This is a genomic window from Pantoea sp. T14 (assembly GCF_036663535.1).
GTDB classification, from domain to species: Bacteria; Pseudomonadota; Gammaproteobacteria; order Enterobacterales; family Enterobacteriaceae; genus Pantoea; species Pantoea phytostimulans.
The window spans coordinates 1-57,671 of sequence record NZ_JAWUEB010000022.1 but is presented as its reverse complement, the minus strand read 5'-3'; the positions used below and the strand labels follow the sequence as shown (position 1 = coordinate 57,671).

49 protein-coding genes (1 of these 49 running past the window's edge) are annotated in these 57,671 nt (G+C 50.7%); 14 read left to right on the top strand and 35 right to left on the bottom strand.

The features are described 5' to 3' along the window. The 3 genes in view from SC127_RS09775 to SC127_RS09765 are tightly spaced (at most 11 nt apart) and all read right to left on the bottom strand, a layout consistent with a single transcriptional unit that may run on beyond the window. Window positions 1-616 carry the 5' portion of an ABC transporter ATP-binding protein gene (locus SC127_RS09775; protein ID WP_332626074.1) on the bottom strand. It extends 179 nt beyond the left edge of the window, so only the first 616 of its 795 coding nucleotides appear in the window; the start codon lies at window positions 614-616; the stop codon falls past the left edge of the window. Next, window positions 613-1,377 (bottom strand): ABC transporter permease, encoded by a 765-nt coding sequence (locus SC127_RS09770; RefSeq protein WP_243079497.1) that lies wholly within the window; start codon window positions 1,375-1,377, stop codon window positions 613-615. The genes SC127_RS09775 and SC127_RS09770 overlap by 4 nt, the downstream gene beginning before the upstream one ends. A gap of 11 nt (window positions 1,378-1,388) precedes the next feature. Then, complete coding sequence (locus SC127_RS09765) at window positions 1,389-2,360, bottom strand: ABC transporter substrate-binding protein (RefSeq protein ID WP_442955746.1); 972 nt, start codon at window positions 2,358-2,360, stop codon at window positions 1,389-1,391. A gap of 313 nt (window positions 2,361-2,673) precedes the next feature. Between SC127_RS09765 and SC127_RS09760 the strand changes: the two genes are divergently transcribed. The 3 genes from SC127_RS09760 to SC127_RS09750 all read left to right on the top strand — a co-directional run bounded on the left by SC127_RS09760 (window position 2,674) and on the right by SC127_RS09750 (window position 4,679). Next, the gene (locus tag SC127_RS09760; protein WP_332626073.1) at window positions 2,674-2,892 is read left to right on the top strand and encodes a TetR/AcrR family transcriptional regulator; all 219 of its coding nucleotides are present in this window, start codon (window positions 2,674-2,676) and stop codon (window positions 2,890-2,892) included. Window positions 2,893-3,051: 159 nt separating this feature from the next. Next, window positions 3,052-3,732, top strand: coding sequence for a type 1 glutamine amidotransferase domain-containing protein (locus SC127_RS09755; RefSeq protein ID WP_332626072.1), 681 nt, complete (start codon window positions 3,052-3,054; stop codon window positions 3,730-3,732). 191 nt (window positions 3,733-3,923) lie between these two features. Further along, window positions 3,924-4,679, top strand: a complete 756-nt coding sequence (locus SC127_RS09750; RefSeq protein WP_332626071.1) for an alpha/beta hydrolase — start codon at window positions 3,924-3,926, stop codon at window positions 4,677-4,679. 75 nt (window positions 4,680-4,754) lie between these two features. On the opposite strand, the gene SC127_RS09745 is transcribed toward SC127_RS09750, so the two are convergent. Beyond that, on the bottom strand, window positions 4,755-5,672 hold the full coding sequence (locus SC127_RS09745; protein WP_215844770.1) for a LysR family transcriptional regulator: 918 nt from the start codon (window positions 5,670-5,672) through the stop codon (window positions 4,755-4,757). A 114-nt stretch (window positions 5,673-5,786) separates the two neighbouring features. On the opposite strand from SC127_RS09745, the gene SC127_RS09740 reads away from it, so the two are divergent. The 3 genes from SC127_RS09740 to SC127_RS09730 all read left to right on the top strand — a co-directional run bounded on the left by SC127_RS09740 (window position 5,787) and on the right by SC127_RS09730 (window position 9,784). After that, window positions 5,787-6,944, top strand: coding sequence for a M20 family metallopeptidase (locus SC127_RS09740; protein WP_243079494.1), 1,158 nt, complete (start codon window positions 5,787-5,789; stop codon window positions 6,942-6,944). After that, window positions 6,932-8,329, top strand: coding sequence for a YfcC family protein (locus SC127_RS09735; RefSeq protein WP_215844772.1), 1,398 nt, complete (start codon window positions 6,932-6,934; stop codon window positions 8,327-8,329). The genes SC127_RS09740 and SC127_RS09735 overlap by 13 nt, the downstream gene beginning before the upstream one ends. A 426-nt stretch (window positions 8,330-8,755) precedes the next feature. Further along, window positions 8,756-9,784, top strand: coding sequence for a DUF481 domain-containing protein (locus tag SC127_RS09730; RefSeq protein WP_332626070.1), 1,029 nt, complete (start codon window positions 8,756-8,758; stop codon window positions 9,782-9,784). Between the two features lie 121 nt (window positions 9,785-9,905). On the opposite strand, the gene SC127_RS09725 is transcribed toward SC127_RS09730, so the two are convergent. From SC127_RS09725 to SC127_RS09715, 3 genes are all read right to left on the bottom strand, one after another. Further along, window positions 9,906-11,972, bottom strand: coding sequence for an FUSC family protein (locus SC127_RS09725; protein ID WP_332626069.1), 2,067 nt, complete (start codon window positions 11,970-11,972; stop codon window positions 9,906-9,908). Between the two features lie 865 nt (window positions 11,973-12,837). Further along, window positions 12,838-13,053 (bottom strand): YdgH/BhsA/McbA-like domain containing protein, encoded by a 216-nt coding sequence (locus SC127_RS09720; protein WP_215844773.1) that lies wholly within the window; start codon window positions 13,051-13,053, stop codon window positions 12,838-12,840. Window positions 13,054-13,669: 616 nt separating this feature from the next. Next, window positions 13,670-14,455 carry an SDR family oxidoreductase gene (locus SC127_RS09715; RefSeq protein WP_332626068.1) on the bottom strand — a complete coding sequence of 262 codons (786 nt, stop codon included), beginning with the start codon at window positions 14,453-14,455 and terminating at the stop codon, window positions 13,670-13,672. 148 nt (window positions 14,456-14,603) lie between these two features. Here SC127_RS09715 and SC127_RS09710 point away from each other — a divergent pair, with 148 nt between their 5' ends. Then, window positions 14,604-15,497, top strand: a complete 894-nt coding sequence (locus SC127_RS09710; RefSeq protein ID WP_332626067.1) for a LysR family transcriptional regulator — start codon at window positions 14,604-14,606, stop codon at window positions 15,495-15,497. 34 nt (window positions 15,498-15,531) lie between these two features. On the opposite strand, the gene SC127_RS09705 is transcribed toward SC127_RS09710, so the two are convergent. The 4 genes from SC127_RS09705 to SC127_RS09690 all read right to left on the bottom strand — a co-directional run bounded on the left by SC127_RS09705 (window position 15,532) and on the right by SC127_RS09690 (window position 18,643). Then, on the bottom strand, window positions 15,532-16,521 hold the full coding sequence (locus SC127_RS09705) for an aldo/keto reductase (RefSeq protein ID WP_332626066.1): 990 nt from the start codon (window positions 16,519-16,521) through the stop codon (window positions 15,532-15,534). A 25-nt stretch (window positions 16,522-16,546) separates the two neighbouring features. Beyond that, the gene (locus tag SC127_RS09700) at window positions 16,547-17,398 is read right to left on the bottom strand and encodes an aldo/keto reductase (RefSeq protein WP_332626065.1); all 852 of its coding nucleotides are present in this window, start codon (window positions 17,396-17,398) and stop codon (window positions 16,547-16,549) included. A gap of 166 nt (window positions 17,399-17,564) precedes the next feature. Continuing rightward, complete coding sequence (locus SC127_RS09695) at window positions 17,565-17,972, bottom strand: cupin domain-containing protein (protein ID WP_332626064.1); 408 nt, start codon at window positions 17,970-17,972, stop codon at window positions 17,565-17,567. After that, window positions 17,969-18,643 (bottom strand): carboxymuconolactone decarboxylase family protein, encoded by a 675-nt coding sequence (locus SC127_RS09690; RefSeq protein WP_332626063.1) that lies wholly within the window; start codon window positions 18,641-18,643, stop codon window positions 17,969-17,971. Before SC127_RS09690 ends, SC127_RS09695 begins: the two co-directional genes overlap by 4 nt. A 126-nt stretch (window positions 18,644-18,769) precedes the next feature. On the opposite strand from SC127_RS09690, the gene SC127_RS09685 reads away from it, so the two are divergent. After that, the gene (locus SC127_RS09685) at window positions 18,770-19,672 is read left to right on the top strand and encodes a LysR family transcriptional regulator (RefSeq protein ID WP_332626393.1); all 903 of its coding nucleotides are present in this window, start codon (window positions 18,770-18,772) and stop codon (window positions 19,670-19,672) included. A 74-nt stretch (window positions 19,673-19,746) separates the two neighbouring features. On the opposite strand, the gene SC127_RS09680 is transcribed toward SC127_RS09685, so the two are convergent. The 7 genes from SC127_RS09680 to SC127_RS09650 all read right to left on the bottom strand — a co-directional run bounded on the left by SC127_RS09680 (window position 19,747) and on the right by SC127_RS09650 (window position 26,130). Further along, entirely contained in the window at window positions 19,747-20,811 is a 1,065-nt protein-coding gene (locus SC127_RS09680; RefSeq protein ID WP_332626062.1) for an alpha/beta hydrolase, read from the bottom strand. A gap of 107 nt (window positions 20,812-20,918) precedes the next feature. Further along, on the bottom strand, window positions 20,919-21,503 hold the full coding sequence (locus SC127_RS09675; RefSeq protein WP_215844778.1) for a flavodoxin: 585 nt from the start codon (window positions 21,501-21,503) through the stop codon (window positions 20,919-20,921). 9 nt (window positions 21,504-21,512) lie between these two features. Continuing rightward, the gene (locus SC127_RS09670) at window positions 21,513-22,274 is read right to left on the bottom strand and encodes a carboxymuconolactone decarboxylase family protein (RefSeq protein WP_332626061.1); all 762 of its coding nucleotides are present in this window, start codon (window positions 22,272-22,274) and stop codon (window positions 21,513-21,515) included. Then, window positions 22,252-22,731, bottom strand: a complete 480-nt coding sequence (locus tag SC127_RS09665) for a (R)-mandelonitrile lyase (protein ID WP_332626060.1) — start codon at window positions 22,729-22,731, stop codon at window positions 22,252-22,254. Before SC127_RS09665 ends, SC127_RS09670 begins: the two co-directional genes overlap by 23 nt. A gap of 64 nt (window positions 22,732-22,795) precedes the next feature. Then, on the bottom strand, window positions 22,796-24,253 hold the full coding sequence (locus SC127_RS09660; RefSeq protein WP_332626059.1) for a heavy metal sensor histidine kinase: 1,458 nt from the start codon (window positions 24,251-24,253) through the stop codon (window positions 22,796-22,798). Between the two features lie 15 nt (window positions 24,254-24,268). After that, window positions 24,269-24,949, bottom strand: coding sequence for a heavy metal response regulator transcription factor (locus SC127_RS09655; protein ID WP_215844781.1), 681 nt, complete (start codon window positions 24,947-24,949; stop codon window positions 24,269-24,271). Between the two features lie 14 nt (window positions 24,950-24,963). After that, the gene (locus SC127_RS09650) at window positions 24,964-26,130 is read right to left on the bottom strand and encodes an aldo/keto reductase (protein WP_332626058.1); all 1,167 of its coding nucleotides are present in this window, start codon (window positions 26,128-26,130) and stop codon (window positions 24,964-24,966) included. Between the two features lie 252 nt (window positions 26,131-26,382). On the opposite strand from SC127_RS09650, the gene SC127_RS09645 reads away from it, so the two are divergent. Both SC127_RS09645 and SC127_RS09640 read left to right on the top strand, forming a co-directional pair. Next, entirely contained in the window at window positions 26,383-27,432 is a 1,050-nt protein-coding gene (locus SC127_RS09645; protein ID WP_332626057.1) for an alpha/beta hydrolase, read from the top strand. Window positions 27,433-27,702: 270 nt separating this feature from the next. Continuing rightward, entirely contained in the window at window positions 27,703-28,383 is a 681-nt protein-coding gene (locus SC127_RS09640) for a nitroreductase (RefSeq protein ID WP_332626056.1), read from the top strand. 7 nt (window positions 28,384-28,390) lie between these two features. Here the strand turns inward: SC127_RS09640 and SC127_RS09635 are convergent, their stop codons facing one another. From SC127_RS09635 to SC127_RS09595, 9 genes are all read right to left on the bottom strand, one after another. Beyond that, window positions 28,391-29,593 carry a multidrug effflux MFS transporter gene (locus tag SC127_RS09635; RefSeq protein ID WP_332626055.1) on the bottom strand — a complete coding sequence of 401 codons (1,203 nt, stop codon included), beginning with the start codon at window positions 29,591-29,593 and terminating at the stop codon, window positions 28,391-28,393. Window positions 29,594-29,987: 394 nt separating this feature from the next. Continuing rightward, complete coding sequence (locus SC127_RS09630) at window positions 29,988-30,389, bottom strand: DUF4174 domain-containing protein (protein WP_243079491.1); 402 nt, start codon at window positions 30,387-30,389, stop codon at window positions 29,988-29,990. A gap of 506 nt (window positions 30,390-30,895) precedes the next feature. Next, the gene (locus SC127_RS09625; protein WP_332626054.1) at window positions 30,896-32,281 is read right to left on the bottom strand and encodes an amidohydrolase family protein; all 1,386 of its coding nucleotides are present in this window, start codon (window positions 32,279-32,281) and stop codon (window positions 30,896-30,898) included. Further along, a complete protein-coding gene (locus tag SC127_RS09620; RefSeq protein ID WP_332626053.1) occupies window positions 32,281-33,051 on the bottom strand; it encodes a cysteine hydrolase family protein in 771 nt (256 codons plus the stop codon). The genes SC127_RS09625 and SC127_RS09620 overlap by 1 nt, the downstream gene beginning before the upstream one ends. Window position 33,052: 1 nt before the next feature. Beyond that, window positions 33,053-33,475: a cupin domain-containing protein gene (locus tag SC127_RS09615; protein WP_326484361.1), complete on the bottom strand. Its 423-nt coding sequence runs from the start codon at window positions 33,473-33,475 to the stop codon at window positions 33,053-33,055. 3 nt (window positions 33,476-33,478) lie between these two features. Next, window positions 33,479-34,417: an ABC transporter permease gene (locus tag SC127_RS09610; RefSeq protein ID WP_332626052.1), complete on the bottom strand. Its 939-nt coding sequence runs from the start codon at window positions 34,415-34,417 to the stop codon at window positions 33,479-33,481. Then, window positions 34,414-35,529, bottom strand: a complete 1,116-nt coding sequence (locus tag SC127_RS09605) for an ABC transporter permease (protein WP_332626051.1) — start codon at window positions 35,527-35,529, stop codon at window positions 34,414-34,416. Before SC127_RS09605 ends, SC127_RS09610 begins: the two co-directional genes overlap by 4 nt. Next, on the bottom strand, window positions 35,513-37,066 hold the full coding sequence (locus SC127_RS09600; protein WP_332626050.1) for an ABC transporter ATP-binding protein: 1,554 nt from the start codon (window positions 37,064-37,066) through the stop codon (window positions 35,513-35,515). Before SC127_RS09600 ends, SC127_RS09605 begins: the two co-directional genes overlap by 17 nt. 15 nt (window positions 37,067-37,081) lie before the next feature. Then, window positions 37,082-38,092: a BMP family protein gene (locus tag SC127_RS09595; protein ID WP_215844787.1), complete on the bottom strand. Its 1,011-nt coding sequence runs from the start codon at window positions 38,090-38,092 to the stop codon at window positions 37,082-37,084. Between the two features lie 105 nt (window positions 38,093-38,197). Here SC127_RS09595 and SC127_RS09590 point away from each other — a divergent pair, with 105 nt between their 5' ends. Then, window positions 38,198-39,097: a LysR family transcriptional regulator gene (locus tag SC127_RS09590; RefSeq protein WP_332626049.1), complete on the top strand. Its 900-nt coding sequence runs from the start codon at window positions 38,198-38,200 to the stop codon at window positions 39,095-39,097. Window positions 39,098-39,124: 27 nt separating this feature from the next. On the opposite strand, the gene SC127_RS09585 is transcribed toward SC127_RS09590, so the two are convergent. Together SC127_RS09585 and SC127_RS09575 are read right to left on the bottom strand one after the other, a co-directional pair. Beyond that, window positions 39,125-39,952: a creatininase family protein gene (locus SC127_RS09585; RefSeq protein ID WP_243079484.1), complete on the bottom strand. Its 828-nt coding sequence runs from the start codon at window positions 39,950-39,952 to the stop codon at window positions 39,125-39,127. A gap of 788 nt (window positions 39,953-40,740) precedes the next feature. Then, window positions 40,741-41,631: an alpha/beta fold hydrolase gene (locus SC127_RS09575; protein ID WP_215844789.1), complete on the bottom strand. Its 891-nt coding sequence runs from the start codon at window positions 41,629-41,631 to the stop codon at window positions 40,741-40,743. Window positions 41,632-41,795: 164 nt separating this feature from the next. Here SC127_RS09575 and SC127_RS09570 point away from each other — a divergent pair, with 164 nt between their 5' ends. Further along, a complete protein-coding gene (locus SC127_RS09570) occupies window positions 41,796-42,194 on the top strand; it encodes a winged helix-turn-helix transcriptional regulator (RefSeq protein ID WP_243079482.1) in 399 nt (132 codons plus the stop codon). Window positions 42,195-43,320: 1,126 nt separating this feature from the next. Here SC127_RS09570 and paoC read toward each other — a convergent pair. From paoC to SC127_RS09545, 5 genes are all read right to left on the bottom strand, one after another. Further along, on the bottom strand, window positions 43,321-45,519 hold the full coding sequence (gene paoC / locus SC127_RS09565) for an aldehyde oxidoreductase molybdenum-binding subunit PaoC (RefSeq protein WP_332626391.1): 2,199 nt from the start codon (window positions 45,517-45,519) through the stop codon (window positions 43,321-43,323). Between the two features lie 3 nt (window positions 45,520-45,522). Then, window positions 45,523-46,473 (bottom strand): FAD binding domain-containing protein, encoded by a 951-nt coding sequence (locus SC127_RS09560; protein ID WP_215844792.1) that lies wholly within the window; start codon window positions 46,471-46,473, stop codon window positions 45,523-45,525. Then, window positions 46,470-47,114 (bottom strand): aldehyde dehydrogenase iron-sulfur subunit PaoA, encoded by a 645-nt coding sequence (gene paoA, locus SC127_RS09555; protein ID WP_332626048.1) that lies wholly within the window; start codon window positions 47,112-47,114, stop codon window positions 46,470-46,472. The genes SC127_RS09560 and paoA overlap by 4 nt, the downstream gene beginning before the upstream one ends. Before the next feature lie 448 nt (window positions 47,115-47,562). After that, entirely contained in the window at window positions 47,563-48,888 is a 1,326-nt protein-coding gene (locus SC127_RS09550) for a uracil-xanthine permease family protein (RefSeq protein WP_332626047.1), read from the bottom strand. A gap of 54 nt (window positions 48,889-48,942) precedes the next feature. Further along, a complete protein-coding gene (locus SC127_RS09545) occupies window positions 48,943-50,067 on the bottom strand; it encodes an aryl-sulfate sulfotransferase (protein ID WP_332626046.1) in 1,125 nt (374 codons plus the stop codon). 196 nt (window positions 50,068-50,263) lie between these two features. Between SC127_RS09545 and SC127_RS09540 the strand changes: the two genes are divergently transcribed. Further along, window positions 50,264-51,271 carry a LacI family DNA-binding transcriptional regulator gene (locus SC127_RS09540; protein WP_332626045.1) on the top strand — a complete coding sequence of 336 codons (1,008 nt, stop codon included), beginning with the start codon at window positions 50,264-50,266 and terminating at the stop codon, window positions 51,269-51,271. A 304-nt stretch (window positions 51,272-51,575) separates the two neighbouring features. Here the strand turns inward: SC127_RS09540 and SC127_RS09535 are convergent, their stop codons facing one another. Beyond that, window positions 51,576-55,301, bottom strand: a complete 3,726-nt coding sequence (locus SC127_RS09535) for an autotransporter domain-containing protein (RefSeq protein WP_442955745.1) — start codon at window positions 55,299-55,301, stop codon at window positions 51,576-51,578. 513 nt (window positions 55,302-55,814) lie between these two features. Between SC127_RS09535 and SC127_RS09530 the strand changes: the two genes are divergently transcribed. Continuing rightward, window positions 55,815-57,671, top strand: a 1,857-nt coding sequence (locus SC127_RS09530) for an Ig-like domain-containing protein (protein ID WP_332626043.1), incomplete at its 3' end; no start/stop codon positions are given.

Here is a 57,671-nt window from a genome sequence, read left to right as displayed (position 1 = left end):
GAAACACCGCATCTTCCAAATCATGCGAGACAATCAGCATGGTAACGCCAGTAGCCAGTTGTACCTGCTGCAGTTTGTCGCGGATAAACAGGGTCATTTCAAAATCCAGCGCTGAGAAAGGCTCATCTAAAAACATCACTTCAGGTTTCGTCGCCAGTGCACGCATGATGCAGACCGTTTGTTGTTGTCCGCCCGACAGCTCATAAGGATAGCGCTGTAGATCGAAGCGGATATCAAACATTTCTGACAGTTCTGCCACCCGCTTTTTCACCGCATCCGCTTTCATGCCACTGCGTTTCAACGGATAAGCGATGTTGTTCCAGGCTGTTAACCAGGGAAACAGCGCATCACGATAGTTTTGAAAAACGTAACCGATGGCTGTTTCCGCCAGTGTTTTCCCGTCGAACAGAATCTGTCCGCGATCTACCGGTATCAATCCGGCAATCATGTTCATCAGTGTCGATTTTCCGCAGCCGTTTGGGCCAAAAATTGACACAATCTTTCCTTTAGGAAAATCGAGGTTGAGATCGTGGTACAGAGGTTGTCCGGCGAAGTTTTTGTCCAGTCCACGAATCGTGACATGGGTATTTGGCTGAGGATAAAGAGGATTTTTCATGCTTTGCCACTCCAGTGTACGCAACGCTTCTCAATAAGCAGGAAAGCCAGATTCAGTAGATAACCAAACGCACCCGTGATCAGGATCGAAGCGTACATATCCAGGATGTTGAATAACTGCTGAGCATCAATGATGCGATGTCCGAGACCCGTTTCGGAGCCGATAAACATCTCAGCAACGATGACAATCACTAATGCCATTGAGACGCCAGTGCGCAAGCCGACAAAAGTCTGCGGCAGACTTTCCATCAGCATAATGTCTTTGAACACATGCCAGCGTGAAACACCCATAACCTGCGCCGCCATGATGCGCGTCTTCTTAGCATTCATCACGCCATACGCGCTGTTAAACAGGATGACCAGCACCGCAGCAAAGGCTGCGATAGCAATTTTATTGGTATCGGTAATACCAAAAATCAACATAAACAAGGGGATTAAAGCCGAAGAGGGCGTGGATCGAAAAAAATCCACCAGAAACTCAACGCTGCGATAGAGGCGTTCGCTGCTACCAAGCATCACGCCTAACGGCACGCCAATAACGGCAGCCACTACAAACGCCATCAGCGTGCGGTATAACGTATCGCCAATATCTTGATTCATACTGCCGTCGGCCAGTGCGCTAAAAAGATAGCGCAGCGTATCACCGGGTGAAGGCAGTAAAACCGGGTTGAGCCATTTAGCGCTGACCGCCGTCTGCCACAACAGGAATAACAGTAGCGGACCAACCAGCGGGAGTAACTTATGACGCCAGGTCTGAATCATCTTGCCTCTCCTTAAGCCCGATAAATCAATGATTCCACTTGCAGCGGCTTGCTGAAAATTTTTCGCTCGGTAAAGACGTCATAAAATTTCTGAAACCACTGTAAGTTTTCGCCGGTAAGTTGGTCATACATGACAAAGCCGGGCAGCGGAACTTCCTTCACAAGTGCGGCTTCAATGCCGGTATATCCGGCGACAAAGTGGCGAGCCTCGTCAGGATGTTGCTGAATAAACGTTACCGCCTCGCCATAAGCGTCAATAACCTGTTTTGCCCGCGCTTTATCGGCATTGATAAAGCTGCTGGTCAAAGCCGCTGCGCCGCCAAACCACGGTGCGCTGGCATCCCCCAACACATATTTAGAAATGACGCCGGTTTCAAGAACCTTGCCGATTCCCTTCATGCGGGCAACCGTGCCGGTGGGTTCGAGCGTATAGACGCCGTCGATCTGACCCGCCGCTAACGAAGGGGCATGTTGACCTACGGGAAGCTCGATAATTTTGGTATCGGTAAACCCATTTTTCTCCAGAATGATCTTCGCCATCGTGACATTTTGGATACCGGGACCACTGGCTATGCGCTTCCCTTTTAAATCGGCAATCGACTTAGCCGTGCTAGTGACAGGCACCAGAAACTCATCTAACACCATTTTTTCATTGGAGGGATTTGAGCAGATAATTTTGAACAGATCCGGGCTGGTGATGGCGCCTAAGCCGAGTGCTCCCGTTGCGGTTCCATTCGCGCAGCCATGGATGCGTCCTGTAATCATGGCTTCAACGACCTGCTGCGGACTGGCAAATTTTACAGCGCGGACATTTAATCCAGCCTGCTTGAAAAAGCCTTTTTCAATACCGGTGTATAAAGGCAAGCCGCCGACAATAGGCCAGTACCCGATTAATATTTCATCATCCGCCGCCATTGCAGGTTGGCTTCCCAACATGCCGCTGAGCGCAACACCTCCCAAAGCCAGCATTGAATATTTCATCATCTGGCGACGCTTAGCATCGATATTCTCTTTATCATTCCTGCGCAAGATTCATTCTCCTAAGTCATCGATCGTTATGCGATCTTGTATACAAGCCTGGAAAGCTGATGCAGGAGTTATGCCAGCTTGGACATTACGCGGAAGCCGTGACAGGAAATTTTTTCGGGGTTTAAAGCGCGTTATTGGTGCATAACACGCACCATTGACGGACATAGCCAAGAGAGGTTTTGCCGATTTGAGGCCACCAAGAGAGACCGTTAAAAAATAAATGAAAAGATTAGTAGACGACTGGTCTAATTGAGGCTAAGGTTAGTCCATGAACAAAACACTGTCACTGAATAATAGCGGTACGCGGCAGGGCATTCTTGATGCAGGACACCGCATCAAAGCCGCAAAAGGGTTTTCCGCGGTTGGACTGAATGAGATCCTGACAGCTGCATCTGTGCCCAAAGGTTCTTTTTATAACGACTTCAGTTCTAAAGACGCTTTTGGTGAAGCGCTGCTGGACGACTACTTTGCTGATTATCGGCTATGACGGTAACACAGCGCCTGCTTAATTAGACTGCCTGAGCAGACGCAACGTAAGAAAACGCCTTATCGGCGTTTTTTTGAAAGAACTTCCAAGACGACCGGTCTACTTTAAAAATGACCTTAAAAATTAAATTAATCCCAAAAATCCATCAGGAGATACACCATGAAAGTATTAATCGTACTGACCTCGCACGACGTACTCGGCAACACTGGCCGTAAAACCGGTTTCTGGCTGGAAGAACTGGCCGCTCCTTACTACGCATTCAAAAGTGCCGGTGCTGAAATCACTCTGGCTTCCCCAAAAGGGGGTAATCCGCCATTAGATCCAAAAAGCAATGAACCCGATTTCCAGACTGAGCAAACGCATCGCTTTGAAGCAGACGCAGAAGCGATGGCCCAACTCGCGTCAACCGTTCGTTTAGACAGCGTTTCGCAATCTGATTTCGACACCGTTTTTTATCCTGGTGGCCACGGCCCATTATGGGACCTTGCTGAAGATAAAGACTCTGTCGCGCTGATTGAGTCATTCGTGGCGGCAAACAAACCTGTTGCGTTCGTATGTCATGCGCCAGGCGTACTTCGCCATGTGAAAACGCCAGCCGGCAAGCCGCTGGTAGAAGGTAAAAAAGTCACTGGATTTACCAATACCGAGGAAGAAGCGGTAGGCCTGACAAATGTGGTGCCGTTCCTGGTTGAAGATGAGCTTATTGCTAAAGGCGGCATTTATTCCAAGGGTGAAGACTGGAGTTCTTATGTTGTCCGCGATGGTCTGCTGATTACTGGACAGAATCCAACCTCCTCACAAGCGACTGCAGAACTGCTTATCAAACAGTTTACGCAGTAATTCGCATCACTTTGGTGGTGGCAGGCCGGTGGGCCTGTCAGTACCTCGAAGCCCGGACGTAGAGACCAAAAAGTGGGTTAGCCGTTTAATCCAACAAGCATTCTGATTCATAAGCGATGATGCCGATGTCAGCATCGGAAACCGGCCTGTCATTCGCGGCCATATTTATACTCTGATGAGAAAATAAAACCATGATGAAGAAAACATTAAGCGCACTGGCGCTGAGCCTGGCTATGTCTGTATCAGCACAAAGTGCAATGGCTGAACCGGTAAAAAACATTGTTTTGGTGCACGGTGCCTTTGCTGACGGCTCAGGTTGGGGACCTGTCGCAAGTGCGCTTGATAAAGCAGGCTATAAGGTTTCGATTGTACAAGAGCCGCAAACGTCTTTGGCTGATGATGTGGCCGCGACACGACGCATTTTGGCTCAACAGAAAGGGAGATCGCTGCTGGTTGGGCACAGTTATGGCGGTATGATTATCAGCGATGCGGGCAATGATCCCTCGGTTGCCGGGTTGGTTTATATCGCCGCTTTCCAGCCAGACGCGGGAGAGAGCTTACTGAGCCTTGCCAGCAAGATCCCTTCAGCGAATAAATCCATTGTTGAAACGCCCGATCACTATCTCTACCTTAAGCCGGAAAGATTCCAGGCTGATTATGCCGCTGACTTACCCAAAAAAGAGACGGATATGATGGCACGATCTCAGGTGATGCCTGCGGCAGCGGCCTTCGGGACACCTGCTGGCAAGCCAGCCTGGCAAACTAAACCGAGCTGGGCGATTGTGGCTACCCAAGACCGTACTATTAATCCTGAACTGGAGCGATACATGGCTAAGCGTGCCCACAGCGATACTGTAGAAATTAAAGGCAGCCATGCTATTTTTGCCTCACAGCCGGATAAAGTTGCGGCAGTGATTGAGCGTGCAGCGCAAAGTTTGACGCAATAAATGCAACTTCACAGGCTGTAATCTGATACGCCAGCCGCGCTCTATTTTGCGTGCTGGCTTATTTCGACAGGGTAGTTATGAGCCTGCTGCCTCGTTAAAAAAATTACACAAAAGCTGCCAAAAATATTGCGCCGCGGGCGTCAGACGATGATCCGCGCTGCGCAGCAGATGACACTGGCTTTCACGTGCAATGCGATGATCAATGGGGATTGCAATCAGCTCACCTTGCAGTAACGGCGTTTGCACAGCTTGCGCAGTCATAAACGCAATGCCTAATCCCGCCTTGCTCAAAGCAATCGCGCTGGAAAAGAGATTACAACTGTAGGAGGGCGTGAAAATGACGCTTTCACTTTTGAAGATGGCGTTGATGTAGCGTTGCAGGCCAAAGCTCTCATTCATAGCGATTAAGCGATGTTGAGCGAGTTCGGTAACACTCACCTGAGACAAGCGGGCAATCGGATGTTCCCGCTGCACAATGGCGCAGATGGGGCCACGATTTATGCTCAGGCACTTCAAGCCTGGCGGGCCGGTTGGGCCAAAACCCACAGCCATATCCACTTCACCTTTGGCGATCAGCATCACTGTGCTCTGCATATCACCGGAAAGCATATTCACGAACACGCCAGGATAGGCGGCAGAGAACGCTTTCAATACATGGTTAACGACATCGTCTACCATGCCTTGCCCAATACGCACGGTAATCGAACCGCCGCGCATGTGCCGTAAGTCCTGTAACTGACGTTCAAGCTGCTTTCGACGCTGGTTCGTTTTTGCAAAATCCTCTGCCAGCAATTTGCCAGCTTCGGTCAACACTACGTTACGTCCGCGCCTTTCAAGCAGCGGAAGCTGCAAGTTGCGCTCAAGTAATGAAAGTTGGCGGCTGACCACCGACGGATTAATGCCCAACGCATCCGCTGCCCGACGTATCCCGCCATGCACACCCACTTCATATAAATAGCTTATGGATTTTTCTGGATATGTCGATAAGGTCATATTTTTAGCTTATCTGTTGCTCTCAGGACAACAATATTAGCATTCACTCCTCATTTTTTAACGTGTTCATTTCTGCGCATACTGCCAGTGACGTTTAAGACAGATGGGTAAAAAATGAAAAATATAAAAGAGTATTTGCAGCAACACGCCGACGAGATTCTGGGAGATATTAAAAAACTGGTTTTGGCCGAGTCGCCTTCGTTGGATAAAACCGCAGTGGACAGTTGTGGTGAAGTGCTGCAGAGCATTTTTCAGCAACGTCTGGGGATAACCGCAGACGTTGAGCATCAGGATCAGCTGGGTAATCACCTCAAATTCACGTTGGGCAGCGAAGGACCACAAACCACCGTTCTTGGCCATTTCGATACCGTGTGGGATATCGGTGAGCTGCCGCTGCGTGAAGAGGATGGCAAACTTTACGGCCCTGGCATCCTGGATATGAAATCGGGCCTGATTCAGGCGATCTGGGCAGTACGTGCATTAGCGCAACGGGATCTTATTAAAGATCAGCGCATTGTTTTCCTCTGTAACAGTGACGAGGAGATCGGCAGCGTAAGTTCCAGCGACTGGATTGCACGCCATGCGCAGGGTTCAGCACAGGTGCTGGTGGTGGAACCGGCGGTAGCGGGCAGTGGCGCGCTGAAAATTGCGCGTAAGGGTACCGGACGTTACGACGTCACGATAAATGGCTTAGCGGCGCACGCAGGTAACAACCCGGAAGAGGGTATCAGTGCTGTTCAGGAGATGGCACAGCAAATTCTATTCTTGCATGGACTCAACGCCCCGGAACGCGGCACCACGGTAAATGTGGGTATTGCCAGCGGTGGCAACCGTATCAATGTCGTGGCGGATAAAGCGGTGCTGGGCATCGACACGCGCGTCACCCATGCAGAAGAAGCACAACGTATCCATCAGGCAATCATGCAGATCACGCCGTTTACCCCAGGTATTACGTTACAGGTCAGCGGAGAGCAGTCGCGCCCGCCTATGCAACAGACGCCTGCGTCGCTGAAAATGCTGGAGCGTGCACAGCGCGTGGCGCAAGCACTTGGTTTTAGCGTTGAGGGCAAGGCGGTTGGCGGCGGCAGCGACGGTAATTTCACCGCGGCGATGGGTTTACCGACGCTGGATGGATTAGGCGCAACCGGCGCAGGTATTCATGCGCGTCATGAACATATTCTGATTGCTAACGTTGCGAGTCGTGCAGCGCTGGTGGCGGGTATGATCCTCGGTGACGCGCTGCCTGAGGGAGAAACGCCATGTCACAAGTAAACGTTCATAAGGAAACCGCGCAGGCGCCAGTGCCATCCAGCGGGCAAAGCCCTTATCTTCTGCTGTTTATCATCCTTGTCATCGCGGCAGTGGCAACCTGGTTGATCCCCGCGGGAAAATTCGATTTTGTTACGCGTGATGGCATTAAATTTGCGGTCAGAGACAGCCTGCATGCGGTACCGCAAACCGGTGTTTATCCGCTTGAAATCTTTATGGCGATTGCCAAAGGTATGGTCAAGTCCTCTTCGATCATCTTTCTAATCCTGTTCACCGGCGGTGTGCTTGCTGTTGTGGAAGCGACGGGATCCATTGCCACCGCGCTCAACTCACTGTCGCGCAGCACGCGGTTAAGCGATACGCGCATCGTACTGATCTTTGCCGTCATCTTTGCTCTGTTGGGCACCACTGGCGTGGTGGTCAATGCCGTGGTCGCCTTTGTACCCATCGGCCTGCTTGTCGCCCGATCCATGGGATTACCTCCAATTTTAGGCGCATCACTGGTTTATCTGACCTGCGCGGCGGGCTTCAACGTGGCGATTTTGAATCCGGGCACCACCGGGTTAACGCAGCACCTGGCTCAGCTTCCGCTGTTTTCAGGCATGTTGCTGCGCAGCCTGACTTTCCTGATGTTTATCATCACGGCAGTGGTTTATCTGATTTGGTCAGTGCGTCGAGCACGTAAGCAAGGCCATTTGCGTCCCGATCTGACGGCAACCAATGAACCTGTTGAAGCGGTTACAGGACGTCATAAACTGATTCTCGGAACGACCGCGCTGGCGTTGATCCTGTTTATCGCGGGCACCATCCAGTTTCATTGGGGAACTGATGAGATGTCTGCCATGTTTATTCTGCTCTCGATTGTGGTTGGGCTGATTGGGCACATGTCCGGTTCTGAAATTGCTAACACCTTTTTGAGCGGCTGTTCAAAGCTAGTGAAAGGGGCATTTATTGTCGGTATGGCTTCCTCAATCTCGCTGGTGTTGCAGCAGGGCAACGTGCTTGACCCAATTGTTGGCTTCTTGTCAGATTTACTGGCACCGATCCCGCCGTCTATCGCAGCGGTGGGTATGTTTGTCAGCGCCGCTGTCATGCACTTCGGTATCTCATCCGGTTCCGGTGAATCGGCGCTTTTGATACCGATTTTCTCTCCACTGGGCGATAACCTTGGACTGACGCGCCAGGTCATGGTGCAAACGGTGTTACTGGGTGAAGGCATTGTGAACTGCATGAGTCCCACCTCCGGGGTATTAATGGCTGTGCTGGCGACCGCCAATGTTCCCTTTGGTAAATGGCTGCGCTTTGTCGCGCCAGTGATCGCTGTGTGGTTCGTCATCTGCGTCGTGATGCTGCTGATTGGCGTAGCGATTAAGTGGGGACCGTTCTGATAGCGTTAAGGTAATCAGCAAACAGGCCCGCCAGGCATTAGCCTGCGGGCTTAATTTCATATTGATACGGCTAAAATGGATAACATATAGCTTTCCTTATCCGCACCAAAAATCATCTTTCCGCACCTGTTTCTCTGTTGACCGTTCAGTTCATCACTCTCTGACTCATTTCAAGCTTTTCGCCTTGCTTGCTATTCGTATTTCTCTCGAAACGCGCCGTGGTGCTTCCTTCTCTACGCAATTCATGCGCAGAGAATGTAGGTTGCACAGCGGAAAGTTTGCGCAGGCGCAATGTTACGATTAGTATTCAAAATCAATCAGTTAAAATGACATCAAGCGGATGTGGTTGAGACGTTTTTACAGTCTGCACACTTTTTCATAAGACCTTGCCAGCGCGTTGGCATGATTTAACGATTAAGGAAGGATATGCCTTGCGTTGTGATGAAGAGCAAACCCGTTCTGTCCAGTGTTTCAATGCTGCTGGCTGGCTACATCAGCACGGCGCAGGCCGACACCGTCTGGCTGAACAATGGGGATCGTTTAACGGGCACGGTGCGCTATCTGAGCGACGGCAAACTCGGACTTGAAACGACCTACGCAGGCACGATTACGGTTAACTGGAATGATGTCAGCACGCTGGCTAGCGGCAATCCTTTTTTAGTCGAAAATAAGCGAACGGGCGAAAATTATCAGGTCAGGTTATCTTCCTCCGATCCCGGCTATGTGTGGGTTGAAAGAAGTGAGCGAGAAGAAAAAGTGTCGGTGAAGCGCATCGATGAATTCATGAAAGCCAAGGTAAGAACCGATGCGCTCTCCTGGACCGGAAACATTGACGCCGGCGTTAACTTGAAAAAAGCGTCTACCCATAATGATGACTATAACTTTTCTGTTAACTCTAAGGTTTCGCAGGGCAAGTGGCGACACAATATGGGCGCGACCTACAATCGTGAAAAAGAAAATACAACGGTTAACACCCATAATTACAGCCTGCGCTATGCCTTTGATTACATTATGCGCGAGCAGTATTTCTGGCAAAGTCGAATGACCTATAAGCGGGATTGGGTTGAAGATTTAGCGCGACAGTCTTTGATTGGTACCGGGCCAGGTTATCAGTTGTGGGATACTGAGTTGAGCCGATTTTCATTGTCATTCCTGGCGGGGGGGTTTGGTTATGGCTACAGCGACGGTAGTAATGATGAACATTTGGGAGCGTCGGTTCGGTGGGATTATGAGCGCTCTCTTCTGGGGAAATCACTGACGCTCTATAGCAACGGCGACGTCGGCCATTCACTTGATGAAGACGAGATATTTACGCTTGATGCTGAAGTCGGCCTACGTTACACCTTAACGTCATGGTCTTCTCTGCATATTGGCTATCACCACAATCTTGTCAGCGGAACGCGAGATACGTTGAATGAAAGGATCTTTTCAACCGGCTTGGGGATTAAATGGTAGGCCGCGCGCGTGCTTGTCGTGAGTGCGAAGAATAGCAAGATGCTGGCGAGTGAAGCCATGAATCCAGTGCCGATCCTGTAAAGTTGCATTGTTGTTCTGATTAAACACCCCATCTCTTGCCTCAGATGGATTCCAGTAATCGCGAATTATCGGGCCATATTTTCCCGGGAAATAGCTGAAGCCGGATACTAAACAGATAAAACAGCGGCATGAAGACGGCTTCGTCGTTCTCAGCGTGGAATTCCAGATGGATGAGGAGATAGTCCAACTCATCCAGTAGATCCTGATGTGGCGTGGTCTGCAATACCTTCATTTTCCGGGTCAGGTACAAACTGATCTCATGAAACATTTGAGCGCTGTCTAACTGATACTGAAGCAATATATCTCGATGTCGGGCGTAATAGTCGTAGCAGCTGACGCCTAACCACACTTCCTTAATCAGATTACCTGACGATACCAATTTAGGATGGGGATCGAGGCGTAAACGCGGAAGAATGAAATTCACTTTGTCCAAGGTGCCGGCAATAAAATGGTGACGTGCGAGAAGTGAAGACCCATTTCGTTCTGTTTCTTTAACAAATCTCAGCAGGTCACGCAGGCCTGTGTGCAATGCACGTAGCGCACTCCATGAGGGGCGTTTGTTACGGATAAGTGCCGTGATGACAACTGTAAACAGCAGGCCGACCATGGAAGAGATCGCTGTGTTAATAACAGCAACGACATCCGGGGCAAAATGATGACTCATTCCAATAAAACCTGGAATTTGAGTGGCTGCACTGAGCCCCATCATATTTGACGAGGGCCGGGCGATCGCCAGTCCAAGCGCGAAAAGGCCAGGCGTCAGGCAAAGATACAGCGCCTCTAAGGTCACGGTCTGAGGGATAAGAAGCGCAATATATAAAATGCTGATCGCTAAGGCGATAAGCACACCCCGAACAAACTGTTTCATGGAATTAACGGGCGTATCTGCAGTTGCAAAAAAAGATGAAAGGATCGCCGCCATCATCGGGGCTGTTGCACCGCTGGCCCAGCCGGTAGCCATCCAAAACAGACAGGCTCCAAATGTGGCAAGAAAAGCGGTGGTTGCCGACAGCATTAACATGCCTTGATCAATATGGCGGTGAGTCTGTGCAGTGCGGCCTGCGGGAACGCTTTCGGAAAGATTACTTACTCGCGCGCTGATGCTGTGGTAAGCCCCGGCAATACGCACAAAATCGGCCAGACGTTCCAGAAGCCCCGTCAAGAGTAGGCACTCCTCGGTAGAGAATGCACCCCTTCGCCAGTTGTCTTTAAGTTGTGTTTGGGCGATAGCAAATGTGTCTTCGACGACGGCAACAGAATGGGCATTATTACTGTCATTTAGCCAGAGTAAAAATTGTTTTAATGCCCGCGCAGCGGGTTCAGGAACAGCGGCATTCAGAAGCGATAACCGCTGCAGTCGCACTTCAATGGCCGTTAGCGTTGGAATGAGGTAAGAGAGATGCTGATACTGCACATTGATCAAGCGTGTGACTTTGCGCGCTGCCTCGCCCTCATAAACGCAGTGAGTGATTAGCGTTTCTACCTGCTGGGGAAGCGCTGCCATGCGGATAAGAATCTCTTCCCGCTCGGTTGAACTGTTGCTATGCATCTCTGTCAGGAGATCTCTGCACAGCTGACTACCACTCTGGTACCAGCCACTGACACTTTGTGTCAGTAGGCTCTTCATTGAAACCGGAAAGATCAGACGGTGGACTAAACTACTGCACACGATCCCTAAAGTAATTTCTTCAATACGAGAAATTACCGTTTCGCTGATTGTTAAGGGATGAGTAACGCCTGGAAATCCCATAATAGCTGCGCTGTAGCCTGCCAACATGAACACATAACTTTTTGGTGTACGATCATGTAAAGATAAATAGAGGCAAAAGCTCACCCAAAGTGAGACACACAGGCTGAAAAGCAGTGGCGTTTGCACCGTAAGCGGGTAGATCAAAAAGATAAATATACCGCCAAGCAATGTCCCCAGCAGGCGAAATACTGATTTAGATAGGGTTGAAGCAGCATAGAGTTGTGAGGATACATAGACTGTAGTCAGTGCCCAGGCTGGTTTGTCTAAATTAAGTTCAAGGGCAATGTAAAGTGCGATGAAAGCGGCCAGGCAAGTTTTAACGGAAAAAAGCACTGCGTTTTTAGAAAACCACTGCATTTTAAAAATGATACCGGTAACAAACTGAGTTACACCTATGGTGCCAGAACGGTTGCAATGCGCCTGAGGATTAATAATTCAGAATGTTTCATAATTAAAATAGTTATTCCCGCACAGTGATTGAACCCATCGGTAATTATCCACGCTTTCTGAATACATTTTAAAGCGGTAACTGCAAACAGGTTTACGCGTCTGCAAGATGAATATCTAAATCATCGTGACCAGTTAGGTTCACAAATCGTTGAGCTATGTGTAAGTAATAAATGATATTTTTATTATTTTTGGATATGCGCACTGCATTATCTAAACAGTAATCTACTGGAAAAGGTCTATTCGCACTCAATAAACCTCTCTATAAAACACGCGTTCACTACGTTAACGCATTTCCCTGAGTACTATGAGACAAAAACTGGATAAGGAATTGCATTAACACTGTAAACATGACGGATTGTGGTAAAGCCATCATTGCTTTGCTGAGCATGGCAATACCATAAAAATTTTCGTACAGCTTCAGGTGTCATCCGCCAGCACTGATGCTCAATTCAGCGACTAAACCCAAAAAAGGTAAAAATGGCAATGGGCATCAACCCCGGTTTTTAATCTCTCTCGTTGCCATGCTGAGCGAATCTTTTAACCGGCACTATCACAAAGGATTACGCGATTGTGGCCCAGGTTTTTTAATGATCATCACGCATCTCACAAAAAAATTTCCTGAGCCGCGTTGAATAACGCTTTTTTTAAGGGGCTTAAACGGTTGCCTTACAGCTTATCTACTCGCTGTGCAGAGCGCCGCCGGAAGGGGGCGGATACGAAAAAGGCCGCCCGGTGGGCGGCCTCTTCCGGCACTTCCTTTTGCGACCATACGTTATTTGTACAGTTCTGCGGTCATGTGCACGCGGTTATTGGTGTTGGCTTCGGTAATTTTGTACTGCGCACCCTGCTGCTGAGCTTGTGCGGCGATTTTAGCTTCGGCTCCGTCCAGCGTGCTTGAAGTGACGGAAACACTCTGCGCGAAGCTTGCTGCTGACATCAGGGAAAGAGCAGCTACAGCGGCGATAGACATTGCTTTAATGGTTTTCATGGTCATATTCCTTCATTTGTATGGTGTGGAGGTTGTTTGCCTCCGATGGGGATAATGGTAACCAAAGTTATCATTAGCAGGTTAACAATAAGTGCTGGTATTGTGATCGTGCTAACTATTGCACTGATAGGAGGCAGCATCGATTTAAAAGAAAAGGGGTTCACCATGGAAATACCTTGAGTCAAGCTTTCCGGTATTAATGCTCCGATTTCGGATATCAGGAGCATTTTCGAGTGAATAGGTGGTATGGGGACTATTACTGCTTGGCCGTTTTGCCCGCTCAACGCTGATCTAATTTGCCCCAGCGCATAATCACCTGTGCATTAAGAAAACCTCTCTGCCGAGTCTGATATGTGTAAGAAGCAGAAACAGAAGACTTCACGATGTGCCAATCAGCGTTGGGCATTAATAGAGAAATGACATGGCTACGGTTGGCTCGCTTTCAAAAAGACCTTAGGCATGATTAATGCTGCAAGAAAGAATTATCCTGAATAAGGTGGAATAAAGGCTCCCTATAGCCATTAAGTAAAACATGCCAACACGACAGTATCAAAGGTAAGCTTACTTGCCCTGACCTTCATAATCATGAGGGGTTTATGTAATAATTATCAGTTACTTATATCGATTTAACATGTTCTGAAAATTGTTTTAACTCACGAATAAGGCAGTCTGGTTCCTCACCGAGAGGCATATTGTCCATATCTAATACACCATCATTTTTTTGAGGATTATCAGCCAGCAAATCTGCAAACAGTGGCGTGAGGTCCTCTTGTACTTTCCCTCGCTCAGCGACCAGTTCGAACGTTTTATTTTTTGCTGCATCGTTGGTCAGGGCACTGACCAACACGTGAGCGATTTGAGTTCGGGATACCACGCCATCTTCTGGTGTTCCTGTATGGCGTCGATCGCCCTGGAGCATAATTATCCTACGTTCATCGTCATGGTTGTAATCAAACCAGCCTGGTCTGACGATGGTGTAGGGATGTCCGCTTGCTCTGACCAGGCGCTCTGCACGTCTTTTCCAGTCGTGAACTTCAGTATGTTGATTCCATGTACTGAGCCGCTCAGTGACGCCAATCGTTGTCATTAACGCGATGCGAATATGAGTATCTTTGAACATTCTCAGGATATTTCGCACACCGCCATAATCTATTGCTCTGGCACCAATACGACCCTGTCCATCTGAACCGAGCGTAAAAATGACTGCATCAATATCTTTCGTCACACCCGTTAGTGTTTCAGGCATTGAAACATCGCCGTAGAAAACATCAGCTTTATGAGGAAGCAATTTTACTTTGCGCCGATTTCTGACGAGCGCCACGGGCTGATGACCCTTGTCAATCGCGGCATTCATGACATGAAGACCAATACTTCCTGTCGCCCCGGCAACGAGTATTTTCATGATAAACCTTCTGATAATTCGAGCATATTTTCGAGATAGCCAGAATATCAATTATCTTTAATGTCAGTGATTGGGCTAAAATGATTGCGTCTATGAACACCTTTCATGAGTTCTCTTTGGAGGGGATAATTCATTAAGGAAAAGCCCTATGCTCAAAGAAAACTTCAATGAATTACAAATATTTTTTGTGGTGGCAAGAGAACGAAGTTTTACCAAAGCTGCTGGCAAGCTTGGTGTTTCCCAGTCAGCGCTTAGCCATGCGATAAAAGCACTGGAAGAACGGTTAAACATCCGTCTTTTGACACGAACAACGCGAAGCGTTGCACCGACAGAAGCAGGCGCGAGAATTATTGCCTGCCTTGAACCCCGTATTGCCGATCTTGAACAGGAGCTGGCGATGCTTGTTCAACTGAATGGCACTGCTTCAGGCAACATCCGTTTATCTTCGGGGGAGCATGCTGCGCGAAGTCTCGTATGGCCGAAGTTAAAACCCTTTCTCCGGGAATATCCGGAAATTAATGTCGAGCTGGTCGTTGATAATGGTTTTGCCGATATTGTTGAGGGGCGTTTTGATGCCGGGATTCGCCTTGGCGAAAGCGTGGATAAGGACATGATCGCCGTGAGGATTGGCCCGGATATGAAAATGGCCGTGGTCGGTGCGCCGTTATATTTCGCAGCTAAACCTGCGCCTGAAACGCCACACGAGCTACAAAACCATCGGTGCATCAATATGCGCTTACCGACTGCCGGTGGTCTTTATCACTGGGAGTTCGAGAGGGAAGGGAAGCCATTACGTGTCAGAGTTGAAGGCCAAGTGACCTTTAACCTGCTGGCGGAAAGGATCGATGCTGTTTTATCTGGCTTTGGTATTGCCTGTGTTCCTGAGAATATGGTTCAGGATTATATAAAGTCAGGAGAACTTATTCAGGTTCTGCAGGACTGGTGTCCTACATTCCCCGGCTATTACCTTTATTACCCCAGCCGCAAACAGCATCCGCCTGCATTTGCGCTAATGATAGATGCGCTTCGGTACTCGGAATAGCGGGTCCGCAATGCAATGCAGACCCGCTTGAGTTTTAACGGCCTACACGAGCCTGATGCTCAGGTGAGTAACGCTCGCCGACGATTTTTATCGTTTCAAGCGCCTGTGTAACCTGCAGTAAATCATGCTGAGAAAGAATAATGTCTGCGGCTCCCAGATTTTCCTCCAGCCGGTGCAGTTTGGTGGTGCCAGGGATAGGAACAATCCATGGTTTTTGTGCCAGCAACCATGCCAGCGCAATTTGCGCAGACGTCACACCTTTTTCGGCTGCAAGTTCACCTAATAAAGCGACCAGCTTTTCATTTGCTTCAATCGCTTCAGCGGCAAAACGCGGTACCGTACTGCGGTAATCATCCTTGCCAAACGTAGTTCCTGACTTAATAGATCCCGTCAGGAAGCCTTTGCCTAACGGGCTGAATGGCACAAAACCAATGTCCAGCTCCTCCAGCAACGGCAAGATCTCCTGTTCAGGCTCGCGCCACCACATGGAATATTCGCTTTGCAGGGCAGTGACCGGTTGTACCGTGTGCGCACGTCGAATGGTCTGCGCACCCGCTTCGGAAAGACCGAAATGTTTGACCTTTCCTTCTGAAATAAGATCTTTCACCGTTCCGGCAACATCTTCAATGGGAACGTCTGGATCGACACGGTGTTGATACAGCAGATCAATTACATCTGTCTTGAGACGGCGTAATGACCCTTCAACGGCTTCTCGGATATGCTCTGGACGGCTGTTTAAAATCTGCTGCTTGTTATCATCGCCAAAGGTAAAACCAAATTTGGTGGCGATGACTACGCGATCGCGAAAGGGTTTTAAGGCTTCGCCGACAACTTCTTCATTCAGGTACGGGCCATACACTTCAGCGGTGTCGAAGAAAGTCACGCCACGTTCAACCGCCGCACGAATGAGTTCGATAGCCTGACGGGTATCTGTCGCCGGGCCGTAGCCGTGGCTGAGTCCCATGCAACCGAGCCCAAGAGCCGATACTTCGAGTCCGGATTTACCCAGATAACGTTTTTGCATTTAATTGATACCCTTTTTTAGTGACTTAAACGTCAAGTTTGCGGCCAGTCAGCCACTCTACCATCGCTGGATCACGATGAGAGAAGAAGGCGCTGGTGGCGGTATCAAGAGCAGCAATTAACAGCATATCCTCAGAACTGAGTTCAAAATCGAGAATATTGATGTTCTCTTCCATACGTTCTTTTCGCACTGATTTTGCCAGCGAAACGATACCTCGCTGGAAAATCCACCGCAGAACAACCTGACCGACGCTTTTGCCGTACTTCTGGCCAATCTCTGTTAACACAGGGTGCTGGAACAGACCATTCTTGCCTTCTGCAAAAGGTGCCCAGGCTTCAGGCTGAATGCCACGGCTTTTCATCCAAGGCACGGCATGCAGTTGCTGATTGAAGGGATTCACTTCAATCTGGTTTACCGCAGGGGCAATTTTGTTGAAGGCAATAAGATCGGCAAGCCGGTCAGGATGAAAGTTGCTTACGCCAATTGTGCGAATTTTGCCTGCCTGTTGCATTTCTTCCATTGCACGCCATGCACCATGGACATCGCCATATGGCTGGTGAATCAGATACAGATCAACATAGTCCAGCTGCAGTCGGTTCAATGAACGTTCAAACTGTGCTTTTGCACCTTCATAACTGGTATCCTGCAGCCAAAGCTTGGTTGTTACAAAGAGTTCGTTACGTGCAATACCGGTCTGTTTCAGCGCATTCCCGACTTGGGTTTCGTTCTGGTAAGAAGCCGCTGTATCAATCAAGCGATACCCCGTATCGATGGCATCTATAACGGCTCTCTCGCATTCGGCGGCATCAGACATTTGAAACACACCAAAGCCCAACAGGGGCATTTCAATACCGTTGTTCAGTTTTACAGTTTGCATGGCGTTATCCTTTAGCTGTTGTATGAGTAAAGGATAACGCAATGTGATTTATTCGATTAGAGAGGGTAATTTACTAGGGGTAATTAGTAAGATTCATCAATCATCAAATGAAATCCTGCCTTTTTTGTATTAACCGGAATGATTGCGCTGTAAAGAGAGGCGCTGATTATGGCAACTTACCGTAATCTTTGTCAGAAACAGGCTCTAGCCACTCATTGGATGCGCTTTCAGCCGGGACTTCTACGGCAACGTGTGCAAACCAGCTATCTGCGGCAGCGCCATGCCAGTGTTTGGTTTCTGCCGGGATATTTACCACGTCTCCGGCAGTAAGCTGTCGGGCCGGTTGATTCCATTCTTGGTACCAGCCACGCCCACCCGTCACTAACAGGATCTGGCCGCCTTTATGGTGAATATGCCAGTTATTACGACAACCTGGCTCAAACACTACATTGCCAATTTTTACGCCTTCTGTAGACAGCATTGTCAGGTAGCTAGTCCCCTGAAAATATTGCGCATACGCTTCATTTTTTTCCCCTTTGGGGAAAATACCGTTGCCATCAAATTGATCGTTCATGGTTTCTCCGCTACTGGATTTTCCGGGATATTGTGATGTGTTAAGGACAAAACTTCTTTCAAAACTGCGGCAGCGTTTACGACGACTTCATCGCCAAATTTCAGTTTCAGGCATTCGATAAAAGCCCATAATTGCTGACCCGTCAGGCCAGTTTGCAAACTTATTGAATAATGACTCTTGAGCTGGCTATTGACGCCAGAAATCGCTGCAAGGGCAGAAATGGTGGCGAGTTCACGTGTTTGCCAGCTCAGCGTATCTCTCTGGAAAATATCGCCAAAGAGATGCGACTTAAGAAACTGGTCAACGACAGGGGCAAACTCAAACAGAGGGCCTTTCACGCTTTGACCAACTAATTGAGTCTGATTTCGGGTTCCGCTTTGAAGGCTATCCCAGTCTACAGGAAAGGGAGTGGCCTCTTTTCCTGTTTCATTTTTGAGCCCTTGTTGGTCGCGCTGTTCCATTACTGACATCAACTCACTGAGAGCATTCAGGCTTCTTGGGAACCCTACGTAGGCATATAGCTGAACCAAGATCTCTTTGACCTCATTAATGGTCATTCCGGTCTCAATGCCTTCATTAAGGGCCTTATTCAGCTTCGGCATATCGCCTTTTGCGGCAAACGCCGCAATAAAGATAACGGCCTGTTGTTTTTCATCGAGGAAATTTTGCATGACTCACCTTTGGGTAAACAAAAAGAATGCTGCCAGAGCTTTTAACCAGATGAAGAAAGTGTATTGAAAGGTTGATTAAATGATAAGGTGCTCAAATGTGGATACACTGGTGCAATAAATTCACCAATTATGAATAAAGAAAAATTAAATGATCTTCAGGCTTTTGTGACCGTGGCCAGAGAGCGAAGTTTTACCAAAGCTGCGGCAGCATTAGGCGTATCCCGTTCGGCACTGAGCCATACGCTATTGGGACTTGAAGAACGATTGGGCATTAGGTTGTTAATCCGTACCACGCGGAGTGTATCTACCACGGATGCAGGGAACCGTCTGCTTAGCGTGGTCGCACCGCGACTGGACGAAATCGAATCTGAACTCACATCCTTACGTTCCTCGCTCGACAAACCGGCCGGAAAGGTTCGCATTACCGCCCACGATCATGCCATCGTTACCGTTCTCTGGCCCCGGCTTCTGCCTTTACTGAACGAATATCCCGATATAAATATTGAGTTCAGCGTGGGGTACGAACTAACAGATATCGCGGCTCAGCAATTTGACGCTGGCGTGCGTATGGGTGATCAAGTGGATAAGGATATGATTGCTGTACGCATTACGCCTGATGTACATATGGCGGTGGTTGCATCACCGAATTATCTGTCAGGCAGACCTCCTATCGTGCTTCCTGCAGACCTAATGGATCACAACTGCATTAACCTTCGGCTTCCCACTCATGGTGCGCTGTATGCCTGGGAATTTGAGAATGGAGGCCAAAAAATGAATGTTAGGGTGAATGGGCAAACCGTTTTTAATAATACCTTTTTGATGATGCAGGCTGCGCTTGACGGGGCAGGGATAGCGTATATTCCCCACGACTTAGCGTCAAAATATATTGAATCAGAAAAATTAGTATCGTTACTTTCCGACTGGTGTCCGCATTTTCCGGGTTACTATCTTTATTATCCGGGCAGACAACATCTTCCCATTGCTTTTGAGAAGGTGATTGATGCCCTGCGCTGGCACAAAAGGCGTTAAAAGTAAGGAATTTAATCGATGCAAATAAGCAGAGCTCATTCATTGCCGAATAAACTCTGCCTGTGGTTTGCGTGTTACTGCAGGTTTTTTTCCTTCAGGAACTGGCTAACCAGGTCAGCAATCTGAACATTATTCAGATCGGAGAACGGGAAGTGGGTATTACCTTTGATCCCTGACTCCGGCAGATGCGTCACGGTCACATCACCACCATGCTTGTTAACCACGTCTCGCCATTCGCGGGCCATTGCCAGACGCACTCGCCAGCTGTCCTGTGCGGGCATGGCTACAGGCTTATCCGGGATGTTATCGCCGTAAATAATCAGAATCGGAATTTTGGTCAGAGCCATAAACTGTTCCACTGGAACAGGTTCACCCTTCAGCGTGTCGAACGCGCTGGGCATGGGTGCAGGTAATTCTTTCTGCGGGAAGACAAAGCTGCTACCTGGCTCGAAGGCGACAATGGCTTTTACCTTGTCATTTTTCATCGCAGTGTACCAGCCAGGTCCGCCGCCCTGAGAATGGGTGAAGAGGATAGCCGGGCCGGATTTATCGACTACTGCGGACATGGCATCAGAAATCACATTGATATCAAATGGCCCTGTATTCGGGGTCATCTGACGGAAATACTGATTCAGTGCTTCTTTATCATGAGAGAACTGAACGCCTTTAAAATAGTCCGGCCAGACACCCACGCGGAACTGATTGAACCACATCTGCTCATCCGGTTTTGGCGTAACAGTACCTTCTATAGTAGTGCGCCCCGCACTGCCCCGACGTGGTTGATCGACAAGATAGGTTGAGAATCCGCGGCGCAGAAAAATGTTTTGAAACCCCTCGCGACCATCCGGTGTGCTTTCCCAGGTGCGGGAAAACTGGCCTGCGCCATGAAGCATGACAATAGGGTATTTATGTGGGCTTTCCGGAATTTGGTAGAACACTGACGCATGGTCGCCATGATAAGTTTGACCAGCAGAATCCAGCGGCTTTTTCGCGTCAAACTTCCCAGGCGCTTCGATGACAGTGCCCCCAGCGGAAAAGCTTCCTTGTTCCTGAATGACTAATGGCCCGGCATAGACTGACTGGGCCACCAGACCACCCGCCATCATACAGCCAGCCAGGGTTTTTAAAATTGTCTTCAAGATTACGTCCTCTGTTATGTTTGCAGTTCAATCATATCTGAGTTGTCATGGAGGATTAATTAGCCTCCCGGTTTGCTCTTATTTGGCAGGCTCAAGAATAAGCACAATCAGCCGCGAATTGTCTCTAACCAATGGGTCACCGTCTCCGTGGTTCTCCGCTCTTGATCGCATTCAATGACCAGCGGTTTTTCCCGACGAGCGGCTGGGGCCAGGCTCACAAGAATATCCTCGCTGTCACCTTTGCCATAGCCGCCATGGGTAATGAAAGGTATGAGTAATTTCCCCGCAAAGTTATGGTTACTCAGAAATGTCTGCACCACGGGCGGCACGCTGGTTCCCCAGATGGGGAAGCCTAAATACACCGTCTCATAGCGTTCGATATCCGCGACACGATTTTTTAATGTTGGTTTTGTTCCTCTGGAACGCTCGTTTTTCGCCTGTTCAACGGTCTGAAAGTAGTCTTTCGGATAAGGTGTAGCCGGTTCAATTTCAAATAGATCTGTTTTCAGACTGCGATGAATTACGCCCGCAATCACGCGTGTATTCCCGCTGCGTGAGAAGTACGCCACCAGAATAGGGCTGTTTCCCTGAACGTTTGCAGTTCCGGTCGCCGCCGACGCCAGGGGAACATTAGCCAGCGTTAGCCCGGCAAGCGCGGTTATCAACATTCTGCGGTTGGGATCATGCTCCATAAGCAACTCCTAATTGTTTGCGATCGCCTGTTGCAGCGCTTTGTCAGTTCGCGTAGCCGCATCATTTTCGCCATGTTCACGCAGAACCTGTGCCAGCTGGCGCAGCTGCGCTACTGTCAGGCCGACCCGCATGCTCGCTCGCGTATGCGACAACAACTGGGACTCAACGCCTGGGGTAGCCGCTAATGCGCCAACCGTTGCCAGCTCGCGGCTTTGCCAGTCAAGGTTATCGCGGGCGAAAATGTCACCAAACAGATGCGTTTGCAGGAATTGATTAATAACCGGTGCAAAATCAAAAAGTGGCCCCTGTACTGGCGCACCTGAGATTTTAGTCTGGTTTGCAGTGCCGACACGACGGAGTTCATCGCCGACAGGAACCGGGGATACGGGCTCTTTACCCTCAACGTCTTTGATGCCACGTTGTTTACGCGCTTCGACGACTTTCATCAGTTCATTAAGTGCGTTCAGGCTGCGAGGGAAGCCCGTATAGGCATAGAGCTGGACGAGAATTTCTTTGGTTTCGTTGATGGTGAGTCCGCCGTCCAGCCCCTGATTCAGCGCACTGTTCAGCTTATCCATCTGACTGCTTGCCATATATGCCGCAATCAAAGGGATTGCCTGCTGGCGAGCAGACAACGTGTCTGAAACGGTTTGTTCCTGATTCATTCCTGTGGCTCCTTTTGTCACTGGCGCAGCATTCGCCGTGAGACTAAAACCAAAGGTCAGCAGTACCGCTGCCGTTAATGCCTTAATGGGCGTGGTATTGTTCATCTGTCACCTTCTCCATCCAGTTAACGCTTTTGCCATCCACAATCCCGGTTATCGCCAGATGCGTCATCGCGCTGCCGGGCGCAGCCCCGTGCCAGTGTTTGACGCCTGCCGGGCAAGAGACAACGTCACCAGCTCGGATAACCTGCACCGGCTGGCCTTCTTGTTGGGTGAGCCCAACACCTGAGGTCACAATCAGCCGCTGACCTGCCGGATGCGTATGCCAGGCGGAACGAGCACCAGGTTCAAAAGTGACATAAGCCCCGGAAACACGAATGTCGTTATCAGGTTTGAACAGAGGATCAACCCGGACGTGACCGGTAAAGTTCTCTGCTGGCCCATATACCGCGTTCTGACTTCCGGCGGGGGCAATATGGAGAGAGATATTTTGCTCCGTTGCCCAAGATGAAAAAGTAAAAAGGGGGAGCAACAGCCCGAGGTAACGTAAATGTCGAGTCATGCAAAGCGTCCTTATTAATGAAAAGAGGATTACCTGCGATGATATTATCGAGGGGGTGATGACGTCAGGCTGACACCCCCCTGACAATTCTGTCAGGTACCCCTGGTCCCGGCTCAGTGCCGGAGTGAGCACTGCCCGCCGTTTTATCCGCTTGTATCTCAAAGGTGAGGCCAAATGTATTGATGCCATCTTCACTACGCGCAAAGACATCCCCATGGTGCATAATGGCGACGGCACGTACGATTGATAAACCCAGCCCATGATGGGTATCACTCCGGGCTCTGGAGGTGTCGACGCGATAAAAGCGCTCGAAAAGCCGATGTAAATGCTCTGGTGCTATCGGGTCGCCAGGGTTAGAAACTTCAACATACGCCAGATTATTGTTTTCACTTAACCGCACAGTAACCGTGCTTTTGGATGGTGAATGTCTTGCGCTATTTTCCAGTAAATTAGCCAGTGAACGGTGGAACAGTCGCCTGTCGATATGCGCGGTGACTTCGCCCTCAACGTCCAGCGAAAGCTGTTTTTCAGCAAAAGAGGGGTCAACATACTCCGCTGTTTTCAGGGTTTCCTCCCGCAGGGATACCTGGGCAAGCTGGGAAGCATGTTCACCCGCGTGCGCATGGGACAGGAACAGCATGTCGTTAACTATCGACGTCATGCGTTCAAGCTCCTCAAGATTTGAACCGAGTAACTCTTCCAGTTCATCCTGCGAACGTCGGCGTGAGAGACCCAGTTGCGTCTGACCAATCAGGTTAGTCAGCGGTGTACGGAGTTCATGAGCAACATCGGAGTTAAAGCTTTCGAGCTGTCGCCAGGCGATTTCCTGACGCTCTAACACACCGTTGAAAGATGAGGCTAAATGCTGCAATTCTTCAGGTAATGCCTTGGTATTCAGGCGCTGGCCATGGTCTCCCGGTGCGAGATGCCGGGCCTGTTTACTGAGAGTCCTAACCGGGCGAAGCCCGATCCTTGAGACGATGTATCCCAGCAAGGCGACAATCACTACGCCCAGTGCAGCAATGATCAGCAGTGTACGTGTGAATGTATCGAGTGTTCCCATGTAAGGCGTGGAGTCGATGGCAACCACATAGCGCAGCTCAGGCCTTTCACCGTTCGCGGGTATAGTTTTCACTAACAGGAACAGTGAGCACGCACCTTCCGATGCGCCGGGCACTTTATTAAAGCCCTCCCGCAAAGAAGACCACTTAACACCCACTGGTGGCGCTCCACCCATGCTAAAGCGTGGATTATCGCTCACTATCCAGTAGCGAACGCGCTCACCTTCGGAATTGGTTAGCACGGTAAATTTATTGGCCAGCATAGACCAGCCGTCAGCCGAGGTTCGTGCGGTGATCCATGGACTCATTAATGATTCCCGGAACAACAGTTCGTTGTGCATCTGCTTTTGCAGAGAATCATGGAGTGAACTTCGCAGCAGGATACCGATAACGGACACAATCAGCAGCGCAGATAAGGCAAACATCACCGCCAGGTGAACGGAGATGGAACGCTTAAGCATGCTTATCCTCTTCATTTATTCAGTCCGGACTTCGAGGACATACCCCATACCACGAACGGTATGCAGCAATTTGACGTCAAACGGAGCATCAACTTTGGCTCGCAGACGTTTAATGGCGACTTCAACCACGTTGGCATCACTGTCAAAATTCATGTCCCATATCTGCTCAGCAATCATCATCTTTGACAGAATCTCGCCCTGATGCCGGGCCAGAAGGCTCAACAGGGAAAACTCTTTCGCAGTCAGTTCCAGTCGTGTTCCGGCGCGTAATACCCGGCGAGCCAGTAAGTCGAGATGCAGATCGTGAATATGCAGTTGGGTTATATCTGCGCCATCCGTGGAGCGGCGACGCACCAGTGCCTGAATGCGTGCAACCAGTTCAATAAGCGAAAAAGGCTTGGGCAGATAATCATCCGCGCCAAGACGAAGGCCTTTAACGCGCTCGTCAACCGATCCCCGTGCCGAAAGCATCAGCACAGGAGTCTGTTTAGTCGCCCGCACACCTTCGAGAACCCGGTAGCCATCCATTCCCGGTAACATCACATCAAGGATTATCGCGTCGTAGTCGAATTCCAGCGCGTAATGAAGACCTTCAGATCCATCAGCAGAGACATCCACCGTAAATCCGGATTCACCCAGCGCACGGCTGAGATAGGTTGACGTTTTTTCTTCATCCTCAACTAACAACAGACGCATAACGAGATTTCCTCTTAACTTTTCAATGGTGCTTCAACATCTGAATAAACCTGTACAGCATCTGGCAACCGTTGACCCTGAATAGTGATAGCGTCAAGTGAGCGAGTAAGCTCAGTCATTTCGGCGGGAGTCAGCGAGACGCCTGTAGCGGCCGTATTTTGCAGCATATGGTCTTTGTTTGTGGTGCCGGGGATTGGGACAATCCAGGGTTTGCGAGCCAGTAACCATGCCAGAGCAATCTGGCCCGGTACGGCATTTTTTCTTATTGCCCAGGTTTTGAGCAATTCAACTAGCTGTAAGTTGTGCGGTAGATTATCGGGCGAGAAGCGAGTCTCTGTCGCGCGGAAATCACCGGCAGCGAATCGTGTCTTCTCATCAATCCAGCCCGTTAAAAACTGCACGCCTAATGGGCTCCATGGTACAAACCCAATTCCCAGCTCTTCGCATAGTGGAAGCACATGCTTTTCTGGCCTCCGCCAGAGCAGTGAATATTCGCTTTGTACGGCTGTTACAGGTAATGCCGCATGAGCCCGTCTTAAGGTATTTGTCCCCATCTCTGACAGACCCCATTGCAGGACTTTCCCCTGATCCATGAGATCCTTAATTACGCCTGCGACATCTTCGATCGGAATCTGAGGGTCAACCCGGTGCTGATACAGTAAATCAATGCGATCGGTACGTAGGCGCTTAAGCATATTTTCGACGACCAGTCGGATATGTTCCGGTCTGCTGTTGAGGCCCGGCAGGCGTTTGCCTGTCTGCTGATCAATGTTCCAGCCAAACTTAGTGGCGATAACGATTTTGTCCCGGAACGGGGCGACGCCTTCCCCGAGTATTTTTTCTACCTCAAAGGGACCGTAGGCTTCAGCAGCGTCAAAAAACGTGACACCCTCATCAAAAGCTCGGTGGATAATGCTCACCATCTCTGGACGCCATGGAACAGAAGTGTCGTATTTACGGCTCATGTTCTGAACACCGAGTCCTACCGCGGAGACTTCCAGCTTCCCAAGCTTGCGCTTGCCCGGCGCAGCAGGACGTTGGGAGCTTTTTCTCGATGGATCGACCTGAGAGGATTTCCCTGCGGCCATTGCGTGGGGGATCAGTGAAGCGGTGGCGATACCCGCACCGGCCACTAATAGTTTACGTCGTCCAGGCATCGCAGGGTTGTTTTGACTTTTCATTGATCACTCCTTTTCTCAGCAAATTGAACATGAACCTCATGGAATCTGACAGCATTCTGCTCCTTGATTGCCAACATAAAGCTGACAGCTACCTGACAGAGCCGTCAGAAAACGCTGCCTGCCACATAACGGCTTCCTGACAAAAACGTTATTTACCTGTCACGATGCTGACAGCTCTCTTCCCCTAATCTGTGCCCGTATATTTGCTACCAGAAGCCTGCATAGCCAGGCTGACATTTATCGGGAGATCCTATGAAATTCGCGCTTATAAACGTAATGCTGATAACGGCAATGGCCGGAGTGACTTCAGTCAATGCAGCTGATTACAAAAAGAATCCATTCACACTCGTCTATGACGGTGCCATCACCGAAAATGTTAAAGGCAAGGTCAACATTCATCCGGTGAAGTACGATCTACATGGCATCCAGATTGTCGCGAATGTCTATACGCCTGCTAACTACGATCCCGCCAAAAAATACCCTGCGGTGGTAGTCGCACATCCTAATGGCGGCGTAAAAGAACAGGTCGCCGGGTTGTATGCGCAGCGACTTGCTGAACATGGCTATATTACGATTACCGCCGATGCAGCCTACCAGGGGGGCAGCGGTGGTATGCCTCGCAGCGTGGATAAACCGGCTAACCGTATTGAAGACGTTCACGGCATGGCTGACTACATCAGCCAGTATCCGGGGGTTGATATTTCCCGCCTCGGTCTGCTTGGCATTTGCGGAGGCGGCGGGTATTCACTTGTTGCTGCCGAGACGGACAAACGGTTCAAATCGATTGCAACCATCAGCATGTTTAATTCAGGTCTTGTGCGCCGTAATGGTATGCAGGATTCACAGCTGGACACTATCCAGCAGCGTCTTCAGCAGGCTTCTGACGCGCGTGCTCAGGAAGCAGCCGGAGGCGAAGTGCTTTACTCCGGTGATGCCAACCTGACCGACGAACAGATCGCTAAATTACCTTTTGCCTTATATCGACAGGGTTACGAGTACTACTGGAAAACCCACGCACACCCAAACTCAACTTTTAAGTACACCACAAGCAGTTTGCTGGATTTGATGAGTTTTGATGTGACTGACCATATCAAGCTTATTAACAAACCGCTGCTCATGATTGCCGGTACAAAAGCTGATACGTTGTATATGACTGAAGATGCATTCGCTAAAGCCACCGGTACGAAGAATAAAGAACTCTTCTTGATCGACGGCGCTACCCATATCGAAACCTATTGGGTTTCTCGTTACGTTGACCAGGCAATGCAAAAGCTGGACGTTTTCTTCGATAAGAATATTTAACCCGTCTCCGACAATACCCCAGCCAGCCGGGCTATTATCGCCCCCTGGCTGTATCCATTGCCCGCTTGATTTTTACAGCGCTTATTAGCTCGATATGCTCAGATTAACTAAGTTGGCGTTAAAGATAATTACGCACATTGAATAGGCGCTATGAATGAAATTCATAGACCTAATCATGTGCAAGGAATGATAACCAGGCGCCTGATGAGACAGGATGAATGATGAGATAGTGATGAATCCCATCAAGATCAGTTTTAGACGGAGGAGCAGATGAGTTCGCGAGAACCTTCATTCCATGAAGTTGTAAAAAACAGACACTCGGCAAGAGCCTTTCTTCCATCGCCTATTCCCAACGATGTTCTCTATGACATTTTGCATGAAGCGCAATGCGCACCATCAAATTGCAACACTCAGCCCTGGTCCCTGCATATCGTAGCGGGGGAAAAGCTTAACGAATTAAGTCATGCACTGACTACAGATCTAAAGGTCGGAAGCTACTCTCTTGATTTTACTTTCGATAAAGAAGCCTATCCCAATCCGTTCAGGCAACGAGCTTCAGAGCAGGGGAGATCGTACTACCAGGCACTGGGAGTTGCGCGTGGTGATAATTTGAGTCGTTCAGAAGTGGTCGAACGCAACGTTAAGTTTTTCGGAGCACCCCATGTAGCCCTATTGTTCATTCCTGCTGTAGGGGACAACGTTCGCGTTGCCTCCGATGCCGGTATGTATGCACAAACATTCCTTCTTTCACTGGAGGCTCGCGGTTATGCCGGAGTACCGCAGGCAGTACTGAGTTACTTTGCGCAAACGGTGCGCCGGATCCTAAATATACCGGAGAATTTCAAGCTGCTTTACGGCATTTCGTTTGGTATTCCAGACAAAAACTATCCCTCTCTGAGTTACAGGGAAGGACGGGTTTCTGTTGAAGATAGTGTCATCTGGCATCGATAAATAAGCGCTATTTTTTTACCTGAACAGTCAGTGCCATCAGAGCACTGGCTGCCGTAAACACGGCAATGATCCAGCTCATTGTCCATGGCGTGCCATCACTAAATAGTGCCAGGAGCAGCGAAGAGATAATGCCGCTTCCGTATTGCAGCGCGCCCATTAGCGCCGATGCTGAACCTGCAACATTAGGTACAGCGTCCAGGGCACAAGCCGTAGACGTTGCAGCAATGATGCCATTCATGGAGAAAAACACGAATACGGTTCCCACGATCACGGTAATTCCGCCAACGTTTAACGCAGTTGTGACAGCAAGTGCTAATGCGCTCAGGGTTGCGACGAAGACAGCAATCCTGAGTAACACTTCCAGTGGATAACGATGGACCAGGCGTCTGTTAACCATACTTACCACCATCAATCCAACAACGTTTACTGCAAATAGCCAACCGTAATGCTGCGGATCAACGCCGAAGTACGTGATGTAAACAAACGGTGAGCCGGTAATAAAGGCATAGGCAGCAACGTAGTAGAACGTCAGGCATAGCGTAAAACGCATGTAACTGGCGTTGGCCAGTAATGCGTAATAATTACGAAAAGCACCGGTCACGGAAGCGTGTGAGCGTTTTTCTTCAGGTAGTGTTTCCGGTAGCCAGAATAACGATATCAGCATGACTGTTCCGATAATCGCCAGCAGCCAGAAAATGGCGTGCCACGATGTGACTCTAATCATTTGTCCGCCAATCAGCGGACCAGCAATCGGCGCGATTGCCATGATGATCATGAGGGTCGAAAGCATTTGTGCTGCGCGAGTACGACTGAAAAGATCGCGGATCATTGCCCGCGCCAGCATCGGACCGGTACAGGCGCCTAAAGCCTGAAAAACGCGCCAGAAAATTATTTCTACGATATCTGTAGATAACGCACAACCTACCGAGCCTATAACAAACAATCCCAAACCGATGAACAGCGGCAGACGTCGCCCGAAACGATCGCTAATCGGTCCCCAAATAAGCTGTGCAATGCAAAAACCAATGAGAAAACCTGTGATTGTCAGTTCTGCATCGCCCTGTAAATCTTTTGCCATGATGGGCATAGCAGGAAGATAGATATCGGTTGATAGGGAGGTAACAGCCATCAAAGCACTAAGAATAAGTACAAAAGAAAGACCGTTTTTTTTAACTGTCGCTGGCTGTGTTTGAGCCTGTAGGTTAAGCATGGTGATCCGTCAGGACATAAAGAGATAGACGCATGTTAACGGGTTTATTCTGACAAATAATGGTAAGCAGAGGCATAGGTCCTATGAATGATATTCATCAATGTTATGAATTTTCAAGCCTGTGAAAGTCTGGTGGCACAAGAGCCTGCATCAGAGCGACTCAATAGTCATTACCCGCTTAACAACGCTTATGTCCTCTTCTCGTTCCTGGCAGACATCGTGACATGCAGTTAACGGGGGTTTTGCAAAGGCAGCAATCACCAAGATAACGGGAAAAACGGATGGGCCTAAGTCATTGTTCATAGAAGCCACACCTTTACTTGGTAGTCAGACCAAATAATTTACTCTTATCATGATTATATTTTATTAACCTTTTCCTGCTTCGTGTGGCACATCAGTCCAGATTGGCTTTACGCATCGGCATTCTGTCAATCGTGGAGAGCAAATCCTCTGAACTTATCGGTTTTGTTTCCCGTATTTTCATACCGCCATCTTTGCCAATAAGCACAACTTCAAACCCGGCGGGTTTTAGTTGAGCGCGTAGGTGTCCTTTTGAGGCAGGGGAAGTATCGCTCAGTACGATAATATCGCGATCGGCTAGCTCAGCCTTGCTCTTTTCCAGCATCGCCATTTGGTGAACATAATTCAGATCTGTCTCCGAAGGGGCAAAGATCACAACGGGCCGATAATGCCACTGATACTGATTCAGACTGGTGGTTTCAGGCATTAAAGTACGAAACAGAGTGATGTCAGCCGCCTGAGAAGCCGTGCACAACAGCAGAAATAATGTGGCCATGAGTTGGCATGAAGTCCGAAGAATGCCACGCCGGAAGTGACGATAAGGGTGGGAAGGGGCCGATAAGAATAATTTGATGCGCCGCATTGCGTTTCTCTCCCAGCCTGAACAAGCCGTTTATTAAGATGACGAAGCGTCATGATTTTAAATGAACGGTGCTGTAACAAGGCTAGTGGAATTTTAATGGCCTGGCCGCATATTTACGAATCGGGCCAGTTGAGGTGGAAGGACAAACTATTACCAACTCTCCCGTTCTTATTTCATGTTATTAAGAACGGGAGAATGTCTGTTTACCCTTTCCCCGATATGAATCAACCAGGTGTTGTTCAGGGACGACCGGCATCAACCCTAGCCTGCCACTGCTGAACGCTGGGTCTTGCCAACATCCTGGCGTGGCAGTCACATAATACGACGCACTCTGCCGGGACGGGAAATTTCACTAACGTCGAAAAATCATGCCGCCGATGACGGCAATGTCAGCCACTGAGAACTAGTCACCGGCAACGCTAGAATGCGGATGAGCGCCATTGGCGTTGCTTGTTGTTGCCGGTACGTACCGCCAGAGAATGCGCTGCCCGTTGTGAACGCGCCATGACTTCTCTCTGATCAAGATGCGTGAATTCTCCGTCTCGCAATAGCCATTTACCATCAACAAAGACATCACTGACTTCATGCCCCAGAGCAGAATAAACAAGAGATGAGACCGGATGATGGATGGGTGTCATTGCCGGATGACGCGTATCGACAATGACAACATCAGCACGCTTGCCAGGTTCAAGTGAGCCGACAAGATGATCAAGACCAATTGCACGCGCCCCATCAATGGTTGCCATTTCCAGCACCTTTTCAGCGGTCATGATGGTGGGATCGCGATGGACTCCTTTTTGCATCAAAGCGGCGACTTTCATGGCCTGAAACAGGCTGTGATTATTGCTGCTGGCAGGACCATCTGAACCTAAACCCACGGTTAAACCCGCCGCCAGCATTTCCGGGATGGGCGGCACGCCAGATGCGAGATAAAGGTTGCTGCAAGGATTGTGTGAAACGCGAGTGTCATGATGTTTTAAGGCGCGGATATCGCGGGAGCTGCACTGCACACAATGAACCGCCAGCACATCGGAACCAAGAAAACCAATTTCGCTGAGAAATTCAGTATCTGTAGCCTGAAAGCGCAGCTTTGCCTGTTCGATTTCGAAGTCAGTTTCGGCCACATGGGTGGTGATCATAACGCCTGTCTCATCTGCCAGCTTGCGCGTCCCTCTCAGTACCTTTTCGTCCAGGGCCCAAATCATACTGGGTGCAATACCGACTTTTACGCGCCCATCAGGGCGATGGTATTTGTGGATCACTGCCCGGGCATCTGCCAACGCCTGTTCCGGCGTTTCAATCAATTCTGTCGGGATGCCATGTTCAGCACCGCTGGTGAGGAAACCTCGGCAAACGTGTCCACGTATTCCACTGATTTCAAATGCTTCAATGACTTTCGCCGTCAGGCCCGGTTTGGGATGCGCGTACATAAAATCAACCAGTGATGTCACGCCGGAGCGCAGCGATTCAATGCAACCATGCAGCGCAGCAGCGAAAACGTCCTCTTTAGTGAGCGCAACAGCACTCGGACCCGTCATGCAGGTAAACCACTTTTTGAGCATCATATCATCACCCAATCCCTTCAACAGGGTTTGAAACAGATGCGTATGGGTATTGACCATGCCCGGCATGATAATGCGCTCACGGCAATCAACGGTTTCTGCTTCTGGATAGGCTTTTTCCAGCACTGTCCGTGTTCCAATCGCACTGATCCTGTCATCTTCAATCACCAGACTGGCTTGTTCTAAGATTTCACGCTGCGGGTTCATGGTGATGATCCAGCCATCAGCAAGCAAGTAGCTCATTAATCTGCCTTAAGTTGGTGAAGGATTTCGGTGGAGTTGACCACGAAGCCAAAGCACTGCTGTACGTTGTAAAGCGTTGCATCTCGGCAAAAGTCCGGGGAGGTGGTAGCGCTGCAATCTTCCAGCAGCAGGCAGTCATAACCGCGGAAATTGGCGTCTTGTAACGTACAGAGCACGCACTGATCGACATTGACGCCAGCGAACAGCAGCGTAGTGACATCCAGATTACGCAAGATGCTATCGAGTTCGGTATCCTGAAAGCCGGACATGCGGTACTTGTTTACGTGAATATCATCTTCACTGGGCTTCAGTTCATCAACCACTGCCGCTGCCCAACTGCCCGCTTCCAATACAGGTGCACCAGAAATCGGGAGCGGATCGCCCAGCCCAATGCCGTCGCCTTGTGGGTTGTAGACGTGAAGCAGGGCGGGGCTCAGATTCAATTTGTCCGGCCGGTTGCCCCAGTTAAGCCAAATGATCGGGACATCAGCCTCTCTTAACGTCGGAAGTAACTGTTGCAGCGGCGAAATCGGCGCGCGGGCGGGATTGATATCAACGCCCAGGTTGCCCAGCCAGCCATCGGGATGACAAAAATCATTCTGCATATCCACCACCACCAGTGCGCTGCGGTTTAGATCGATAATCACAGAACGATTACGCGTCTCAAGCGTAGCGGATCGCGATTGTCTTGTGGGCCGAAGCGTATCGACCACCTCCGGCGAGACCCGCCACTGGTTTTGTTGGGTGCTGCCTAATACATACGCTGGCATATTACTCTCCCGACAACACGGATAAATCTTCTGCATCCAGCGTGACTGACTCACCGCTTCGGATGAGCTCTGAAAATCCTTCGTTGGGTGTCATCACCGTTAGCGTATACAGTTTTCCTGTACCCGTGTTGCGAATGGCGTGATCGTTGCCTGGGTGAAGCAACAGCGAGTCGCCTTTTTTGATCGTTACCTCCTCATCGTTACAGCGGGCAATCCCTTCACCGTGCAGCACATAAAAAAATTCGTGGGCAGTTGCATGTTCGTTTGGGGGTGTCGCGCCACCAACATTAAAAATCTCGACGACAAAAATATTCTCAATATCGTCCAGGGGTTTATCAAACAGGATGGCAAAATAATTACTGCTGTCAGCACTGATACGGAATGCCTGAACATCTGCGATATTATTAAAACGAAATTTTTTCATGTTTTATTCCTTACGATATGGCTGGGTTAACGCGCTGGGTTGTAGCGTGCGGCCTACCACGCCAGACATGGCCAAAATGGTCAGCAAATAGGGCAGGGCGAGCAGAAGTTGGGGTGGCAGCGTGTTTTCAAACAGTTGTAGTGATAACTGCAGTGCATCTGCTGCCCCGAAGATAAATGCAGCCACCATCGCCTTGAGTGGACTCCAGCGGCCAAATATCACAATGGCCAGCGCGATAAAACCTTGCCCGCTAACGATGTTGTCGCGAAACAAACCAATTTGTGCGGTAACCAGATAGCCGCCCGCCAGTCCGGCACCCACGCAGGAAAACAGCACACCCCACGTGCGGATTTTCAACACATTGAGACCCGCAGCGTGCGCAGCACGAGGATTTTCTCCCACGGCCCGTAAAGAGAGGCCAAAGCGGGTATGGAACAGGCCATAGTGCGCCACTACCGCCAGTATCAACGTCAGATAAAGCGGCAGCGGCTGCTGAAATAAGATCGGGCCGATAAACGGCAATGACGAAAGTAACGGTATATGCCAGGGTTCGAGCATCGGAATCGTCGGCGATGAGGCCGTACCCATAATCAGCGTGTAGATCCAAGTCGCGAGACCCGCAGCGAAAATATTGAAGACTATGCCAACCACAATCTGACTGGCATGGGCGCGTAAATAGAGGGCGGCAAGCACGCAACCGACGATGAGTCCGCCTACGCCGCCTGCGATAAACCCGAGTGCGGTCGAGCCGCTGGCGACAGCCGTCATATAGCTGGTCAATGCGCCCATTAAAATGGTGCCTTCAATACCAATGTTTAATACGCCAGACCGTTCGGCATAGATTTCTCCCAGTGCGGCCAGTAGCACTGGCCCGGCAAGGCGAATTGCCGCAGCCAGCCAACTGATAAAAAATGCCGTATCGAGGTTTGCCAATGCGCTCATGATTTATCCTCCGCGAGCTGACAACGTCGCTTATTCAGGCTGGGTATGCGCAATCGGTAATAGCGCAACATATCGCCTGCCAAAATCAGTAACACCACCAGACTTTGCAGGATCAGTACCACCGAGGTGGGTAAACCGGTTTGCCGCTGCATTGCGCTACCGCCAACTTCGAGACCGCCATAAAGAATGGCTGTGGGGATCACCAACAAGGGATTTAGTCGTGCCAACAGAGCCACAACGACGCCAATAAATCCTACCCCGCCAGAGATGCCTTCCATTAATCGGTGTTGAACGCCGAGTACGGCGCAAAGACCGGCCAATGCCGCCAGGCCACCGCCAAGGAAAATGGCACCCATTTGACGACGATTTACATCAATGCCGCCATATCGGGCTGCGCGAAGATTAAGGCCAGCCACTTTTATCTCATAACCGGCAGGCGTCGCGCGCAAGAGCCAAAACACAAACAGCGTGGCGACCAGCGCAATAGCAATGCCCCAGTGGGCGCGCATACCGCTCATCACGAAGGGCAGCCAGCTCTCCACCGGCAGGCGTGGGGTCTGTGGCAAATCTCCTGGCGCGCGCATTGGCCCAGAGACCAGATACTGCACAATAAATACCGCCACATAATTGGCCATCAGTGAGATCAGTACATCATTTCCGCCAAAGCGTACGCGCAAGGCGCCCACCCAACCGGCCCAGATTGCGCCGGCCAGAAAGGCGGCGAGCAACACCAGTGGCCAGTAGAGCAATGGGGGAATAGACCAGGGAAAGCCCTGTGGCGTGCCCGCTAATGCAATCCAACTTGCAGCAGTGGCACCCATAAGAAAGCAGCCTTCAAATCCGATATAACCCAGACCTGCACGCCAAACCACAATGGTGGCCAAGGCGATCAGTATGAGCGGTGTGGCTTGCACCGTGCTGAGGCCAATGCTGCGTAGTGAGCCAAATGCCTCATCAAACAGAAAGCTATAGGCCGCCAGCGGATTGCCGCCGAAGGGGATAAACAGCAGCCCGGCAATGACAAAAGCGGCAAAAATGCCGCAAAAGCTGGTCAGCATGACTGCGGAGGTTGATTCAGCCGGGGCGAGACGACGCTCAAGCAGCTTCTTCATTATTGCCCTCCTTTTTAGCCAGATGCGCGCCCGCCATCAGCGCGCCGATTTGTTCTGGTGTGGCGTATGCGGCATTGAGTACACCCGCGATCTGGCCGTTGTACATCACGGCAATGCGGTCGGAAAGATTCATGATCTCTTCCAGCTCCGCTGAAATCATTAAAATGGCGCAGCCCCGATCACGTGCTGCAATCAGCCCTTGCCATACGCTTTCAATCGCCCCGACATCCAGCCCGCGAGTCGGCTGTTCAACCACCAGCAAACAGGGCTCACTCGCCACTTCTCGACCCAAGATCAGCTTCTGCAAATTGCCGCCGGATAATTTACCGGCCTCAAAATCGACATCTGGTGTGCGTACCGCAAAACGCGCAATGATGTCGCGCGCATGTTGACTCATCCGTTGTCGATCCAGCAGCCAACCTCCCGCACGCGTGAAGCTGCGATGAGTGCCAAGCATGGCATTATCAGTGATAGAGAGCTCAGTCACTGAGCCGACACCCCGACGATCGGCCGGTATAAAACCCATTCCTTTATTGCGGCGTTCAGCGGGCGATGCATCACTGATATCTTCGCCGTTTAAACGAATATGGCCGGCTTCGATTTCTCGTAGATTAAGCAGCGCTTCGGCCAGCTCTGACTGTCCATTTCCGTCCACGCCAGCAACACCGAGAATTTCACCCGCGGCTACGGTCAGTGAAACGCGCCAGATTTTTTGTTGGCCGCTCGCATCGCGCACGGCGATATTGTCAACATGCAGCACAGTGTTGCCCGGCTTGCACGGTTGCTTGTCTACTCGAAGCACTACATCGCGGCCCACCATTCGGCGAGCCAGATCGCGTTCCGAGGTCTCTTCTATGGCTACGGAATCGACCATCTTTCCGCCCCGCATTACAGAGACGTGATCGGCGATTGCCATGATTTCATAGAGTTTATGGGTAACAATAACCACTGAGCGGCCCTCTGCGCACAGCGAGTGCAGCGTTGAAAACAGGCCCGCTTTTTCTTGTGGTGTCAGTACTGCGGTGGGTTCATCCAGGATCAATACTTGCGCGTCGCGGTAGAGCAGTTTAAGAATTTCAACACGCTGCTGTACGCCGATAGGAAGGTGTTGCACTTTTGCCCAAGGATCTATTGCCAGCCCATGCTTATCCGACAACGCCTGCAAACGTTCTGCCGCCGTTTTCAAATTAAGTACGCCGCTGGTGTTTTCCTTCAGGCCCAGCACGACGTTCTCAACAACCGACATGGGTTGCACCAGCATAAATTCCTGATGCACCATACCGATACCACAGGCTATGGCGTCGCTGGGATCGCGGAAACTTACTGCTTTGCCATCCACCACTATCTCACCTTCATCTGGCTGATAAAGTCCGTACAGGATCTGCATTAAAGTGCTTTTTCCGGCGCCGTTCTCTCCCAACAGCGCATGGATTTCACCTTGCTTGATGCTGAGTGAAACATCGTCATTGGCGGTGACACGGGCAAAGCGTTTAGTAATGTGGTTAAGCGCGATCCGTATAGTAGCCGTTGCTGTCATGACACTATCCGCCTGTTAAACCGTTGGCTTAAGCGCGCCGCTGTCCAGTTGTTGCCAGATCTGCTCGAACGTAGCCCAAGCACTGGCACTCACCAGTTTTTCGTTGTACTGCTTACTGCCATTGACGACCGACCAGGCTTTACCCACGCTTGGGCTCCACTCTTCACCGCCATCAAAATGCTTGCTCGCAACGGACTCACCGACCTGCTCGACCATCCAGTCGAGGTTTTGGCGGAAACTGCATGCCACGAAGTCCGGGGCGACATCTTTCTGATCAACGTAGCATCCCATAGCTTTAACTTTCCCTGCGGCTGCACCCTGCATCGCACCAAGGCCGGTCACGTCAGCGGCATGCCAGATAACATCTGCGCCGTTACCGATCATGGTAGTAGCCGCTTCACGTCCCTTGGCAGCATTGTCGTAATCGCCCGTGACTACGCCCATGCCACGAATACCGGGGCGGGTTTTCTCAGCAGCCTGAATAAAGGCGCGCATCATGGCTTGTTGAGTTGGATTATCGCCACCGCCGACAAAGCCAACAGCTTTGCCGTTATCTGAAATCAGGGCGGCCAGCGCACCCGCGGCGTAAGCGCCCTGGATATAGGCGAGGTTGACATACTCAACGTTGGTCGGCGTCTTTTCGGCGGGTTTAAAGGTGGATGCAAAGAAGTAGGTATCGGGATATTCGGGGGCGATTTCTGCAAATGCCGAACCGTATTCAAAGCTGTGCCCGATAATCAAGCTATAGCCATCGTCGGCATAGCCGCGGATCACTTGTTCCATTTGCGCTTGTGGCACACTTTCGCTGTAAGCCACGCTGAAACCACTGTTTTTGAGATTTTGAAGGCCGGCATAAGCCAGTGAACTCCAACCGCCATCGGCTACCGAGCCGGGCAACAGAAGCGCAATTTTTACGTTGTTGTTCGCTGCTAAAGCTTTGCGCGACAGAAGGGGAGCCATTGCTGGCAGCAATAGCGCACCAGCCACTAATTTTGCAAAATGTCTGCGGGATACGTCTGCCATCATTTCTCTCCGAATGTAGTTAATGATGTATTAATGACCCGGAGTTCATTATCTTAAAAGCATCATTTTTCGTCCTTACTGATGCCTAAAAGGCAACGCAGGAAAATTATGCTTCAGCATCGTCTTTTTGTTTATCTTGATCAGGTTGCACGCAGTGGTTCCATCCGCAAAGCAGCAGAACGTCTGCATATCTCAGCTTCCGCTATTAACCGGCAACTCCTCGCGTTAGAGGAAGAACTGGGCACACCGCTGTTCCAGCGTCTGCCGCGAAAAATGGTCCTGACTGCGGCTGGCGAAGCGCTGATTTATCATGTGCGTCTGAGTTTTAAAGAGATTGAATGGGCGCAAATGAAAATTGAGGAGCTGAAAGGGTTGCGTCGAGGGGAAGTGACCATTGCGATGATGAGCGGGCTGGCGGCGAATTTGATCCCGCGTACAGCCTCTGAATTTCGGCGAGCAAATCCACGCGTCAAACTCAATCTGCAGCAATTAACGACGGGTGAAAATATCACAAACGCTGTGGCGAGCGGCGAGGCAGATTTGGGTATTGGATTTGATTTTGATCTGCAACCAGTACATCGCAACATTGCCAGTGTCGCTGTGCGGCTTGGTGCGGTAGTGGGTGTAGGCCATCCATTGGCAGATAAACCCAGCTTGCGTTTGAGTGATTGCTTACCCTATCCGATTGTTATAGCCGATAAATCAATGGTTATCCGGCCTTATCTCGATGAGGTTTTTGCCCGTGCTTCGGTGAATCTCCAACCAGTGATTGAAACGAATTCGATTGAAGTGATGCGTCAGTCGGCCATCATGGATCAAACCCTGACTTTCCTGACGCCCATAGATATTGAGTTTGACCAGCGTAGCGGCAGATTAATCTACATTCCTGTTAGAGAACTTTCGCAGCAAACGCAAACACTGATGCTGATAGGTCACGATCGCGGGACCAGTGCCATTGGTAGCGTTTTTGCCGAAACGATTAAAAGTATGATGTCGGAATTATGCTGAAGCAGGCCCATATGGGCCTGCTCTGAACTATTCCTGACGGCTTGAAAATGCCGTAGTAGAACGCAGCATCTTCATTTCACATTCATGCACTTCTTTAATCAACGTCAATAAAGCCTGAGCTGCGCGATCGGTGGCAACTTTACCGCGTTCCGCATCTGCTGCAGAAGCGTTACCTGTAGCACCAGAAAGATGCAGATCCTGCGCCATCCAGCCAAAACCCACACCGCCTTCGGGTGTTAAAATGCCGCCTTTGGCTTCAAGGGCAACGGAGGCAGAAACAAAGTTATCAGCATGATCCATTTGCACTAACTCAGGATGCAGATGCAGCATCATGCTTGTTTCAGACTCACCACCATGGATGCCATGCTGCATTTCGTGGGCGCTGTAGAGATCAGAGGCATCAATGGTATGAAACCAGCTCGCACTGACGGCCAACATGCCTAACTCTATGCGCAACTGACGGCAAACTATCTCCATCAACTGCGGTTGGCCGCCGTGTGAATTCCAGAAAATAATCTTACGAATACCCGCTCGCCAGGCACATTTCGCCATCTCAAACCACACTTTACCCAGTACTTCATAAGGCAGAGAAAGCGTTCCTGGATAGGCGATATGCTCATCTGATTTGCCAACCGGTACGGCTGGCATAAACAAGACGGGCAAGTCTGATGGCAACAGCTCAACTGCACGATTAACAATGCCTGCATTGATGGCCGCATCCACCCTGACCGGTAAATGGGGCCCATGCTGCTCTACTGCGCCGACAGGCAATACCGCCACGATATTAGCCATATCCAGTTCACTAAATTCACGGGTGGATAAGTCCCACCACCAGGGTGAAGAAGGTTTGTTCATGTTTTCCTCCATTTTTGAATAACATAGTCTTTTCCCTGTTCATTGGAAGAAACATAATTCGTCCTGCCTGTTGCCTTTTAGGCATCACTGAATAGGCAATTTAATGAGGGAATATCGTTGGGACAACTGACGTTGCTTTAGATGGGTACAGCAGGAAAAGCGTACTCTGGACGGTTTACTTCGATAATTGCGTTTACCTATCGAAATAGTTGTTTACGCCTGAAAAATGGAAGAGTCATGGAGGGGGAGGCCGCTTGGAAAACGGAAAATATGCTACGCTAAGCCTGTTTTATGTACAGACTACTATCCACTGAGCGTAACGCGCGGTATTTACCCTGTCCCAGTTTGAGGTTTGTTCGCCAGACGTAATCCCCGCTCAGGTTGATAATACCGGGATAAGCACTAGTGCCATTGCACATGAATTTAATACAATCCGGCAAACCTTACTCAGGGTAAAAGCAGGGCAGCAATAATCCTGCATACAGAAACGGCTTCAGACGCTACCGACTTTGACCGTCCGCTTTGTGCCAGAAGCGGAGATTGCCGTCCTTGGCCATTAAATGAATCATTCGCTAATCGCTGACATTTTATCGAGAAAAGCCGAGGGGCGTATTACCGGTTTTGGTTATTAGGGGAGAATCCACGTTTCGCTACTAATCTGACTCATCACCTATATGTTGTCGCTTTAGCGGTAAAAAAGACCTGGCGGCTTCTGGCGAGTCGCATTCACTTCATACGACTAAAAATATCAGCTCTCAAACCGCGTATTCTGCTTTCCCATTTGGAAATCAAAGCTCATCAATCCAGGCCGTCACGGCTTTGTTCACGTCCTCACTGCGATCCTGCATAATCCAGTGACCCGTCTGCGTCCAGTAGTCTGTTTTTGACTTTGGGTTTGCAAACCATGTCCGCATATTCCCTGCCTGAGTGGCATCGCGACAAAGGTGATAAACAGGAATCGTTAAGCTACGACAAAAATTCTCACTCGCTTTGCCAATACCCACTTGTCCCGCACCCAGAAACAGTGGACCGAATGATTCCCGTATCACATGCAGCGGCACACCCTGAAGACGTCTTGCATGCCAGCGCTTAAACGCTGGCGGGGTACTTTTATCGTAAAAAAGTTCAAATAACGCCGGACCGGTCAAATAGGGATCGCCGTTTTGCAGGTCATCAACCGCTTTCTGAAAAAGCGCCGCCTGTTTATCCGGGAATCCCATCGAACCATCTATAGAGACAACAGCACTCACTAAGTCAGGTCTTTTCGCTGCAAGACGAGCTGCAATCTGGCCACCCATGGAATGGCCAATAAGAATAAATTTTTGGCCAGGATAGTGTGTCAAAATCAGTGCTTCAATATCGGCAACATAGTCAGCAGGAGCATAATGTCCTGATGGCATAACCTGCGATCGTCCATGCCCGCGTAAATCAACAGCCACCGTACGGTATTTGCTTTCAAGCTCGGGTAATTGCCAGCTCCAGTCATGCGAATCACACGTCCAGCCATGTAAAACCATTATGTTTTTGCCTTCCCCTTTTTCCGTATAAAAAAGTTTGGCCGTCGACGAATCCTTTGGCGCAAAATGTGCCGGACTTGCTTTCACTGTCGCCGAAATAACGGTGGCGCTGGCGAAGGCCAGCAGGTTACGTCGGGACAGAGAGAACTTTTCTTCTTTCATAATGGGTCCTTAGTACTCGCTAAATATTTGTCCTGCCGTTTTATTTAGCAGAAGATGCGGTTGGGAGTGAGATATTTATACCAACGTCAGTAGCATGGTATATAACATTCAATTAAGGTCAATTACGCACTTTTAAGCGAGTAGATATACTGAAGGATACCTATATGACAAACATTGTTGATCCCGTTTTTTTTGCGGACTGTGCCGCGCGTGTCTTTTTCGATCAGGTAGCAAACAAATGGAGTGTAATGATACTGACTTTACTCAATGAAAATACAATGCGTTTTAATGAAATGAAGCGCAGCATGGAAGGGATAACACACAAAGCACTCACCCAGGCGTTGCGTAAAATGGAACGTAACGGGTTGATTAACCGTACGGTTTTGCCCACTTCTCCGGTTGCAGTAGAATACGCCATTACCGAACTTGGCCGCTCTTTGCAAAAACCTTTTAGCGCCATGTATGATTGGGCGATTAATCATCTTGAACTTATTGAAAAAGCACAGGAAGCGTATGATGCCAGCGCTTCTGTGATTAATGAAAATAGTCGTTTGCAGAAATAAAATGAGGGCTTTGCATGAACCTGACTTAACACCCGTCAAATAATTAAAATAAAAGACTTTGAATGTTGAGTCATTATTTGGCACGTGCGTGGTATTAAGTGAAGCCACTTTTACATACCCTTTTAAAATAACCCTCTCATTCTGTTTCGATTATTTAGATAACGGCTGTTGACATGTGGGATTTAAAGATCCTTTTAAAAAATTTATAAAATCGGATGGAGCTCCATCCGGACGAAAAAACCTTATGGCATATTTGAGTATACGCAAATGTCACAGGGTAAATTCCTCCTGAAATCTCCTTATGTCATTATCTATATGTCATGAGTATGAATGTCATAACCCAAATGTCATCATTTAGTCTGCACTAAGGGTGCACATATGTATTGTTGGGGGCGAGGGCAGTGTATTGCATAACATTTTGCAGGTGCGGTCACTTGATTGAGCCCAGAATAAATAACGCGCTTAGCCTGGGATAATTTCCGTTTTTCAAGCGGACCCCTTATTACACGATTCAGGCGGTAGTTACGTAAAATTGGCAATGATTAAGTCAACATTATGTCTTGCTCCGTTGGCTGTTTTCATCGCACGCATAACGTTAAGGGAGTGATTTTGGGCTTGTAAATTAATCAGTCTTATCAAAGCAAAGGAAAGTAATGAAACTAGTTACATCATCCTTTAAAACAATTAATACTCCTAGCCCGCAGCCAAGGCGAGTGCAGTTCTTCAAGGAGTCTGGTAACGCGGGGAAAGTAGAGTGTAAAAAATTATTTAAATGGCTGGTGGTAGCCAAACTGATACCTTTGTCGCTTAAGATTCTCGCGGCTATGAGTCCTGAAACCGGCGCAATTTTCGCGTAGCAACGTCAAAATGCTCTGTATGAAAAAATATGATAAAAAGCCGTCCCGTGTTTTTCCCGTCAGATACTTGCCCGTCCCGGCAGTATCGGAAAATCACACATTAAATCAGTCCAGGAAATTTCCAGAAACCGGTAGATACGCTAAAGGTTACAAATATCCCAATATGAATGTCCAGCGCTGACATGCATGGAAGGTCAGTCCAGGCTTGTCCGCTGTTTGAGCATCCTTGCTACGTTGCTGGATAACTGACAAGCCTGTGATAACGCATATTATGCCAAGGCGGGAAGTCCCTTCAGTAGCTTATCCAGTGTTACCGGATAATCTCTCACACGAACGCCGGTGGCGTTATAGATCGCGTTAACGATGGCCGAACTGACACCACATAAACCCAGCTCACCCACACCTTTTGCTTTCATGGGCGAGGAGATAGGGTCGGTGTCATCCAGAAAAATGACTTCCTGCTCAGGAATATCGGCATGAACGGGCACTTCATAGCCGGCCATATCGTGGTTTACAAAATATCCCAGTCGCTTATCGACTATCAGCTCCTCCATCAGTGCCCCACCGAGGCCCATCGTCATTGCACCAATCACCTGGCTTCGTGCGGTCTTGGGATTGAGAATACGACCGGCTGCGCAAACCGCCAGCATGCGGCGAACTCTGACTTCACCCGTTGCAATATCAACCCCGACTTCAACGAAGTGCCCTGCAAACGTTGACTGCTGATACTGCTCATCGAGATCACCAAACTCAATGCTGTCCTCTACGGTAAGGGGAGCTTGAGCAGCAGCAGCAGCAAGCGGTGCACTCCGGTTTCCGTTATGTACCTGACCATCACTGAAGGTGGCATTTTGGGGGTCAAACCCAAGTTTGGCTGCGACAGCCTCGCGGAGTTTCACGCAGGCCGCATAAACACCGGACGTAGAAGTGTTTGCTCCCCATTGACCGCCTGAGCCTGCAGAAACCGGAAAGCTCGAATCCCCCAATCGCACAACAACCTGGTCAATGGAGACACCCATCATTTCTGCTGCCGTCTGGGCGATAATGGTGTAGCTGCCGGTGCCGATATCGGTCATGTCGGTTTCGACGGTAATGGTGCCTTTATCATCTAAATGCACACGTGCACCCGATGTCGCCACCATATTATTACGAAAGCCTGCCGCCACGCCCATTCCTACCAGCCAGCGCCCCTCTCTGACCATTGCCGGTTTAGCGTTGCGGCGGCTCCAGTTAAAATGCTCCGCTCCGGTTTTAAGGCACTCAACCAGCTGACGGCGCGAGAAAGGGCGATCGGGATTAGCGGGATCGACTTGGGTATCGTTGAGAATGCGAAACGCGATGGGATCCATGCCCACTTTTTCTGCGATTTCGTCAATCGCAATCTCCAGTGCCATCAGACCCGGTGCCTCACCCGGTGCTCGCATTGCGTTTCCTTCGGGAAGATCGAGCTTCGCCAAACGCAATCCTGTCAGGCGATTAGCGCCAGCATAAAGCAACTCTGTTTGCTGAACCGCTGTTTCTGGCGTGCCATCCGGTAGATTACCAGACCAACTTTGATGTGAGATGGCCGTAATATGGCCGTCGCGATCTGTGCCGATACGAATGTGTTGAATGGTTGCCGGACGGTGGGTCGTATTATTCGGAATCATGGGTCTTGGCAGCATGACCTTAACGGGGCGATTTATCGCGCGCGCCCCCAGCGCTGCCAGTAGCGCATCGCTACGCAGAAACAGCTTGCCGCCAAATCCACCACCGATATAGGGCGAAATCACGCGTACCTTCTCTACAGGCATATTGAGCGTTTTGGCCAAATCGGTACGACACCAGTCAATCATCTGATTAGATGTCCAGACAGTAAGCTTGTCATCCTCCCAGATAGCCATAGAAGCGTGAGGTTCCATGGCCATATGACTTTGGTCAGGCGTCGTATATTGCGCATCTAACTTGATCTCAGACGTGGCGAAAGCGCTGTCAAAATCACCGACCTTTTTATCGGTCTCGCCTTCGGGAGGCGTCGTTACGGTGGGTTTTTCATGTGCGAGATCATAGGCACCAGGCTCACGCTCGTACTGAACGTTAACCAGCGTCGCCGCTGCGCGTGCCTGTTCAAACGTTTCCGCTACCACGAGTGCGACAGCCTGGTGGTAGTGTTCAATGTTGTCGCCAGCCAGCAGCCGGGCAGCATTTCTCTCACCTTTATCCAGTGGGCCAGCATTTTCAGCGGTGACGACGGCAAGCACACCGGGTGCACGCTTCGCTGCCTGGGTATCGACGGCAGTGATTTTGCCTTTTGATATAGGGGCGCCGACAACATAACCATAAGCTGCATCGGGGGCTTCGGTATGCCATTCATAGGCATAATGCGCTAAACCGGATGTCTTCAATGGGCCATCTATACGACTTAACGGCTGACCAACCACGTTGAGCTGATCAATGGGATTATTCCCTGCGGGCTTTTCGAATTTCATCATTTATCCTCTCGCTTCCGCCAGTACCGACGCGAGCGTACGCTTCGCCAGAGTGATCTTATATTCGTTTTCAGCGGTGGGTTGCGCGCTGGCGAAGAGCCGATCGCATACCGGTTGAGCGCCATGAATAATTTCTTTATCCGCGTCCTCTAACCGCCACGGTTTATGTGCAACGCCGCCAAGCGCAACGCGGCCTGATTTATCAGGAAATATGACGGCGGCGACTGACACCAGAGCAAACGCATAAGAGGCGCGATCGCGCACTTTACGATAAATATGCGTTCCACCCAGCGGTGGGGGAAGGGTGACCGCAATAATAAGCTCCCCGGGATGCAAGACAGTTTCCAGATGAGGAGTGTTTCCCGGCGCACGATAAAAATCAGCAATGGGAATAGTGCGTTCACTCCCATCCGGGCTGACGGTTTCCACTACTGCATCCAACAGACGCATAGCGACGGCCATGTCGCTGGGATGGGTGGCGATACAATCATCGCTTGCACCTACGACAGCATGTTGACGACTGAAGCCATCAAGTGCAGCGCATCCGCTACCCGGTAATCGTTTATTGCAGGGCTGATTGGTGTCATAGAAGTAAGGACAACGGGTACGTTGAAGCAGATTACCTGCTGTTGTCGCCTGATTGCGCAACTGTCCAGAGGCGCCTGCTAACAAAGCGCGCGATAACACGCCGTAATCGCGTCGAACTCGAGAGTCTGCGGCTAAATCGGTGTTACGAACCAGCGCACCAATGCGTAGCCCACCTTCCTGAGTCGCTTCGATTTTATCCAGTTCAAGGCCGTTAACATCAATCAGATGGGATGGCGCTTCGATTTCAAGCTTCATCAGGTCGAGCAAATTGGTTCCACCCGCAATGAATTTAGCCCCTGAATGTTGCAGCGCGCTGGCAGCTGCCTCAACGGGGGTTTTTACCCGTTCATAGGTGAAAGCTTTCATGATTTTTGCCCCTCCGCAAACTCTTCAATCGCAGCAAGAATGTTGGAATAGGCACCGCAGCGGCAGATATTACCGCTCATACGCTCCCGTATTTCATCGGCAGTGACTTCAGGCGTGGAAACCAGATCGTGCGTGACGTGGCTGGGAATGCCCGCTTTGATTTCTTCAAGAACCGCAACCGTTGAACATATCTGACCGGGTGTGCAGTAGCCACACTGATAGCCGTCATGCTTGATGAACGCCGTCTGTAAAGGATGCGGCTTTTCAGGCGTGCCCAGACCTTCAATGGTGGTGATCTCAGCATCGTGCTGCATGACCGCCAGGGTGAGGCAAGCGTTGATCCGTCGCCCATTAACGATAACCGTACAGGCGCCACACTGACCGTGGTCACACCCTTTTTTCGTTCCCGTGAGTTTAAAATGTTCACGTAGTGCATCAAGCAGTGTGGTGCGGGTATCGACTTCCAGCTGTTGATGATTGCCGTTCACTTTTAGTGAGATTTTCTCTAACGAAGGCGGGGGTGTTGCAGATGATGCATTAACGCCAAAAGCAGCATCTGACGATACTGTGGCGGCGGACGCGGCCCTGAATTTTTCACCGACCGCATTGTGGTGAGGTTTTGTCTCGCGTTGGCTGCTCATGCCAAACCTCCAGTAATTAAAAAAGACAATGGACAAAAGTTGGAATAAAACGGTTTTTGAAAAATTATTGAAGGTTAAGCATAGTCGGCATCTTCAAAAGAATTATCCGTATTGTCTACATGGCTTTATGAACAGGGCTGATAACCGATATTTTGATTCATTGAAATGAGAGGCACATATTCCGGCGAACGCACTCCCCCGCGCTGCAAATGCCTTTGTGACGCGGGAGCATGGCCTGAATGAATGTGTATTTCAGTCACTACAAGCGGCATTGTGGTGCGGGTATCGGCTGAAGGTGGAAGGCTACTGTCAGTGAGTTGTTAAAAAGGATACTTGTTAAAACTAACAAGTATCCTCAATGTGTAATCACGGGTGATAGGGTATCTACATCACTTGAGCGTTTGATATTTTAAACAACTGTTCAGCGCGTTGCAGCAGCCCTCTAAACTCACCGATTTACCCTTGCTACAGTCCGTTTTTCGCTCATTAAAAACAGCGAATTTACGATGATTGCGGTGAGGGTTCCGGCAGCCATGCCGTTACCCAGAACCATCTGTACGGCTGAGGGTAAATTCTGATAAAGGCCAGGGACAAGGATCGGCAACATTCCCATGGCCAACCCGCTGGCTAATGCATAGGTTTTCCCCGGCATGTGCAGCGATTCACGGGAAATCATTTCGATTCCGATCACCCCAATTATGCTGAAGACAATGACAGCCGTGCCGCAAACAACCGGGCCGGGCAAGCCGGCTGCAAGGCGTACCAGAGGCGAAAACACGGCAATCAGGATCAACAGTAGGCCAGCTATCGCTGTGACGTGGCGTGATTTTACGTTGGTTGTACGCACAACGCCGATATTCTCGCCGGAAGTGATAATAAGAGAGGTTCCGAAAATCCCGCCAAGCAGCGACATGATGGCATCTCCACGAATAGTCCGTGGGATTGTTTTATGGACGTTTTGAGTAGAATTAACGATCTCAGCTGTCGCAATCGTTTGCCCGGTTGCTTCAGCCATAGAGATAACGGCATAAATAAGTAAAGGCAGCGAGGCTGAGATATTAAATACCGGCCAGCCGAACGGGAAAAACTGCGGTACGCTTAGCAGCGGGCCGTGGCTGACACCGCTAAAGTCAGTCACGCCGAGCAGGACGCCGAGCAATGTTCCCGCCAGTAGGCCAAACATCACTGAAAGCTGACGCAGAATACCGGTAAAGACAAGCGCAAAAACCAGCGTGATCAGGATAGTACCCAGCGCCAACACAATGTTGGTTGACGGTGCAAATTGAGCATTGGCTGGATGCGTAGTAATGAGCCCGCCATACAGACGTATCAAGTTAACGGAGACCAGCAGCAACATAATACCAATGATAAACGGTGGAAAATGGTGCAGGAAGCGGCGGAAAACGGGCAGGGCGATAAAGTAAAACAGCGAAGTTAATATCACTGCGCCAATTGCCGTCTGGATAGTGGTTTGCAAAGCGATCGCAATGAAAATCGCTATTGGAGCACCGCCCGGAACCATGATAAACGGCAGCCGTGCGCCGAAACTTCCGATGCCAAGGCTTTGTAAGATTGCACCCAAGCCGCACATCAAAAACGTCGCGCTCAGTACCGAGAGGGTGATCGCATCAGTGAAATGGAGTGCATTAGCAATCAGGAAAACCGCGGTGATCGGTGTGGCTGCGACAACCATTACATGCTGAATCGCCAGCAACAGCTTAGTTTGCCAGGGCAAGGCTTCATTATCCGGTGCTGCGGAATCAGGTAGCGGCATATTGCCTCCCATCAACATTTAAAATAACCGCCAGCACAAGCTGGCGGAGAAAGGTTATTTCAGCCACGGAATGGCATCTGCGCTATAGCGATGCGCGCGAAACGTGCTGTTATGCTTGCCGGGGATAACACCGTTACTGAGATGTTCCGGGTATTCATTGAAATGCGGGATGATGTATTCCCACACCGTTTCACCCTGCGGCGTCACTTCAAACAGGCGGCCAAATGCTGACTCACAGATAAACGTATTGCCATTCGCCAGTCGCTGCGCGCTTCCCATATAGGGTGAGAAAAAAGCGGGCGGAAAAATGTCGCGATACTGCCATGTGATGGCTTTAGTCTGGGGATCGAACTCCAGTATCGTCGAGTGCGGTGAGGTCACTCCGGGGCGCAGATTGCCGTTATCAAAAACCAGAATCGAGCCATTCTCCATCTCAACTGGGGTATGCTGTTGAGCGACAACGTCCGGGCCGGCGTGCCAGACAACCTTACCGCTCTCTTTCGCCACCGCAATGACGCCAGAGGTTGTGCGCAGACTCATCAGCACAAGGCCATCTCGGGTAACAGACAAACCGTTAATCATCGGCCAGTGGCGGCGGTCAAAAATGTCATGGACCGGGAAATCCTCCGGCGCCAGATGCTCCCAGGCACGCCATTCCCAGACGACTTTTCCCTCTCGAGTGACCTCTTTTACGATATCGCTCTGAATGATGCCGTCGGGTGCATCGCGACGGGGATCGCCGCCTGTCACGCGTGCCGCTATCTCTGTGGGTAATGGGGCTGCCGTGGTATACAGCAGATTACCGTTCGCCAGCCATTGCGCGTCATGATGGTGAAAAATATCTTCGTAATGCCACACCACTTCATTATCTGGAGTGACTTCATAGAAATCACCGCCGTGCCAGAGATCCCACGCCGGGTAGAGTTGTGCTGAGTTACGGTGGCTCCCGTTATAACCCAGATTGCCGTTAGGAAGCAGAACAGCATCCCGTCCGGCACGGACCGGTAATTGCCACTGATGCGCAACGTCTCCTTCGTCATCGATCAGATAGACTCGACCGTCGGCTGTTTGTGGGGCGAAGAGAGTATAACCGCCAAAGCTTTTTGCTTTATCCGCGAAAGTCAGTCCGGTTGGACGGCGTCCGAGCGTAAAAGAGGGATCTTGATTTGAGTGTGTCACGTAAGCTCCTGTAGAAACATCTGTCGCTAAATTCGTCATTAAAACGTTTTAATGGAAATAGTAGACATTAACTTCTGCTCAAGCGCTACCTCTGAATAGCCATTCAGTAATATGATTTTGTTATGAATTAGGTCTGAAATTTATACCTGAGCAAATGTGTTACCCTGACCGAAAAATGTCAGGGATTACCAACACCATGCCAGTACAAGATAAAAAACGCGCAAAGTTGATTGATGTTGCACGCCTGGCCGGCGTTTCCCCGGGTACGGTATCCAATGCGCTTCATAACACCCGTTTTGTTGAACCTGAGACAAGACAACGTATTGAACAGGCGATCCAGGCGCTGAACTACACACCGAATATTCGTGCCCGCCAGCTGCGTACCGGAAAAACCAACACGATTGCGCTGCTCTCTTCGTTACCGCTGTCTATTGCTTCCGGGGCGTCAAAACTGGGATTTATGATGGAGGTTGCACTCACCGCGGCGATTATGGCGTTGGAAAAACAGCACGCGCTGATACTTGTGCCGCCAGGCAAGAACCCGCTGGATACCGTAACTTTCGATGCCGCTATTCTGCTTGAACCCGCTGAAAACGATCCGCAGCTGCTGGCGCTGGAACAGGCGGGGATCCCTTGTGTCACCATTGGCCGTACGCCGGGAACAACCACGCCAGTGCCCTGGGTTGATCTGCATTCCGCGACGACGACTGATTTATTGCTAACGCACTTGGCGGCGGAAGGTGCGAGTCAATGCGCGCTGTTTGTCGGCAACATACGCCGCACCTCCACGCTGGAGACGGAAGCCACCTATCGCCTCTGGTGCGAAGGACGGCAGACGCCGGTGATTTATTACCTTGATGAAAAGCAGGGCGAAACTGCCGGTTATCAGGCTACGCGCCAGTTGCTGCAGGATAATCCCGAGGTGGATGGCGTACTGATTCTGGTGGATACCTTTGCCAGCGGAGCCATCCGCGCCTTTCATGAAACAGCAACGGAGATACCGCAAAGGATGCGGTTAGTGACTCGCTATGATGGCATTCGGGCACGAGAATCCCAGCCACCGCTAACGGCGTTGAACCTGCACCTTGATGAGGTCGCCCGTCAGGCCATTACGCTGCTGTTTGACGTTTTGGCGGGGCATCAGGTTCTCAGTAGTGCTGGACAGAGGCCCGAACTGATAATTAGAGCCTCAACCCGAACCTGATATCCAGGAGATTGTGCAAGGTAATGACCACGAGAGGGTGGCGCGTTTATGAAACCCGGCCTGGCATCAACTCTCGCCTCCCTTAACCGTAAAGCGCGGGCTGGCTGCCCGTCAGACCGAGGTGCCGAAAAGACGGGTTATCGCCACCAACGCCAGCGCTGACGTAAATGATTCCGGGCTATCACACCGTCATCTACAGCGTTCACTGGATGAGTTGCTTAAACGTCTCGGTCAGGCACAGGTCGATTTTTATCAGCTTAATGCTTCCGACATAGAGATGCTTGTTGAGGAAACACGCACTCACTCAGAATCCGATATTCACCCGCACCATAATCGTCTGTGCTCGCGTCTGCTGTTCATCCATTCCCAGGGTTGCCTGATAAGCGATCCCCGGCGTGATTTCATGTGGCAGCACAAAATCGATGCCCACACCCAGCGCCAGTGTCTGTTTGCTTTGCTCATACAGCGACATACTCCAGGTGTCATTGCCCACATCGGCATAGCCCACCCGGGCGCTACCGTTATCATTTATTAGCTGTGAATATTCCAGGCGGCTTTGCAGTTTCACAAAGCCCCAGGTGGTCGGCACGCTGTGCTCGCCGCGCAGACCCGTCGTGGTCACTACCTGAGTGAAACGCTGTGGGGCAAACGCCAGATTGAATGCCCCCGCGTCCGACTCGGCGTAGCCATCCAGCCAGGTACGGTAATACTGTAGGCGTGCGTAGGGTGAGATAAGGCTGTTAACCGTGCGGAAGGCGTAGCCAGAGGTCAGAGAGCTGAACACCTGACGCCCTGAACGACTGCCGCGCGCGAATGCATCCGATTCGCTGACGTATCGCTTGCTGTCGAACTCGAGACTGCTGTAACCCAGCAGTCCGTCAATAAAGAACGCATCTGGATGCCAGCTGCCATAGATTGCCGAGCTAAGCGAACGGCCATTGTCCCGAGAACCTGAATCACCGACATCACTCACGTCGCGGCCAAAACCCATCCCCATCCCGGCGGTAAAGGCCGGAGTGAAGCGATAATCGGCACCGGTCGTGATACCCACCATCGTGTGGCTGAATCGCACGCTGTCATCTTTATCGCTGCCAAAATCGATATAGCCACCGGTCCAGTAAGAGAGGCGCTCACCGTCATGACTGCTGGCAAACGGCGACGGCGGCGGTTGTGCATGTTCATCCTGGTATTTTTGCTGCTGATGCCAGGCGCTGGCCCACAGATCTTTATCCGTATCACGCTCAGGGCGACTGGTTGGCATATTGAAACGGAGACCATTGTGACTGGAAGGCAGATTCACCCCGCTGTGCAGCTGTTCCAGGCGGTCATTGAAATTACGTATCTGGGCGCGTGCGAAGTTCTGCGCAGCCTGAACCTGAGCGCTAATCAGGCCAATCACGTCCGCATCTGTCGTGGGATTGGGACGGGCGGCAATGGTCAGCGTGATCTGTGCGGGCTGGGTGGTGCCGGAAGGCGCCGACAGTTCATAACGCAGGGCAACGGTGCCGCTAGCCTGTGCGGCGGCAGTGAACAACAATTGAAATGACGTACCGGATGATTGAATAGAGGCGGTGCCGAGGTTGCTCTCTGGCTTATCCAGCAAACGTGCCGCGGTGAAGGGGCCACCGGTCGCACCGTCAACCAGATTCACCTTCACCGACTGTCCGGCGTAAAGTGAGGCACTGTGGTTAGCCGCCACCGGTGCGGCGTTATTGATCGCCAGTGAATAAGCCGCCTTTGTTGTCTCTCCATTTGCATCTGTTGCGGTCAGGGTAAATGAAGCAGAACCCCCCGTTGTCGGAGTGCCCTGCAATTCACCATTGGCGAATGTCAGACCTTGGGGCAAAGTCCCGCTCTGCTGCCAGCGGTAGGGTGCGGCTCCACCTGAAGCGCTGAAACGTTGCAGGTAAGCCTTACCGACCGTTCCCTCCGGCAGTGCACCGCTGGAGGGAACCATCACGAGCGTGGCCGCCGCCACATTCAGGGAAACGCTGGCCTCTTGGGAGGTGCCAGATGCATTGGTTGCCGTGTAGGTAAAACTGTCGCTACCGGTGTAGTTACTGACCGGGGTGTAGCGAATGCGGGTACCTGCGGCGATGGCGGTGCCGTGACTGGCCTGTCGAATCACCGCGACGCTTGTGACTGTTCCTGCAATGCTGAGTGTGATGGCGTTATCTGAACTCCCCGCACCTACGCTGGCCATGACTGCGCTGGCAACCGGCACCGCCTCGTTGACACTCAGGGTATAGCTGACGGTACTGCCAGAGCCGGCGCTATCGGTCGCCGTCACCTGAAAGCTGTAATTACCTGCGAGCGTTGGTGTGCCCGAAAACACGCCGCTGGCACCGTTGAGCGTAATGCCAGCGGGCAGGCTGCTGGCGCTGTAGGTATAGGATGAAGTACCACCAGAAACGGCCACAGTCTGTGACCAGGCGCTGCCCACTGTTGCGGCCGGGAAGGAACCACCCGCTGGAGTGAATGTCAGTGGCGTTGCTGTAATGGTCAGTAAAACCGTGGCGTTGGCAGAGCTTCCTGCGCTATTTGTCGCATTATAGGTGAAGCTATCGCTGCCGGAATATCCGGGGTTCGGGGTATAGGTAATCGCGGTGCCGGAAGCGGTTGCGGTGCCATGTGCAGGTGCGTTAGCGATATTTACCGCAGTAGCAACTCCGCCAGATAGTGCCAGCGGAAGAGTATTATTGCTGCTGTTGGCACTGACTGTTGCCGCGACAGCACGGGCAATCGGTAACGCTTCGCTTACGTTTAATGTGTAATTGACAGTACCGGAGGCGTTATTGCTGTCGGTTGCGATGGCCCTAAGGGTAAAGCTGCCCGTCGCAGTGGGCGTACCTGAAAGCACACCCGTGGTGCTGTCTAGTGTGATGCCTGCGGGCAGGCCGATTGCGGTCCACGTATAAGGCGCAGAGCCGCCAGAAGCAGTCAGCGTCTGCGTCCACGCGCTATTAAGCGTAGCGGCCGGAAGCGCACTCGTTGCTGGTGAGAAGGTTAATACTGGCGCGGTGACGGATAAAGAGACCGTGGCATTTGCAGAGGTCCCCGCGCTATTGGTCGCGTTGTATGTAAAGCTGTCATTGCCTGAATATCCGGCGTTTGGCGTGTAAATGATCTGGGTGCCGGAGGCCGTTGCGGTGCCATGTGAAGGCGGTGCTGCTACAGCAACCGACACCGGCGTGCCGCCACTGATCGACAGTGTAAGCGCGTTGTTTGTGCTGTTCGCCGCAACCGTCGCTGTAGCGTTATTTGCTATCGGCATGGCTTCTGCACGCGTCACAGTGAGTGTGTAAGAGCGGGTAGTTGTCCCGTCCTGTGCTGTCACGACCACCGGAATGCTGGTTGCTACGCCTGATGACAGGCCGATCGCCGAAGAAGCGGAACCGGATGTTATTACTGAACCGTTTACTGTGACAGTCGCACTGGAATCAGCGGTAAGAGGCGTAACGGTGATGGAAGATACGCTATTCGCAACAGAGGCCACATAGCTTGTCGTACCTGAGCTGAACGACGGTGAGAGTGTGCCTGCAGAGAGATAGAGGCCGCTTAGTGCTGCATCGCTGGATACTGCAATGTTGCCAGTGCAGCTGAAAACGACGTTACTGAGTTCCCCATAGCTTGTGGTGAGGCGAACTCGAAGCCCGCTGGAAGCGAGAGTGCCTGCTGCCAGATTTATGGTGACGGTATGGGGTGAAGAACTGGTAGCGTTGGCGGCATTGTATGTCTGAGAATTGCTGTAGTTGTAACCTGCGACACCGATGCTGTCAGCGCTCATCACATTGCCACCATATCCGCTTCCGCTGTCGGTAAAACTGACTGTCAGGGCATCGCTGACATCAAAATCTGATGCGGGATACGCATTGGAAGTAAATGACAGGGACGTCAAACCAGAAAGCGCATTAACAGCCGAACATCCGTTTGACAGGGCGTATGCAGATGAGAGCGGGAATGCGAACAAAACGAGAAGAATAAAAACGAAACTGGCTGCGTTTTGCAGCCTGAGGTCGTAACGCGCCATCATTCACCCAAGGGATAGTTTATAGTTTTCGTAAAATAGGAATGATCCTATTTTTTCAGATTAACATGGGTGATTAGGGCAGGATGGATTGATTTGCAGCACAACTTACTGCTTTATTGTGCGATTGCAGAGCCCCGTTTTCGGTTGATGAAGCCATCAACGTGCTACTTATAAAAGCCGTGTTGACAGAACTTTATTCCATTGAAAAGCAAGACAAATTAGTTAGCGTCGACTTATCGCATTACTCCTGCTGTAAAGAAAAAGATGCGTAAAGTGTAGATTCTTGGTGGGTACATCTGTTAGCTGTCGACGGGACGTCGTGATGGGAAAAGCTACGGTTCGCGACAATGCCACATCTAAACTTACTCATCAAGATTGTGGCGAAAAATGAGAAACTCACTAAATTCGAGTTTCGTCTTATACATCCTCGCGCTTGTCTCTGAGAAAATTCTGTAATTCTCCAGGTCGTTCAAATTAACGGGCTGGCCTGTTACTTTTTTTTTGGACAAGAAAATGACAATCATCCCTTTGAATCTGACCTTACTCAACGACGGCATGGCGTCTCAACGCGTGACGTTGCCTCAGGGCAAGCCGTTTCATCTCAACGCTGTTGCGGGCAACCGCTATCTCATTACCCAAGGGGCAACGAAAGACGCCTCAGGTCCTGAGAAGCTGAAACTGAGCCGTAAAGACAATCATCTTGAAGTCCGCATTGATGGCGATGAGCAGCCGCAACTGATTATTCTTGATTACTACGAGCAGCCAGGCGATGTACTGGGCGTTGACGCCCGCGGCGATCTACATGAGTACGTCAGCGCCGACGCCGCCAGCGGGGAAGCAGAAGCATTCGAAGATAATTACAGTGCCGTGATGGTTATGAGCCGCAACTCCGCGGGTCCGCTCGAGGCGTTTTATCCGATAAAAGACTACGGCTTTCTTAAGGCGGCGGCCGCCTTTGCCGGTTTACTGGGCTTGGGCGGCGTCGTTCTTGCCATGCAGAACCAGCACAGCGGCCCGGCTGATAAAATCCCAGCACCGACTATTGTCCAAGGCCATGATAATTTCGGCAGCGTCACCGGTTCGTTGCAACAGGGGGCCGTAACCAACGACCCGTCGCCTGATATCAGCGGCCAAGGCAGTAAACCTGGCAACATTATTCATATTTACGCGAACGGCGAGCTGCAGGGTTCGGCCGTGGTTGGCGAGGATGGCAGTTGGATATTTACGCTGCTGTCCCTCTCTGAAGGCACGTATCAGCTAACAGCAACGGAAACCAGTGTCGAGGGCAAGGTTAGCCCGGCGTCCGTTAAGTTTGAGCTGAATATTGATCTGACGCCACCTGCGGTCTCGATTGACAGCGTGACAGATGACGTCGGTGGCCTGACCAGCAACATTTCTTCCGGCGGGCTGACCAACGACAACCAACCGCTGTTGAGCGGCCAGTCGGAACCCGGTGCACTTATTGAAATCAGTATTGATGGTCGGGTAGTCGGCAGTGTTATCGCTGGCGCCGACGGCAGTTGGGCGTTCCAGGCACCTACGTTAAGTGAGGGTGAGCATCGCTTCTCTGCCACCGCCACCGACACGGTCGGCAACACCAGTCTGCCGACTGTGGATTATCCCATCACTATTGATACGGTTGCGCCGGACGTCAGCATTAACACTGTGCTGGATAACGTCAGCGGTGGCATAGAGGGCGGCAATCACATCGGCAACAATGGGCTGACCAACGACAGCCGCCCGGTTATCAGCGGCAGCGCGGAGCCGGGCAGCCTGGTGACGATTTACGACGGTGCAAACGCGATTGCCAGCTTCACCACCACCACGGCGAACTGGACGTGGCAGTATCCGGCGGGCGCACGCTTCAGCGACGGTACGCACCTGCTGACGGTGAGGGCGGTCGATCCGGCCGGCAACGTTTCTGCGATCTCCGAAAGCATCACCCTCAACGTCGACACCCAAGCCGCGCCGACGGTGCTGAGCAGCATCACCGACGCGGTGGCGGGCGGCGTGACCGGCGCGATTGCCCTCGACGGCACCGGGCTGACCAACGACAGCCGCCCGGTTATCAGCGGCAGCGCGGAGCCGGGCAGCATGGTGACGATTTACGACGGCGCAAACGCGATCGCCAGCTTCACTACCACCACGGCGAACTGGACGTGGCAGCATCCGGCGGGCGGGCGCTTCAGCGACGGTACGCACCTGCTGACGGTGAGGGCGGTTGATCCGGCCGGCAACGTTTCCGCGACCTCCGAAAGCATCACCCTCAACGTCGACACCCAGATCGCGCCATCGGTGCTGAGCAGCATCACCGACGCGGTGGCGGGCGGCGTGACCGGCGCGATTGCCCTCGACGGCACCGGGCTGACC

Coding starts and splice junctions, on each gene's coding strand:
- SC127_RS09755 (WP_332626072.1), top strand. CDS start 3,052: ATGAAAGTATTAATCGTACTGACCTCGCACGACGTACTCGGCAACACT.
- SC127_RS09675 (WP_215844778.1), bottom strand. CDS start 21,503: ATGGAGCATGATCCCAACCGCAGAATGTTGATAACCGCGCTTGCCGGG.
- SC127_RS09595 (WP_215844787.1), bottom strand. CDS start 38,092: ATGATGGCAGACGTATCCCGCAGACATTTTGCAAAATTAGTGGCTGGT.
- SC127_RS09590 (WP_332626049.1), top strand. CDS start 38,198: ATGCTTCAGCATCGTCTTTTTGTTTATCTTGATCAGGTTGCACGCAGT.
- SC127_RS09720 (WP_215844773.1), bottom strand. CDS start 13,053: ATGAAAACCATTAAAGCAATGTCTATCGCCGCTGTAGCTGCTCTTTCC.
- SC127_RS09630 (WP_243079491.1), bottom strand. CDS start 30,389: ATGGCCACATTATTTCTGCTGTTGTGCACGGCTTCTCAGGCGGCTGAC.
- SC127_RS09550 (WP_332626047.1), bottom strand. CDS start 48,888: ATGCCGCTACCTGATTCCGCAGCACCGGATAATGAAGCCTTGCCCTGG.
- SC127_RS09660 (WP_332626059.1), bottom strand. CDS start 24,253: ATGCTTAAGCGTTCCATCTCCGTTCACCTGGCGGTGATGTTTGCCTTA.
- SC127_RS09765 (WP_442955746.1), bottom strand. CDS start 2,360: ATGATGAAATATTCAATGCTGGCTTTGGGAGGTGTTGCGCTCAGCGGC.
- paoC (WP_332626391.1), bottom strand. CDS start 45,519: ATGAAATTCGAAAAGCCCGCAGGGAATAATCCCATTGATCAGCTCAAC.
- SC127_RS09760 (WP_332626073.1), top strand. CDS start 2,674: ATGAACAAAACACTGTCACTGAATAATAGCGGTACGCGGCAGGGCATT.
- SC127_RS09605 (WP_332626051.1), bottom strand. CDS start 35,529: ATGAAGAAGCTGCTTGAGCGTCGTCTCGCCCCGGCTGAATCAACCTCC.
- SC127_RS09770 (WP_243079497.1), bottom strand. CDS start 1,377: ATGATTCAGACCTGGCGTCATAAGTTACTCCCGCTGGTTGGTCCGCTA.
- SC127_RS09740 (WP_243079494.1), top strand. CDS start 5,787: ATGAAAAATATAAAAGAGTATTTGCAGCAACACGCCGACGAGATTCTG.
- SC127_RS09750 (WP_332626071.1), top strand. CDS start 3,924: ATGATGAAGAAAACATTAAGCGCACTGGCGCTGAGCCTGGCTATGTCT.
- SC127_RS09600 (WP_332626050.1), bottom strand. CDS start 37,066: ATGACAGCAACGGCTACTATACGGATCGCGCTTAACCACATTACTAAA.
- SC127_RS09570 (WP_243079482.1), top strand. CDS start 41,796: ATGACAAACATTGTTGATCCCGTTTTTTTTGCGGACTGTGCCGCGCGT.
- SC127_RS09650 (WP_332626058.1), bottom strand. CDS start 26,130: ATGAAAAGTCAAAACAACCCTGCGATGCCTGGACGACGTAAACTATTA.
- SC127_RS09725 (WP_332626069.1), bottom strand. CDS start 11,972: ATGCAGTGGTTTTCTAAAAACGCAGTGCTTTTTTCCGTTAAAACTTGC.
- SC127_RS09610 (WP_332626052.1), bottom strand. CDS start 34,417: ATGAGCGCATTGGCAAACCTCGATACGGCATTTTTTATCAGTTGGCTG.
- SC127_RS09735 (WP_215844772.1), top strand. CDS start 6,932: ATGTCACAAGTAAACGTTCATAAGGAAACCGCGCAGGCGCCAGTGCCA.
- SC127_RS09645 (WP_332626057.1), top strand. CDS start 26,383: ATGAAATTCGCGCTTATAAACGTAATGCTGATAACGGCAATGGCCGGA.
- SC127_RS09575 (WP_215844789.1), bottom strand. CDS start 41,631: ATGAAAGAAGAAAAGTTCTCTCTGTCCCGACGTAACCTGCTGGCCTTC.
- SC127_RS09665 (WP_332626060.1), bottom strand. CDS start 22,731: ATGACTCGACATTTACGTTACCTCGGGCTGTTGCTCCCCCTTTTTACT.
- SC127_RS09700 (WP_332626065.1), bottom strand. CDS start 17,398: ATGCAAACTGTAAAACTGAACAACGGTATTGAAATGCCCCTGTTGGGC.
- SC127_RS09670 (WP_332626061.1), bottom strand. CDS start 22,274: ATGAACAATACCACGCCCATTAAGGCATTAACGGCAGCGGTACTGCTG.
- SC127_RS09540 (WP_332626045.1), top strand. CDS start 50,264: ATGCCAGTACAAGATAAAAAACGCGCAAAGTTGATTGATGTTGCACGC.
- SC127_RS09615 (WP_326484361.1), bottom strand. CDS start 33,475: ATGAAAAAATTTCGTTTTAATAATATCGCAGATGTTCAGGCATTCCGT.
- SC127_RS09620 (WP_332626053.1), bottom strand. CDS start 33,051: ATGCCAGCGTATGTATTAGGCAGCACCCAACAAAACCAGTGGCGGGTC.
- SC127_RS09705 (WP_332626066.1), bottom strand. CDS start 16,521: ATGCAAAAACGTTATCTGGGTAAATCCGGACTCGAAGTATCGGCTCTT.
- paoA (WP_332626048.1), bottom strand. CDS start 47,114: ATGAGCAGCCAACGCGAGACAAAACCTCACCACAATGCGGTCGGTGAA.
- SC127_RS09625 (WP_332626054.1), bottom strand. CDS start 32,281: ATGAGCTACTTGCTTGCTGATGGCTGGATCATCACCATGAACCCGCAG.
- SC127_RS09640 (WP_332626056.1), top strand. CDS start 27,703: ATGAGTTCGCGAGAACCTTCATTCCATGAAGTTGTAAAAAACAGACAC.
- SC127_RS09690 (WP_332626063.1), bottom strand. CDS start 18,643: ATGCAAAATTTCCTCGATGAAAAACAACAGGCCGTTATCTTTATTGCG.
- SC127_RS09635 (WP_332626055.1), bottom strand. CDS start 29,593: ATGCTTAACCTACAGGCTCAAACACAGCCAGCGACAGTTAAAAAAAAC.
- SC127_RS09730 (WP_332626070.1), top strand. CDS start 8,756: ATGCCTTGCGTTGTGATGAAGAGCAAACCCGTTCTGTCCAGTGTTTCA.
- SC127_RS09585 (WP_243079484.1), bottom strand. CDS start 39,952: ATGAACAAACCTTCTTCACCCTGGTGGTGGGACTTATCCACCCGTGAA.
- SC127_RS09695 (WP_332626064.1), bottom strand. CDS start 17,972: ATGAACGATCAATTTGATGGCAACGGTATTTTCCCCAAAGGGGAAAAA.
- SC127_RS09655 (WP_215844781.1), bottom strand. CDS start 24,949: ATGCGTCTGTTGTTAGTTGAGGATGAAGAAAAAACGTCAACCTATCTC.
- SC127_RS09710 (WP_332626067.1), top strand. CDS start 14,604: ATGCTCAAAGAAAACTTCAATGAATTACAAATATTTTTTGTGGTGGCA.
- SC127_RS09560 (WP_215844792.1), bottom strand. CDS start 46,473: ATGAAAGCTTTCACCTATGAACGGGTAAAAACCCCCGTTGAGGCAGCT.
- SC127_RS09535 (WP_442955745.1), bottom strand. CDS start 55,301: ATGGCGCGTTACGACCTCAGGCTGCAAAACGCAGCCAGTTTCGTTTTT.
- SC127_RS09715 (WP_332626068.1), bottom strand. CDS start 14,455: ATGAAAATACTCGTTGCCGGGGCGACAGGAAGTATTGGTCTTCATGTC.
- SC127_RS09745 (WP_215844770.1), bottom strand. CDS start 5,672: ATGACCTTATCGACATATCCAGAAAAATCCATAAGCTATTTATATGAA.